The following is a 57,671-nucleotide window of genomic DNA, read 5'->3' as shown; positions in this document are numbered from 1 at the left end:
TTTTGATTTCTTCATAAAGTAAGGTCGATGCCGCATGATTTTTATAGGTTTTGTCTAATACTTTCCCAAAACCAGTTTCTTTTACCGCCCGCTCAGCCAAACAAGCTGCGTGCTTGCTTGCCGTTTCTTTCATATTACATAAAATTTTATCGATTTGTTCTTCCGAGAAAGTCGCAATTTGTTCTGCAGCGATTTGACCTTTGCGGGCTAAATCACGCGCTTCTTGGACAGAACGTAAATCTTTGTCAAAAGTTTCCATTCATGATCCTCTATTCATTTGTTATTAAAAAGTCAATCAACGCTGCAATCAGTGTTTCTTTACTGGTGCGGTAGATTTCTTTTTTGGCAATGCTAAAGTTGGTTTGCTCTTTCGCTAATTTTCTTAAATCAACGACTTTCATTTGACTAAGCTCTTGTAACAGCGCTTCTTTTTTATCGACTTCATTTGTTTCTATGTCATAAGCTTCTTCGATAGGTTCTGCCTCAATGACTTCGATCACATCGACAGTTTCAGTGATCGGCTCTTCGATCATTTTCGTTTGGATAAACTGTTCAGGAGCAATTTCCGGACGAGCAATCACATGCGTACCCGCTAACAAACCTGGTCCTAAACGCTCCACACTTGCTGCAGCTGCTTGAACAGCTGTAGTAACTGCCGCTACATCCCCTGTGATCAGCACAGTATTCAACCCGCCACCGACTTTATTTTTACCTAGAAGTTGTACTTCTGATGATTTAAGCATGACATCAGCTGCTTCGATCATCGCAAGTAAGCCTCTTGTCTCAATCATTCCGATCGCTTGATTCATTCTTTACCAACACCTTTCGATTTTCCACAGAACATCGTGACCTTGTTTGGTGTAGACCAGCTGACTGCTTGATTCTCTGGAATGAAAATCGTATCCCCTTTAGTTGCCGCAAAGGTTGCTCCGCCGATCGTCAATTGAAGTTCGCCTTCAATGATGTAGTTGAATGACTCCAGCGTTTGATCATCATAAAAGCAACTATCTTGTATTTCCATGATTCCGCAACTAAATCGACTTTCCGCTGGTGTGATCAATTCTTGATAACGAATCCTTGGATCATCTAGATTCAAAGGACTAAGCTTTACAGTAGAACCTTTGATGATCTTCAATCCACTGCTATGTTTTTCATATGCAAAAGGAACGTCTGAAAAACTATCGATTCCAGCATCATTTAATAATTGCCTTAATAAGGAGACCAATCCCTCTTTAGAAATCGTTTCACAGGCAGCTGGATTCATCGTTCTTACAGGTTCTGTTTGCACTTGAAATACAATGTTGTACTCTTCTGCTAAATCTTTTGCAGAAGGTGTAATAATTGTTTGTTTTGTTACTGTCAGACACTGTTTCCCCTCTTTATAAAGGGTTTCGATATCTTCTGCACAAATTAATTTTTTCATTTTGCCACACTCTCTTTTATACAGACTCACAACTTTCATCAATGATCCCGACAACAGCTGCATCGATCGGAATCAGGTCATCTTCCAGCATCCGTCTGGCAGCCGATCCTGTAGCGATAATCACGCGATCACCGATCCCGGCACCGATCACATCACAGACTACCATCCGTTCACCATCTCTAGAACCGCCAGTGACCTGCGCCAGCATCAACTTTAAGCCATTTAATTTTTCTGATTTGCGCGTAGCCCAAATATTATCCATCAAGGTTGCAGTTACCATTGGCCATTCTTCTCTCTTCGTTTGATTTCTTCGATTGCAGCTGTGACCGAAGCGGTATCGCCAAAAATTGCTAACAAGATCATATTCTGCGGACAGCTGCCCCGAATATCTTCGATCGTTACACCAACTGCTTTTTCAGCAACATCTGTGGCACAAATCATCTCAATCAATTTTCCTTGCACTAATCCGACTGCATCTGGCGTACCTAATTCTTCCTTTGAGCCCTTTCGACGATTTAAAATCGCTAATGTATTTTCCCCTGGTGATTTGATAATGCGGCAATCCATGACCTTACCTCCTACTTTAATACTTGATCTGTACAACTTAAGGCAATTCCCAAGGGTGTTGCAAACATCGGATTGATTGGCTTGAATGTTGGGATGCCTGTCGTTTTTTCTATGATTGTTTCGATATTTTTCAAACAAGCTGTACCGCCAACCAGATAAATACCGTTGACAGTAAACCCAGAAGTTTGCTGTATAATGATCGATGAAATTTTTTCGATCACTGGTTTTAGGACTGGCAATAACTCATCATGGTGTTTAACTTCTCGCTTATACTGCTCAGCTTCGTCAAAGGAAAATTTATATGCACCGGCCAAAACTAAAGATAGATGAGTACCACCAGTCGCCTCGTCTGCAACTTTGACCACTTTTCCTGCTTCGATGATTGAAATACCTGTTGTTCCTCCGCCAATATCAACAACCGCTCCGTCAGCTATTTTCAGCAATTGATTGGCTGCTGTCGGCTCGTCCAGCAAGTTGGTCAGTTCAAAACCTGCACTTTGAACAACGTTTTTGATCGCACCACCATCTAATTCATCCGTTCCAGGAGGCAACGAAGCCGCTGCATAGACTAGTTCTGTTTTCAGTTGTTGTTCCAGCTCTGCTTTTAGCTCACTGACGATTTCAACCGCGCCAATGTAATCAACCACCATGCCATCTCGAACAACATCGGCATAGCGATACGCTCCCGCAACAGGCTGATACTGTTCATCTAAGACTGCTAATACAATACATGCTGTTCCTAAATCAACTCCTGTATAGTAAACGTTCGAAGGATGTCTTTTTGGTTTTTGGATCACTTTTTCAAAATCGGCAATAAATTGATTGCATTTCTTTAGCATTTGTTTATTCATCGGCATCCCCTACTAGTTGTTTGACTAACACACTAAGTTCTTGAGCAACCGCTGTTAGCCCAGATTCGTATTGTGGATTTTCAGTTGAAATCAGAGTAATGAGACCATAGATTTTCTTAAGTTTGATCAACAACAGACCTTGTTCACTAAAAATGTGAATAGCGTCAAATTGAAATAATGATGCTTTCACTGGTTCTATTGATTCTTCTGAGCCTAAACAGTCATTAGAAAAAAAGGTCATGATTTTTTTTTGTAATACGAGTAACTTTTGTCCTAGTATTATTTGCTTTTCCTTAGCTAAAATAGCAGCTTCAAGTAATTCTGCAGAAAGAATCTCCTGGTAGGCGATCAAACTAGACCGTGTGTCTCTCTCTTTTTTTTCTTTTGCTGACTGTTTGTTTGTAAGAACCAATTCGATTCGTTTATCCTGCAAAAACTGCTTTGCTCCTGGTGTTAAACGCTCTGTTTCTGCCAATGTCATATGTGTAAAAGGCTCCTTGCGGAAATGGGTTCGTAAGTCACTTTCAGTAATAAAGTGCATCAATAACCACCTCTTAACAGCCTCTGATAAATCGATTCTAGTTCTGCTTTTTTCGGTGTTCTTGGGTTAGTCAGCGTACATTTATCTTCTAAAGCTTTCTCAGCCATTTCAGGAATCGCCGTAATAAATTCTTCTGGATCGATCCCGCATTCATTGATGGTCTTTGGAATACCCATTTGTTTAAACTGACGCTGAATCCCTGTATTCATCGCATGAACGGTTGCCTTTGAGGTCCCAGCTTTAAAGCCTAAAAGCTCCGCTATATTTTTATAAATCAGTAACTGCGGAATTTCTTTTTCTGTCTCTAGACCGGCATTGTAACTGATCACATGAGGCAGTAGCATCGCATTCGCTCGACCATGCGGAATATGGAAACGACCACCTAGAGCATGTGCTAAGCTATGACAAATTCCTAAAGAAGCTTCGCTGAATGAGATTCCAGCTAGGCATGAAGCATTGTGGATTTTTTCGCGCAGCATACTATTTTCGCCATCATTAAAAACTGAAACCAAATCATTCCAAATGATTTTCATTGCTTTTTCAGCACAAGCATCGGTAAAGTCAGTAGCATTTGTTGAAGCTAAAGCTTCCATACAATGAGTAAAAACATCGATCCCTGTATCTGCTGTGACATTTTTGGGAACACTCATCGTTAACAGGGGATCTAATATTGCATAATCAGGAATCATCTGATCATCGACCAAAGCATATTTACTTTGTACAACAGGATCAGATATCACTGCAAAAGCGGTCACTTCACTACCCGTACCGCTCGTTGTAGGAATACAGATCAACTGAACGGAGCTTTCTTTTTCAGCTGTGATATACATTTGTCGAATCACTTTTGCTGCATCCATCGCTGACCCGCCACCTAAGGCGATCATTCCATCAGGTTTTGACTTGATTGCTGCAACTAGCCCTTTCGTTACGACATCAATCGTTGGATCTGGAATGATTTCAGAAAAAATACTATAGCCAATCTTTTTTTCTTTCAGCAGCTTTCCAATTTTTTCAGCAGTTCCATTTTTTTCCATAAATGGATCACAGATGATCAAGACTTTCTTTAAAGATAGTGCTTGTAGTTCTGCTAAACTTCCTGCTCCTGTAATGATTTTGGTCGGCATTTTAAATTGATTAAACAAAAAATAGCCTCCTTTCTTACTTATTTCATGTTCAAATACTTTTCAACGGTTAATAAATCGTTTTTATCAGTCAAATCAACTTGAATATGTCTTCTTTTGATTCCTATTTCTTTTAATGATCGCTGTGCTTTTAGCACCATTTCTTCGGAATAGTTCCCGGTTTTATAGGTAATGACACCCACTATCGGTATTCTAAAAACTTGAGCAAAATTAGGTGGATAACTTTTTTTCGTACTCTGGATCGGTAAAAGAAACAATGCTTGATGAGCTTCTTGCTGTAATGCAATGATATGTTTATGCATCCAAGGACTCTCAAGATACTGACTTGGAACAATGATCGTTTTTTTGGTATAAAGTAGATTAGCAACTTTTCGAATCGGCTTATCGGTTTGCTCGATCGCCTGAGCGATGATATGACTGCCGCTTCCCTTTGGGCCTATGATCAACAATCGTTTGTTCATGTCTTAGTAAGCGGAACAACTTCATAATCCAGCCGTTCTTTTAAAATAGTCACGACAGCCCCTAAAGCTACTTCTACACTTTGAACATCGCCCGTCAACAATACCGAACCAGTAAAACGATCAAGGAACCCGACTGTTACGTCTGCGCTTTTTCCAGCGATATCCGCGGCAATGATCGCTGTTTCAAAAGGAGAAATGGTTAAGATACCGATTGCTCCCGTATCTTCGACGCCTAGTGACTCATATACTTCTGTGATCGGCGAAGCAATGACGTGAGCCAAGGTCACTTGCTTTCCTGGAACAGATTCTTCTATCACCCGTTGTACATTACTTTCCAGCATCAGAACGCTTCCTTTCTCACTTTTCTAATGACGAACCACCTTCACTGGAAAATCATAGTCTTTGATCCAGCGTTCGATTTGATCTAGTTCAGGATCTGTCAACGAAGGATCTCCAGCAACAGGATATTCCATACCGAGTTGTCCGTATTTATTCACCCCTAATTTATGATAAGGTAACAAATCGATCCCATGAAAATTAGGATAATCTTTATACGGCAGTAAAAATTCGATGATCGCCTGAATTTCTTGTTGGCTGTCATTGATCATTTTTAGCATCGGCATCCGAATTTGCACGTCATGCCCCAGTTCTAAAACTTCTTTTAAATTTGCCAAAATTTTTTCATTACTGATTCCAGTCAATTCATTGTGTCGGACAGGGTCCATATGTTTTAAATCAAACAAGAAAAGATCTACATATTCAGCGATTTTGAGCAATCGTTCCATTCTAGAATGTCCACAGGTTTCAATTGCTGTATTGATCCCATCTGCTTTACAAGCTTGTAGTAATGCAAGCGCTGCTTCTGGCTGAGCAGTACATTCACCTCCGCTAAGTGTCACACCGCCACCGGATTGTTCATAAAATTCATCATCTTCATGAACGATTTCCATGACTTCTGAAATCGATTTGATTTCACCTGTAATGTTCAAGGCTGCCATTGGACAGACATCTGAACAAGCGCGGCAGCCTGTGCAGGCGATATCCCGATTCACTTGATGATCGCCATTTTCATCCATATAATGAATCCCCACTGGACACACATCGACGCATGCTCGACAGTCACTACAAACACTTTCTTTATACATTACTTCAAACTTGCGCTCCAAACCTTCTGGATTCGCACACCACTGACAACGCAGCGGACAGCCTTTAAAAAATACGATCGTTCTAATGCCAGGACCGTCGTATAAGCTATATTTTTGTACATTAAAAATCATGACTTGTCTTTCTATTGTTTCCGTGCTTGGGTTATTCATTTTTCATCCTCCAGAGTTAAAACTTAGTCAACATTGTCCGGCTGATGATTTCATCCTGTACATCCTGACATAATTCAACGAAGAAGGCACTGTAGCCTGCTACTCGAACGATCAAATCACGATATTCTTCCGGATGTTTTTGTGCTTCCAACAATGTTTCATTATCTAAATAGTTAAACTGCATTTCGCCATTGCCCAGAACACTGGCAGTCTTCAATAACGTGATCAGACTTTCTTCCCCTTCAGGTGTACTTAACAAACCTGACATGATTTTGAAGTTGTGGACCATCCCCATATTCATCGTATCGTTCGCCATTTTTGAGATCGATTTGATGATCGCTGTCGGTCCTTTGAAATCGGCTCCTTGCGTCGGGCTGATTCCATCTGATAACGGAATCCACGCTTTACGTCCATTGGCCGAGGCACCAGTCATTTGACCTAATGGAGTATTATTTGAGATCGATAATGTTCCGTGACACAATTCTGAATACAAGGTTTTATATTGTCTGTGTTCTTTTTCTGTAAAATGAATCAAGTCTGCTGCGATCAAATCAGCATAATCATCATCATTCCCATATTTAGGTGCATTTAAGCAGTCTGTACGAATTTGTTCGTAACCAACAAAATCAGCTTTCAATGCACGATTCAATTCTTCTAACGAATATTTTTTCTCATCGAAAACCAGTTTTTTGATGGCGGCCATTGAATCAGCGTAGGTTGCTAAGCCTGACCAGACAACTCCCGGACCAAAGTTATACATCGCACCACCGCTTGAAACATCTTTTCCACTTTCCATACAGCCTTCGTACATCAATGACATCAACGGTTTCGGTGCTAAATCACGATGTACTCGTTGCGTGATGACGGTTGCTACCGATGACCATTTCGTGATGTATTTGATTTGCTCTTTGACTGCATCTTCAAACTGTTCAAATGTTTTGAAATTCGCTAAGTCGCCTGTATCAGGACAAACTTTTTTACCATACCATAGCGGCACACCTTTATTTAGCACTAACTCGATACAAATCGGCCATTGCGTATAGGCAGTTGATGTCCATTGATATAAACGTCCAGATTTTTGCGGCTCTACACAGCCCATTAAACAATAATCTCGGGCATCTTCGATCGATACACCTTTAGCCAGCATCATTTTGATATGCGTATCATCAAAGTGGCAAGCTGGGAACCCGATTCCTGCTCGAACAACATCAACGATTTTTTTCAAATATTCTCTCGGTGAACGATTATGGATTCGGCAAGCTAAGGATGGTTGATAGACTTTGACATGGCGGACAGCATCCATCAATAAATAGGTCAACTCATTCGTCGCATCATGTCCTTCACGCGTCACACCGCCGACACACATATTGACAAATGGCTGATAGCCAGCAAAGAATTTAGAACCGCCTTCGCTTGTGATCCACATCATTTCAGACATCTTGATCAGCATACAGCCTGCCAATTCAAAAGCTTCAAACTCATTCATTTTGCCTGTTGCTAAATCATTTTTGAAAAATGGATACATATACTGATCCACACGGCCGATCGACATCCCTGTTTGATTTTCTTCAACGACTAATAATGATTCGATCGTCCAAACAGCCTGGATCGCTTCCCAGAAGGTTTCTGGTTTATGTGCAGGAACCTTTGCATTGACCTCAGAAATCTTTTGAAGCTCTGCTTTACGTTTAGGATCCGTTTCTCTTTGCGCTAATTGTGCAGCATATTCAGACATTCTGCGTGCATAGATCATGACACCCTCTGCTGTATCGATGATAGACTTATAAAAATAAATTTTTTCGATATCATCTGGGTTTTCATAATCCATTTTTTCAAGCTGCTCTTGCGCTTCCTTTTGAATATCCAGCATCCCTTTTTTCATCAAGATTACGTCATACCCTGGATTTGAGTCACCACCGCCATTTAATTGATGGTAGGAACAATCAGAGACAAAAGACTCTCCTGATAGTTCCCAAACTCCTGCTTCACGAAACTGATCTTCACAATATTCGTCGATCGATTTTCCTTTCCAGAATGGAAATAGTTCTTCTCTCATGATTTTCTTGTCTTCATCAGAAATGAAAAATGGATCTTGCGGACGGCTAGAAATCGTTTCGATTTCTTCTTCCATCCAGCGCCATGCGATGTCTGGTGAAAATGAACCCGCACGAGGAGCACCATTAGGAGCACCAACGATCAGTTCATTGTCCTGGATCACTAAAGGTGCTGTTTCGCAGCAGCGTTTGAATGATTTTGCTCTTAAAATATTCTTAGGCATTCCCGGATTTTCTTTTGCAATTTCTGTGATCACTCTTGCTCTGTGTGTGGTGATTGTCGGCACTTGCTTTAAGTAGTTTTCTTTTAATGCCTCTAAACGAGGAGTGATTCCTGCTGGGATCGTCGTTTGACCAGCAGATGCAAATCCACCGCTCGTTGAGCTTGGAGTATTTAAGTCATCTGAAACGGTTGCAAACATCTTCATTAAAGCTGTTTGTTCTTCCGGACTTAATTCTTTTGTTGCTTCAGCTAATTTTGCTGAAAACTCTTTGATATCCATTTTATTCCCTCACTTTACGCCATTTTATTTTTCCAATATTTTCCTCAATACTTTTTCTAATAATTGTTTATCAACAGGTTCTGCTGTTACTGTTGACTCAGCGATCTGAATCGGATAACTGATTTGCCGTTTGTAAGTTAAATCAGCTGCTGTGATATTTTTAGCACTGATCCCTCGTCCTGTCGTAAACCCGCCTAAGATAACCGATAACGGCAAGTTAGAATTCAGCCCAAGACTTGCAAATCCCGCTGGTGCATTGACAATCATTCGTCCGACAGGTTTTTTTAAAGCAAATTCATTTAAAATTGTCGTATTTTGGGAATGAATCGCTAAAGAGTGACCATGATTTTTCTCTTTCAATAGACGAATAGATTTTTCACAAGCATGGATCCAATCTGGTTCCAAATAAAAGGCTAAAACTGGGCATTTCATTTCATTAGTAAACGGGTCTTCTTCATGAAGGTATTGTTGTTCCGAAACTAACACTTTGATTTGTGAGTCAACAGAGAAGCCAGCTTTTTGTGCTAACCAAAATGCACTTTTCCCAATGCACTCTGGATTGATCTGATTCTCTTTTGGCTGAAGTAGATGTAAAAGTTTAAGCTCTTCTTCTTTAGATAAAAAATGAGCCCCATATTGTTTCATCTTCATTTTTACTTCTGAGGCGATCACACTTTCAGCAATCAAATATTGTTCTGCACCAGGTAATAAGCCGCCATCAAAAGAGCGACTTTGAATAATCGCGTTCACAGCTGATTGGATCGGAGCTGAGCGTTCGATAAAAACAGGTGTTGCGCCCGAACTGCCATAAATAATTGGTTTTTGGTTGGTGGTCGCGTTTGTATATTTTGAATTTCCGATAACCAAAATCATCGCAGTATCTTGATGACTCAACACTTCTTGTACACTATTTTCCGTCACTTGCTCTAAACAAGTTAAACAGCCTTTTGGTAAACCGTTTGATTCACAAATTTGCTTCACTTTTCTGACGATCTGATACGTTGTCTTACATGCATTCGAATGAGGAATCACCACTAGTGCATTTCCTGATTTAATACCGATGATCAAGCTATATAATGTATTTAATACAACATTTTCATTTGATAAAATGACAGGAATCACACCGACTGGTACACCCACTTGTAAAATATTCCCCGCAGAATCTTTCGCAAGTGCTCCAATACATTGTTGTTTTGGCAAATCTTCAGTCAACGCTTCTAGAAATTGATTGATCAATGCTTCCTTATCTTTTGAATTACCTAACTTTGTTTCATTCAATTCAGATGCTACGAACTTACTGATTTCAGGTTTTATTTGTTCCAGTAGCTGTTTGAGGATTTGATCAAAATGCTTTTGTCCGTAATCTTTGATCAAATAATGTGCATCTCTGGCTGTTTCCACTAAAATTCGCGCTTCTTGTATCGATAACAGATCCTTATCTATTTGCTGCATCTAAACTGCATCTCCCTCCTCTTCAGTTAAAAGGTTATTTAGCTGATAACGGCTGATTATTTTGTTCAAATCGATATGCGGACCAGCGATCACAACTGAGCTGTACACCTCCGCACCTAAGTTTTCTACTGCTTTGATCCCTGCATCAACAGCAGATTGGCAAGCAGCTACATCTCCTTGTACAATGACTGAAATATAGCCGGATGCGACATTCTCATAACCAACTAATTCAACATCCGCCGCTTTACACATCGCATCACATGCTTCTAAGACAAACACTAAGCCAAAAGTTTCAATGGCTCCAATCGCTTCAAAGGTTTTCATTTATTTCCCCCTTAATCTACACATCTATTGCATGGACAGAAACAATGTCCCCAACAGACGGAATCGGTCTTGGCATCACATTTTGCGCAGTCAAAGTGCCGATCGCTTCAGCTGCCCGAGCACCTGCTGAAACCGAAGCTTCAACAGCAGCAACATCCCCTTTGACCATGATCGTAACTAAAGTAGAACCAATATTTTCATAGGAAACCAGCTCAACATCTGCTGCTTTCAACATTTCATCACACGCTTTCAACGCCGGAACCAAACCAACAGTCTCAATAAGCCCCAACGCCTCTTCACCACGATAAACCAAATACAATCCCCCATTTCTAAAATAAAAGCTGAATGGGCTCATTCAGCTCTGACTGAAAAATAGGAAAATTTGATTGTGACTCTCTTTGTCACAAACCAATTTTCTCTTTTTTCTGAAGAGCTAGCCCATGAAGCTAGATAAAATAAAAGTTAAGTAGGCTCAATAAAACTCGACTGAAAAATAGGAAATTTAACTGAGTCGCTTTTTGGCTCATTTAAAATTTATCTTTTTTCCGAGAGTTTAGCCTATGAAACTAGATAAAATAAAAGCTGAATGGGCTCATTCAGCTCTGACTGAAAAATAGGAAAATTTGATTGTGACTCTCTTTGTCACAAATCAATTTTGTCTTTTTTCCGAAGAGCTAGCCCATGAAGCTGAACAATCAAAGAGCCAAGCTGACTCAATAATTTCAAAAGAAAATAGTAAATCCCAACTGAGACGCCTTTGGCTCATTCACAATTCACATTCTCTCAGAGAAATTTCTCTACATAACAAGCTAAATCATTACATCACTCTGTACACTTTATCTACATATTTCTCAACTGTCGTTCGGCCTTCCTCTGTGATCGTATACGACATAATCAATTCTTCCTGATCATCTAAACAATAATTCGTCAATTCAACTAGACCATTGGCTTCTAAAGCCATTAAATGCTCTAAATATAATTTCTCATTGAACTGCTTCTCATGCCCATACTGAGGTTTCAATTCCTCCATGATCTTTTTTACGTCTAACTCTCGTTGATCATACATTTGATTCAGTACAGCTGTCCGGCTAGGTAAAAGCATTTACGCTTCCCCCTTTCTAAAGAAGTCCAACGGATTCATCGTAACTAAAATCGCTCCGATCACGATTACGATCGAACCGATGACCATGGTCGGTGTAACTGTTTGACCTAAGAAGATCACACTGAAGATCACGCCCCAAAATGCATACGTTACATTCAGCGACATCCCAACAGCAGTCCCCACCATCGCATTCGCTTTATACCAGGTCAAGAAAGAAATTCCTGCGCTTAGTCCAGATAATAACAACCACATCACTGGTGTCCCAGCAGCTAACGTCTTAAATAATAAGCCTACACCACCAACAAACGGTAAAACCAAAATCATCACGAATAAACCAGATACTAATTCACGTAAGTTGACTGCTACATCTGTATCGATCATCGCACCGCCGAAACTTGAAAAGACTCCTTCTAAACCCCAAGAAACAGCTGCAATCAACGCACAGATAATTCCTAATGTAAAATTCGGTGCGCCTTCTGGTTTGACCATATTGATCACGATCGCCCCCATCACACAAACCACCATTCCCAAAACAATTCTTGCTGTTGGCTTCTGCTTTAAGAAAATCCATGAGAACAATGCGCCGAACAAACTACAGGTAGCAGAAATTGGGATCGCATAAGCGCCAGCCATTGCTAAACCAACAAGATAAGCCCCATTTGCGATCGGCCCACCTAATAAGAACCCGATCACAAGCATTTTTCCCGGCTTTGTTTTTACCATGCGAATTATTTCCTTTAATCGTCCATGCTTTGCGTTATAAAATAAAAGAAAAATACCAGCAAAAAAATCATTTAACCCTGAACAAACAAATGGCGCAGCTAAAAATCCTGCAGCACTGATCAGCGGATCATAACCACTGGCAACTACAACTAAAGTAGAGTAGATCCCATAAGTGATCCCTGAAACAAGCCCGTTCGTAATCCCCTTGACTTGAAATCCTTTGCTAACTTCTTTCATTTTTAGATCTGCATTTGAACTTGCACTCAGAATACTTTTTTCACTATTCATTGACGTTTCCCCTAACTATTTATTTGGCTTTATTTGCTGGCAAAATATTTTCCACTTCACCATGTGGGCGTGGTATCACATGAACGGATAAAAGCTCTCCTACACGTTCAGCAGCACTTGCGCCAGCATCAGTCGCTGCTTTCACTGCGCCAACATCTCCGCGCACCATCACAGTAACGATTCCGCCTCCAACAAATTCTTTCCCGATCAAAGAAACATTTGCTGCTTTGACCATCGCATCTGCTGCTTCGATCGATCCGATCAATCCTTTTGTTTCTACCATTCCTAATGCATCATATTTCATCGTTTGTTCCTCCTAAAATAGTTACCGTAAAACGGTTTCATTTCTTCTATCACTCACTTTACAGTCTTACCTTAAGGGAGCAGTCAAGAAGATTTTTTTTCTGAAACACATCTTTTACCGGGTAATACAGCTTTCCCTTCTCAATTATCCTGTATAAATGAGAATCTATTCCTGTTATAGTACGCAAAATATAATGGAAACCGTGTTTTATAACAATCAAATGATTAGATTGATTTTACTTATCGAAAAAGAACAACTCTTTTGCGTTGATACAGAATTTGTTGTTTTTTTCACATGATCGATTTCTGAGCAAATCTATCTTGCTCATTTTTTCACTTTTAAAGAGGAAGCACAATCCAAAAATAACGTAAAAAGTAAAAGAAAACTCTGATAAAACAATTCCGAATATACTTTTTATAACAATAAAAAAAGGTTGCCCTTAAGGGCAACCTTCAATAATTATTTATTTGATAAACAAAATCGACTTCCATGGACTCTGTTAGTTACAAAATCCATACAAGCCGATCTCACAATCCTATTTTCTATTTTTTTCCGCTGGAATCAATAGTTCGATCACAAAATTATCAACATTCATGGTAGACCAATAATCGATCACATAACGTTCATACACCTCATCTGAGCATTGATAATCATGTTCCTTTGCCCATAACAGCATCTTTTTATATTGCTGACAAATCTCAGCTGGATCCCCTAAATAATAACTGGATAAAAACATCTGGCCACCAAAAAAAGTCGTCGGCATCTCACTATTTGCAATACTGACAGGTTTTTGCATCACATTCATTTTACGGGACTTACAGGCCATTTTCTCCTCACAGTTCTCAAAGTGAAGAATCACAGGACCCGTAATTTCACAATCCTGCTCCTCCAAATAATTGACCCAAGGAATATTGATCACCGCATCCATATAGTTATAACAAAAATCCTGTTCCATAAATACATAGCTTTCACGGTCCAAATATTTCACATTGACATTTTGCAGCTGATTTTCAATTGCGATCGATCCTTCTCTCAACAAACCGATCCAGTCTGAGACGGCTGTATAACTATTACGAATACGTTGTTCTTCTCGTTTTAACTCAGACAGCTTCGTTAGAAAATTCGTCTCTTGATAAAAATAGTCTCCAGTGTTCTGCACATTACCCATTTCCTGTAACTTAAAGCCCATCTGCTTGTAATACTTGATGACAGGAATCAAATTCATAGTCTTTTCCGTATAATAACGGTAACCATTTTCCAAACTAACATGATCTGGCGTCAACAAGCCCAATTGTTCATAGAAACGCAATGTTTTGCGGGAAACATTACAAATCTTTGCCACCTCACCAATCGAGTACATTTGATTTACATTCGTACAGTTTTCCATTTTATTCATTTGCCTATCTCCAATAAACGCAACCCCTTACATTATTCATAATACGCGAAAGTTTGTCAAGAGCGATTCTAAGAAATGAACTTCATTTTCCATTATTAACGCATATTTTCAATGAATTAAAACGAGCTATTTTAAAAAGTGCGGAACAAAACGAATGATCGATTTTGTTCCGCACACTAAATCTGAACAGGCTGCTTCTTGCTATTCAGAGGAAAATACTTTGCTTTAGTCTCTTAAATTCTCCTCAAACCATTCTGCCACAACATCCATCATTTCACCTTTCACTAGATGACCTTCTCCTTCGCCAGTCATAAAACGACTGTTTCGAGCATAAGCTTCATCTGAAATCAGCTGATAAAAGTCTGCCATATCTTCATAGGGAATTTTAGGATCTTTCGTACCATGCCAGAACAAAACAGGTCGTTCCGCTATTTTTTCAGGTGCTTTTGATAGGTCATAATGTGTGACCCAACTTTGCAGTAACGGCAAATCCTTAGGTACAAAATAATTCATTTCAGCTGCCCGCTCCATTACCCGTTCGATGTAGCGTAAGGGGGCTGGCGTTCCCATCATACAGGCTGCCGTATTGATTTTCGGATGCTGAGTTAGTAAAGCACACGTCGTGATCCCGCCCATCGAAACACCACCTACACCTATTTTATTATTTTCGATCAGCTCAAGCTTTTCAAAATGACGAATCAGTTGTGAAAACTCTATGATATTGTATTGGATGCTAGACCAAAATGTCACAGACGGAATCGGTGATACAGGACCTGTTTTACGTTCACCATGATTCATAGCATCCGGTAAAATCACCCGCATCCCTTTTCTCGCTAATTTTCGTGCTTGAGTCAATGATAATTCCTTAGCCGACTGCCAGCCATGATAGTAGACGACCAAAGGCAAAGCTTTGTTTTTTTCTTCTTCTGAAACAACTTCCAGTACAGGAATTTTTTTGATATAGCGATGTCGAATACTGATTTTCACTCTTATCACTCCTTCATCGATGATTCAACGAAACTGCTTTTTCCGCAGTCTGCGTCTTTTTCTTCTCTTTAGAATAACTCTTAAACGCAACAATATCAAAATTGCTGCAAATAGCCCCAATAGCCATTTTAACATCAATAATGCGACTGCCACTATTTTATTCACACGCACTGGCGTTTTATAGCTGTTTTCTATCTCCTGTAATTTTTTTTGCGAAATTTGATATGTCGTCCGCCCTTCATTTAAAATATCGAGGGCATTCGCATAGTTTCCTAAACCATCACTGGCTCTTAGATACATTTTACCTGGCTGACCCTCTCGGTTTAGATCAATCGTAAATTTTCCATTATTTTCTACAACAACTTCCTGATAATGATACTCATCATGATCTGTATAAAACAGCTCTACTTGATAGGTACTTTTAGAAGCAAACATTTTTATCTCTCCAGATATCTTTGTTTTTTCCTTATCAAAATCGATGCTAGAAAAAAAAGCCGTTGGCTGATCACTACTCACCACATAGGGAATATTTTTATAGTGATAGATTTCATCATCCTCTGAAATGATATATAAATCTGTTGTAAAAATACCTAGTTTATCCGTGCGAACGGGATTCTTTTCATAGTAGATTTGTTTGACTTTGAGCTTATCTCTATAATAAATCGTCTCTACAAATCCAGCATAAACATTGGCTGGACTATTTAGTACAAAATTTGCAAAATACTGATATGGTCTTTTTTCAAATGGAAATGTTAAATACGTCTCTCCTTTTTTCTTTTTGATTTTTGTTGTCTTACCATTGAGTACTTGTTTTCGCATATATTTCCTCGACAGCTCATTCGACGAATCAAACTTGCTTTCAGAAGAGTCCGTTACGTCTTCTGCATAAGAAATACTAGGAAAAAAAAGTACCCATAAACTAATGATAACAATCAATTTTTTCATAGAAACTCCTCCAACACCTTTGTACCTACCCTTTGAGATGAACGTTCATTTAATGACATCCTTACATTCCTTATTAAATAACAGTTGTCCCTCTAATTAGAGTATAAAGAATTTACAGCGTAAAGCAATGGATATTTGATGTTTTTAAAGTAAATATAGGAAAATAAGAAACAGTTTGACTTCTTAAACTTAATCTAATAGCATAAAAAAATGCACAAAACCTCCTTTCAGAGATTTCATGCACTCATGAACTATTTTCAATTTGTAAATAACTTTTGCTCAATAAAAATCATCAGCTGTAAATCATTTTGATTTAGCTCATCCTTCAATGATCATCAAAATCATCCACATCTTTCCAAAAGGTTTTTGTTTGAGAATGAACCTTCACAGTATAGACTTCAAAAGAAAGAACGACTGGATTCTCATGATTCAACTCTTTTTGATAGTGATTCAAACGATCTTTGAGTAGTTTGAATTCTTCGATGTCCTCAACGCTGAAAATCCCTTTTAACAAAACACTTTCATGCCTGGCTTCATCAAAGCAACAAACATTGCCTTTTTTATTATGCAGAATATTTTCCACTGTTTGACCATTACCATTTACATAAAATTTAAGATTGTAAAAACTCGCTCTAATGATGGGTTTTGACACTACGATCGTATTTGGAAATCCGTTCCGATCATTTGTGGACAGCAAAAATGAGTCACACGTTGCCAATAATTCTTTTGCATGTTCGATTATTTGTTTATCCATATGCTTCACCTTTACATTCTTTTCTAAAATATAACATGAAATGGCAAATAGAAATAATGATATGATGAAGAATGGAGGAAATTTATAATTAAACATAAAAAAGACCCTATTTCCATTATTCATGGTACACGGCCCATTCATTTCAAATCAAGACTCTTATTTTAGAACATCAAGTATAGTTATTGTTCAAACCCTTTGGCAGTTTCTTTAAATGATTGCTGAGCTGTCTTGACCCATTGTCCTTTTGCTGTCGCATTAAATTTCTCTATATAGGCACTACTATCCGCCTGTATTTCATCAAATGCTACTGTTTCCATTTGCTTCGTGATTAATTTTGCATTCTCAGAGATCGTGACATGCTGACTAGCCGTAACTGTGCGAATAATCGTTTTTTGTAACTTTTTCTGAATCTCTTTAAATGCTTTGCCGACATCATCAAGCATCTGCCTCACTCCTCTCTTTTTGACAAGCGATCATTTTCTCTTCATAGCCAAGTGTTTGTTTTTTATGCTCGAAGGCAATTTCTTCTTGCTTATCTTCTAGCAATCGTTCTTGCTCTTTCGCCAAAAAAAGACCTTCTTCCTGTGCCTCATCAATAAGATGATACACCTGAGATAATTCTATCGGAGCTTGTTCTTCATGTCTTCCTAGCGTATAACGAACTGCATTACCTGTCTCTTCCATCTCTCGAATGAAACGTTGTTTTTCTTGAAAAAGTTGGTCAAATTGATCCGAAATCTTTCTATTTTCTCGGATAAAATCGTCCTGTACCTGCTCTAATTCTCTTCTATATTGTTTTTCTTGTTCCATCTTAATTTATCCCCACCAGTTGCGCCAAACTTTTATCTGCCTGTATTTGTTCGTCTATTGCTTGTTTAGTCTGTTCAATCAATTGATCGTATTTCTCTTCATGGGCGGTTAATTTCGCAAGGGATGCTTCAAGTTCTGCCTTAGGTTGGTGGCGTATGCGTTCCTCAGTTGCCCTACCTTGGTTTAAGCTCTCTAATTGCTCCCCGCTAGAAAGAACAGAACCCACCGTCCCCGCATCAGATAAAGTATCTATCCAGTGTCTGTCTTTATCCGCTATTGCTTGCTTATATGCTACTTTTAACCCATCTAGTGTTACTTGGAGGGTTGCTTTCATGCCACGAGTTAACGCTAACGCTTCGGAAGCATCTAAATAAATTTCTTGTGAAGAAGTCAGACGTCCGCCACCTTGTTTTAGAAATTTCTTTTTTAAATTTGAAAGCTCCTTTAGTTTCTGCCTCGTAGAAGCTTCTGCCATTTGTTGACCAATAATTTTATTTACTGTTGTATATTTTCCTAAAGATGAGCGAATAAACTGTTGTTCTTTGTCTGTCAAGAAGCCTGTAATCGAATGCCCTTTCCCATTAGGGATCGTTACCCGTTGCCCAAAATAATATGCTTTACCAAGATCAGACAACCCCGTCAACATATCTTTACTGGAGGCAATATGGATCACATTTCCTTTATAATCAAAGAAGCGTTGTTTCATATCAGCCGCAGAAAACGCTCGCTCGCCTAATTTCCAGATTGGACTATTAAAAGTGGTTAGTAGTTGTAAATAATCATGTGAAACTGGGGCGGGGTTATACGTTACAATATTCGGGATATCATTTCCCACACCTAAAATAACGCTATCTCTTCCGCCTTTTGAATGTCCTGTGATCGTACCTACGGGGTATTTTTCTTGCAATTTATTGATAAAATCATTTCCAGATGCAAAATAATTAGACGATGGGTTTGACCCATTGAACGCGATTGAAGCATCGGCAAGATAATCTTTCATTGAATCGATCGTTCCATTGTCGGCATTTGTCCCCGCTATACCAACCGTAACAATGCCTGTATTACGATCTCTGAAAGCGACACCGCTTAAACTTGTATCTTTATTTAAAAATGAGTCCACGTATTCGAGATTTTGAGGGAACTTATTATTTTTTTGAAACTCTCTTATTTGGTCACGTATCCGATCTTCTTTTAACCCTGCATATTTACCATTTTCTATCTCATAAGCAATAGCAGAAACTGCACTTGTTGTTTCTGAATTTCCTTTAAGTCCCTTATCTTTTAATTGATAGTCACTCATTTGTCATATCCTCCTCACTTGATCGTTGATAATCTATCGATGCTCTATAATAAACTGACGGATCTTTTGAGAATTGAAACGTCAATTCTTTCGCCCCCACAGAAGAGCCTTCTAAATCACCCCGCCCACTCAATGACAAGGTGGGAGCTTCTTCTGTTGGAATATCATATCTCTTTCTCAGTTCGTTTACATTTGCATCGTCATTTGTTAATCGATACTCAAGGTTATACATAGGAACTTCTGGGTTATACATTTTTTTTATATTTTCATAACGATCTAGTTTTTCAAATGAGCCATACTGTACAAAAAATTGGAAGTTCAATATTTTCTCTTTTAGCTTAGGATCAGAAACCTCGTTTGTTAGATGAAACCCATTTTCATCATAAGTTACAGGAAATCGTTCTTCCGTATCATCCTCTATGTCTTTGGCATACATCGATTGATAAAAATATCCTTTCGCAGTTCGAGTATTTCGATTCATCCGTAACACCATACCTTCACTGTACATAGGTGACTCTTTTGTTTGCGCAATATTCATACTAGAAATAAGCGACCATACACCTTTATCATCTTTGTCAAATTCATCATCTCTGTATCCTTCCATGTCATAAAAATCCAGTAAATTCTTTGTTGGATAAACTGATAACACCTTATCGAAACTCTGTTCTAATTCGGCTTTACCTTTTGTTTCACAGCCACTCAATACACTTGCCATAAATATTCCTCCTATTATGACTAACATCATTTTTTTCTTATTCAACGTTATGACCTCCAGTCTATGTACACAAGATAAGCAACTGAGTTTTACCTGCTTTGCTTATTCTAGAGAAAAACAGGAACTTTACAGCTCCTGTTTATCCTTTTATAGCCCTCTGCCAATTGCAGAAGATATATTTTGATCTGTTTCTTCCATGATCTGGGCAACCTCGTTTAATTGCTTGTTGATTTGTTCCAACAATTCTGCAAACTCACTCACTTTTGGTTTTAACGCTGTGAATTGATCGTTGAAACTATCAAAACCTGATCCTTCCCAGTTTCCTTGGATTGTATCTTGTTCTGTTTGTAACTTCTGTAAAATGTCGTTCACTTGGTTTGAACCATCCGTATATTTAGTTGCTGAGGTTTTTAGTTCTTGTGGTGATAATTTAATGCGATCTCCTGCCATAGTTCATTCTCCCCTTTTTATTCGAAATGGATTACCATAATAGTTTAACATATCGTGCAGAATATTTTCATCAAATTATTTACTAATCTCGATAATTTTTGATAAAAAACGGTCATAATGTGATGAATAGTTTAAAAAAGGTTATACGTGCCGTGAAAGGATTCTATTTAATTGTATTTGCTTTATATGCTTTTTAAAGCTGTAGTTAAGCATAAGAACTGCTTGAACATAGTTCCATTACAGAAATAATGGATATCTATACCCATCTGACTGATAAAACAAAGTAAGAAACTGTTAAAAAATTAATTAGATTTGCTAATTTTTAGCTGATGGTATTCAAAACTATTTATAAACAAACAAAAAACGCTCAAACCCTTATACGACAAGGGTTTGAGCTCATAAATAAATTTTTTATTTTGTTTCACGGTGTAAAGTAACTTTTCTTTCACGTGGGCAATATTTTTGTTTTTCCAAACGATCAGGATTGTTACGTTTATTTTTGCTTGTAAGGTAGTTACGTTCTTTACAAGAAGTACATTCTAAAGTAATGTTTACGCGCATGTGTTTTCCCTCCTATATCTAATTTCGTATTCCTAAGATATTTCTTAGCCTCAAATATCATACCATGTTTATTCATGAAATTCTACCCTTTTAGCTAAATTTGTAAAGGAAAACTACTTTACGAATTTTTTTCAGCTTTGTAGGCTGCATACTCATTTACGATCGCCGTTACCATCGATTGATTTGGTCTGCTGCTTTCACTTGTTAAATGCGGTAGAATCACACTCACAGCGATTTCAGGGTCATTTGATGGTGCATAAGCGACAACATTACTATTTACAGTAATATGTTCTCCTACGTTAGTTTCCGCCGTACCGGTTTTTGCTGCAATATCTAAAGCTGCTCCCTGCATATAGCGCCCCGTAGTAAAGGTATCATTGCCGTGAACTACATTATAAAAACCATTCTGGATAATTTGCATTTGTTCCGGTGTGATATCCACCTTATTTAATTCTTTTGGTCCCATAGCTTCTTTTAACTCACCGATCGAACCATCTGAATTGTTGTTATAAATGCCTTCAACAACACGTGGTGCGTACCGCGTACCACCATTTGCAACCGTCGAAGCATATTGAGCAAGCTGCATCGCTGTATACGTATCATACTGACCAAAAGATAAGTCAAGTAAATGTCCTGGCATTGGTGCATATTCAGGATCATTGAACGCTTTGTTTGAAAGTCCAGTTTCTTCTCCCGGTAAGTCTATCCCTGTTGAGACCCCCATACCATATTCCCCAAATGTTTTACGTAAAACTTCAAATAGTGTTGGGTCACCTGTTTTATACGGCAGCTGCATGTTGTATTCATAGTCTGTATTCATCATTTTCAAGACTAATTTCATCATATAAGCATTCGAAGAATATTCTAACGCTTTTTCTGCTGTTAACGGAATCTGATTTCCTACGATTTGATTGTTAAACACCGAAGCTTTCTGCTTACTTCCATAAATTTGGATCGGTTCATCGATCAGTACATCATTCCCGGAAATCACACCTTGTTCATAACCAGCAGAAATCGTTGCACCTTTTACTACAGATCCTGGTTCAAATGCTTTATTGATCGTTGCCAATGGATTAGAAGTCAGCTCATTCGTTGCCGGATCTCTATCCAAAGCAACCATGGCCATAACATTTCCATTTTTAGGATTCATGACAACGACATAGGCACCATCTGAGTAATTGGCATTTCCGGTTGCTAAAAGCTGTTGATACTGTGCACGAACAACTGCATCGATCCTTGCTTGAAAATCCATATCGATCGTCAATTTCAAGTTTTCGCCTTTTTCACCATTAGAAATCGGTGTTTGCGTCACGATATTCCCTTCACTATCCAGTGTTACTTCTGAGATCGATTTTTTGCCTTGAAGAACATCTTCGTATTGTTTTTCTAAATAGCTTGTTCCGACACGATCATTCAACTCATACCCTTTTGCTAAGTATTCATCGGCTTCCTCAGCAGGCAGTCCAGTTTTCTCAGAAGAAACTTTCCCAAGTATACTTGTCAGATCTGTCTCATGTGGATATTCACGATCCCAGTCCATTCCTGTTGAAACACCAGCGATTTCTGATGTGTGTTCTCCAATAATTGCGATCTCGTCCTGTGTCACGCCTTCGTTTTTGATAAAGGCTGTATTTAGCTCTTGAACAGCATTCATCCGTTTGAAAATAGTCGCGACCTGCATCGTCTGCTCATCGAAATTGATTTCTTCCGGAGTAACTTTTTCCACGGTTTTGACATATAACGTACCTTCATCGGTAATAGCATTGCCCTTTTCATCCACTTTATCTTTATCCGTCAAACGTTTTTGTGCCGTTTTTAGATTATCTGGATTTGCCAGCCAGAAGTCCTTCTTATCACGTTCTGTTAGCTCATCCGCTGGTACATGGATCAACTCATTTACCTTATACGCAATATCAACTAAATCCTTTGCCTGCACTTTTTTCCCGCGAGTATAGGTGATAGCTAAATTTGATTTATTGCCGACTAAAATATTGCCGGAAGCATCATAAATTTGCCCACGTGGAGCACTGCTTTTGATTTTCAGAGTCGAATTGGCATCGACTTTTTGAGCATATTCCTGTCCTTCTGCGATCTGTAAATAACCTAAGCGGACGATCAATGCGACAAACAATCCAAAGATGACGAAAAATAATAGATTCAATCGAAATGGGATATGGGATTTTTTGGTCCGCTGTGTATCTGGTTCTTCATTTTCATTTTTTAATTTATCTAAAAAGCTCATTTTTTTCATTTATCCTAGTCCTTCCATATGAGAAAAGTCTTGCCCCTCTATTGTAACGAAAAAATGCAAAAAAAAATAGAGGGAATCCTCTTACTAAGTAAATATTTAAAATTTCTTCTAATTTTGTTCTAAAAAAACAGCGCAAAGGAATTTACCCTTGCACTGTTTCTCTGATCAAAGCATTGTTTATCTTCTGCTGTAGTTTGCCACATCTGCAACCATACTGTCTACAAAGATATTTAGATCCATGACATCCGTCTCTTTACTACCATAGCGACGGATATTGACAGTTGCATCATCCATTTCCTTATCGCCGACAACAACTTGATAAGGAACTTTTTGTGTTTGAGAAGCCCGAATCTTATAACCCATTTTTTCGTTACGGTCATCTACTTCAACACGTAAGCCTTGTTCTTGTAGACGTTTTTTCACTTCATAAGCGTAATCAGAATGCGCTTCTACAGAAACTGGAATAACAGTCGCTTGGATCGGTGACAACCAAGTTGGAAATGCACCTTTATAAACTTCTGTCAGGTATGCGACAAAACGTTCCATTGTTGATACGATCCCACGGTGGATAACAACTGGACGATGATTGTTTTCACCATCTTCACCTACGTAAGTTAGATCAAAGCGTTCTGGTAATAAGAAGTCCAATTGGATAGTTGATAGCGTTTCTTCCATGCCTAAAGCAGTTTTTACTTGAACATCTAATTTAGGTCCATAAAAGGCCGCTTCTCCTTCAGCTTCAAAGTAATCCAGTTCCATTTCATCCATAGCAGCTTTCAGCATTTCCTGTGCTTTTTCCCACATCGCATCATCATCAAAATATTTATCCGTATTGTTCGGATCACGATAGCTTAAGCGGAAACGGTAGTCGTCGATATTGAAATCTTTATACACCGCTACCATAAGCTCTAATGTACGTTTGAATTCCTCTTTGATTTGATCTGGGCGAACAAATGTGTGACCGTCGTTCAAGGTCATTTCACGCACACGTTGCAAGCCAGATAATGCGCCTGATTTTTCATAACGGTGCATCATACCAAGTTCAGCAATTCGAATCGGTAACTCACGGTAACTGTGGATATCATTTTTGTAGACCATCATATGATGCGGACAGTTCATCGGACGAAGAACGAGCATTTCGCCATCACCCATATCCATTGGCGGGAACATATCTTCATGGTAATGATCCCAGTGACCAGAAGTTTTATATAAATTCACATCTGCCATAATCGGTGTATATACATGTTGATAACCTAAACTGATTTCTTTATCAGTGATATAACGTTCGATCGTACGACGAATCGTTGCACCTTTTGGCAACCAGAACGGTAATCCAGAACCAACTTCTTGAGAAATCATAAATAAGTCTAGCTCTTTCCCCAATTTACGATGGTCACGTTCTTTCGCTTCTTCACGCATTTTGATAAATTCTTTTAATTCTTTTTTATCAAAAAATGCTGTTCCATAAATCCGCTGCATCATTTGATTATCAGAATTCCCTCTCCAGTAAGCGCCAGCTACAGATAATAATTGGAAGACTTGGATTCGTCCAGTTGACGGTACATGAACGCCTCGGCAAAGATCAACAAAATCACCTTGATCGTACACTGTGATTTCTTCATCAGCAGGCAGATCAGTGATCAGCTCAACTTTATATGGATCATCAGCAAACAATTCCAGTGCTTCTTCTTTTGTGACTACTTTGCGAACGATCGGGTTATTTTCTTTCACGATCTTCATCATTTCAGCTTCGATGGCTGGTAAATCTTCTGCCGTTACCGCATTCTCTCCATTATCAGTATCATAATAAAAACCCGAATCAATTGCAGGACCGACACCGAACTTAATGTTCGGAAATAAACGACGAAGTGCATTCGCCATCAAGTGCGCAGTCGAATGACGTAAAATTCCTAACGCATCTTCATGATCAGGTGTCACGATTTCAAGACTTCCGTCTTCTTCGATCGGACGAGTTAGATCGATTAATGTTCCGTTTAATTTCCCAGCTAAAGCTTTTTTAGCTAAACTGTTGCTGATACTTTTAGCGATATCCAGTGTTGATGACCCAGCGTCAAACTCTTTGACTGCACCATCTGGAAATGTAATATTGATTGACATTTTGTTTCCTCCTTAAGAATGTTTATGATTGAAAAGATCGATTGACACACAGTAGTTTTTTCAAAAATTTGTTGAAATAAAAAAAGTCCTAGCATTCGATCATATAATCGAATACTAGGACGAAAAATTCGTGGTTCCACCTAATGTTTAAACACAGCAAATAGCTACGTTCCTCAAACGTGTTAACGGTACGACCGCCTTTGCTTCGACAAAGGTTGGAAAAAGTGGTCATTCCTTGTGCTGGTCTGGAAAATTTTCAGCCGAGATTTCCCTCTCTAATAGACTGCCCGCAAGTTCAGTTGTCTTTCTCATCAATCATTTATGAATTAATTTAAACACTTCTTTAAATAAAAAGCAAGCATTAATTCAAACAGATCATTTCTTCCACTCGCCGCCTTGAGCATAACGGTCTTTTTTTAACTCATTCACGATCACATGAATATTCTCTTTCGGCGCACCAGCACTTTTTTCAACAGCTTCTGTAATGTCTTTCACCATATTCGTCAATTGTTCTTCGGATCGTCCTTCAATTAATTCTACATGTACAAATGGCATATTTTTATCCTCTTTTCTATTTTATTTTTCAGCACGAAGAAGAAACATTGAGGCATCTTGTCTCATAAACAATTCTTCTCCGTGATAGAATGTTTTACTTTGAACTGTCTGAAAACCAATTTTTTCTAGTTCAGCTTTTAGTTCCACTTGATCGAAACCATTATGGACCTTCTCATGACTGACCTTTTCATTCGTATCGAAATCAACGATCAATAAAGCTCCTTCTGGCGTTAACACTTGGTACAGAGCTTCTAAAATTTCTTGTGTATTTGGGATATGCAGCAGAACCAACGAAACAATGATCATATCCGCTTTTTGTTGCGGAACATGTTCACTAGAAAAATAGTCTACACTTGTCTTAGTATTTTTTAGTTCCATCTGTTCAACTTTTTGATCGACGATTTTGATCATTTCTTTAGATGGATCCACAAGAAGTACATGTTCAAATCGATCAGCTAATTGTAACCCGATCAAGCCAGTGCCGCAACCGTAATCTAAAAGTGTTTTTCCAGCTGTCAGTCCTAAATGCCTTTCAAGTTCGTTTAGAATCATTTGAGCTAATTCTAATTGTTTTGGTGAATCATAATGTGAAGCAATTCGATCAAACACACTCACCGTTCATTTTCCTCCATTCCTATACTAGTGAAAAAGAAGCCCATAAAGGACTTCTTTTTGTTCTCTTACGCTGGTTCACCATAATCAACTGGTTTATCAAATTCTCCTGGAGCATCATCGTAGATATGTCCATAAATAATGACTGGCATTCCTGCATACGCACCATTAAAGATTTGTGCAACAGCATCTCCCGGTGTATTGATACATCCGTTGCTTCCAAAGTTTGTCTTATAGGCTTCTTTGTTTCCAAAGTATTCAGCTTTATAATCAGCATCGTGAATACCGATTTGTGTGACTACACCACCATAACTCTTCAAAGGCATCCAATATTTTACTGGCACACTATACTCTGAACCATCCAGCATTTCACCTTCTAGTTTTGTATCTGTGTCTTTATATAAAATCGTATGGAAACCAGGAACAGTTGCCGTTCCTTTATTATAACGACCAGTGATCACATCGGTTTCAACGACTTTAGCACCATCTTTAAAGAAATACATTTTTTGATCATTTAAATCGATCTCAACATAATCTTTATTGACCGTTGATGATTGAGTAACATCTCCATCGATCGGTACAGTGATTTCTTCTGTTTCTTTTTCACTATTGATTGCTTGAACGATCAAATCTCTTGTTTGCGGCATATTGATATCCCAGCCGTAGCTGCCATTGTTCTTATATTTCGTTGTTACACCATGAACGTTTGTAAAAATGATTGGTTTGAAAATCGAACCATATTTTTGATTTGTTTGTTCTACCCAAGCATATACTTTATTTGGATCAACATCGCCTGACTCATTCATAAATGATTGTAATTCTTCTTTAGTCAGTGTCAATTTTTCACCATTGATATCTAAAGTGATCGACTTGTTTTCTTTTTTAGATAATACCGCTAATTTATCCTGCAGCCCTTTATCATCTTTAGTCACAGCAGGTTTTTGATAGAAGTCTTTCACATCATAAACATATGTGCCTTTATTTTCGTCAATGTCTTTCAAAACCTGAGCGATCAAGGCTTCCTTATCCACCGTTGTTCCAAGCTGTTCTGGCACGATTTGATACACACCATCAACTTTTTCGACTTTAGCATCTTGACTTGGTGTTCCTTCTGCGAATGAAAGTGCACCCAGCTTATTTTTCAGCTCGTTTTTATAATCTTCATTGATTGGCAATTTGATGGAACGATTGCTGATGCTTTGTTTCAAATATTCTTCTGTGATCTCATACTTTTCAGGTAATTCGATCGTTTCTTCCTTGCCGTCAGCTTTGATCACTACTGGCTCAGACTTGTTCAATTCCTCTAATTTTTTCTTTGCATCCTTGACACTCAAGAACCCGATATCTACACCATTCGCTTTAGCAGCGACGAAAAAATGAGATTGAAAATAAAAGAGACCAACTGTAAATACCAACGATAAACCGATCAGTAAGCCGACAACCGGTACTAACCAACGGTTTTTCTTTTTGTTTGAATGATTGTTATTTTGAGGGGCTCTTCCATTCTTAGCTGAGCGGCTGACTGTTTCTTCATTTTCCATTGAGCTATCTTCCTTTTTTATGATTTGTATGCTGACTTTGATTCAATACGTTTCCCTAATTAAAATAGCAGAAAAGAAGCCATGCTTCCTTTAATTGTTTAAAATATCTCACGAATATAAAATAAGTAGCTTTATTCGATTAGTGTAGTTAAAATTCTGACAATCTTCAATTAATTTGCTTATATATGAGAAAAATTTATTTTATATGTATAAATGCTTAATTTTACTTTTTTTCAAATATAAAGGAAATCGTATGTATCAAAATTTGATACAGTGCACTTATCATTCTACCACACATCAGGGCTAGGAAAAAAGCCCATTTTCTAATAACTTTCACTAATTTCCAAATTATTTATAAATGATTTAAGTAAAATAAACTCTTAATGTTCTTTTATCCTTCTATTCCTTCAGTACTGCTTGTTTTCTGATAATAAGTAGTGTTTTTTTGTGTAAGTCATTACTTTTTCTGCTTGACTATGATCATAACCAAAATGGTTCATTTGTGAAAAAATTCGTGCGTAAGAACAGAATGCCTTTTGTAGTAAAATCAAAGAGTCCCATAGTTGTTCACTATTTGACATCCTCATCGTCTTTGACAACAGCTCATTATGCTTATCCGACAAGTAGTTCGGCAAATATTTATAGTTTTTCCCGACACTGATTGCATAATCATTTTCTGCCCCCACTTGCCAGCTCAACAATCGTAAAAGCTCTTTGCGGCAATGTTCATATAGATGATCAGCAGCATACAGTAATTCATTTCGGCACAGTCCTTTGACTACATAAGTACTCACCCACCAAAATTCATTGCAGCAATCCAAAAATTCTTCTTGTGTCGGCTTTTTGACCCAATAATCCTGATCTGTCGCTTGAGATAAAATAGGCAGTATCTGTATTTTATCCAATAAAATTTCCGCCAAACGGTCTCCCTCATTCCAATTGTTTGCCTGCTCTTTTGGACACAAAGTCAAATCGATCCGATTTCCATCCTCAAAAAGCATTAAATATGTAAAACGTCCATTTTTAGTTACAGGGAACAACGTCATAGTTTCTGGCGTCTGCATGATCAAACGTGTACCGAAGCGATCGATCCACTCTTGATCCTCAATAAATGGGGCAACAGCATCAACGATATAGACAATATCAAAATCTTGAAATGTATCCTTTGGCACCCGCTGATTTGTCCTTGAACCATTCATTCCTACAGCTAAGATTCGAGAATCATTTTTAGCGGTATCTAAAATCAAGCGAAGCATTTCTTGCTCTGTTCTCATATGTCTCTCCCCTTTCATTCAAGTCATATATAGTGTACTATAAATGACTAACGATATTATGCTTTTCTAAAAAAAGTTAAAAATAGTTTAAATAAAATAAATTGCCCGCCACTACTTTCGTTTATCTACTAAACTGAATAATGAAAGGTTGTGGTATGGTGAAAAGGATGAAACAAATCGTGGTCATAATAATTGGTATTGGAACAATATATGCTGCCGTTGTTCTAGCAATGATTTTTAGCGGGACAAAGGATCAACCCATAAAGAATCCAGATACTGTCTTGATTTTAGGTGCGCAAGTCAAAGGTTCTTCAAAAGATAATGCCTATCCAAGTGCTGTCTTAAAAGAAAGACTTGATGCCGCGGTTCCCTATCTGAAGGAGCACCCAGAAGCAACAGTGATCGTCTGCGGCGGCCAAGGAGCTGATGAGCCTGATAGTGAAGCAAATGTCATGGCTGAATATTTAAGAGTCAAGGGAATTCCCGACACTCAAATTTTAAAAGAGGATACCTCTACCCGAACCAAAGAAAACATTCAGAATGCACAAAAAAAACAATCACTCGGCAAAACGGTCATCGTAACTAGCGATTTTCATATCTATCGATCAAAATTATTAGCCAAACGCTTAGGAATTTCTAGTATTAGCGGGCTTCCAGCTGTTTCAAGATCCTCAGCAAAAATCAAAACTTATATTAGAGAAGTTTGTGCCTTAGGATATGGCCTAATTTTTGATCATTGATCGTTACGAATTAAATACTACTATTTCTGCTTCATCTGGTTTATCTCGTATGTCAAAAGATAAATCAGATGATTTTTTTAATAAACGGAAATCTAACAAAAAATAGCCCACCCTCGGGGAAGGGCGGGCAAGGAGTTAAAAATGAAAAAGTGTTTTGTTAGGGTTGTTTGTTTGGTATGAACTAATAATACTGCTCAACTGTGAAGAATTTGTGATATTTATGTTTGCATTCTGTTACTATTGTTTAACTATTTTAAGTTACGTGATATATTCGGACTTATCTATTTTTCTTTTTCATTTAATTGATCGAGATTCTTTTTCAATTCATCATATTTTTCTTGGTGCACTTGCTGCGTCTTCTTCATTTTCTGTTTGAAATAATAAATGATGCCAATGATAACTATAAGAAGTCCGATTCCTACACTGATTACGATCACCCAAGGGAATTGTTTTTTTGGTTCAGGAGGTAAATTCACAGCTGTTGCATTATATTTTTTTACTTCTTTTTCTTTTATGTCAAATTTCCGTTCCCAAGTCCAATCTTTGTAGCCATCATTCGCTTTGATTTTTACTGTATAATTCCCTGCTACAAAGGGTTGTTCTTTTAAATCGATTCGATAGTTGAAATTGGTGTTGGGAGCCATCGTCAGAGCTTCTTGATGGTTTTCATAGCGCGGCTTTTTCTCCTGCTCATAATAAAGTTTTGCATCTACCTGCAGCTTTTTGATCATTGCTGATTGTTTATTCTGAATATTCATCGTGACAATATTGTTTCCATTGAACTGGTCTGCCTTAACCTCATTCAAAGCTAACTCTGGTCTCACTTCCTGATCCGTTTCACTCAGCAAAACTCCAACGACGTAAGAAAAACGATTCCCGATAGCTACGGCTTCATTTTTATTCGTTTCTTCTGCCTCATCTTTCTTCTGTTCAAAGTATAGTCCGCCTAAAACATAACCATCAAATGATTTTTCCGGCATTGTAATGATACATTCTACAATTTTTTTAGATTTTTTTGCCAAAACGATTTCTTCCGGCATCTGCGCTATTTCACTAAACGTTATTGCAGCTGATGGGTCTTTTTTCGTCTTCTTATGAGAGTAATCAGCGATTCCATTATCATTGGTAATCGCTGAATTGGCAGAAGTGACGACCGTGATATCACGGTCCGTATCATTGGTCAATTCGATATCGAGCGTTTGTTTTTGTCCGGGTGTTACCCTCAAATCGAAATAACTGGCATCTTGACTTCGCTGGTTTTCAGGTAAAATAGCTCTTACAGAAAAATCCATTTCATTCGCATAGACATTATGACCAGCAACAAAAGAAATAAAGAATAAAATTAGTGCGAAAGCTTTTTTTAACCTACTCTTAGTCATCATAAAAACTCCTTTTAGATACCTTTAATGTAATTGAAAAGAGCACGATTCATTTCTTGAATTGTACTCTTTTCAGAAATTACTTAAATCTGTCTTATCTATAATGGTGTATCATCTAAAATCCAAGTCAGTGTTGTTTTGTATTGGCTTGAAGCGACCTTTTTGGTTGCTGTAGGCACTGTTAATTGCACCCCTTGTGCAGCACTTGCACCTGTACCAAAGGCAAGCGTCCAAGTACCCATTCCAGTTGAAGCTGCAGCAGTTGCTACTCGAGACGTTGCAGCACCTGTTGGGTCTAAGATCACTGGCACTGAAACTGGCGCTAAAGCAATCAACTGAGTTGAATTTGGTGTCGCGGCTAGAAAGCTTAAAACAGCATTATCTAAAACTGCTGGCGTCGTATCGCTTGTCGCAAATTGTGCATCTTGTTTTACTGATAACTTCCACCCTAAATTCAACCCACGTTTATCTGTTACCTGCGCATAGTTTGGTACACTGATAAGATTTCCTCCACTATTTTGAACTTGATCCAGTTGGGCATAGTATGTAGCACTTCCCGGTTTAATTTGCTGTGTGCCAAAATGAAAGTTAGAAACATAGTCGATACTCAATGGGCCTGCGGTTCCAGGCTGATGAGGATCTGCTGGATTTGGTGTCACAGGTTGTGTCGGATCGGTTGGATTCACTGGGGACGTTGTTGAATTGTCTAAAGCGAATGTAATATCTGCATTTGATTTGATCGTACCTGCTTGTGCTGCCTCAACGCTGCTTCCACCAAAGAAACTAAAAGAAATCACTAATGCAGTAAACACGCCTGAGATAAAGAATACCTTTTTCATTTTTACTTCCTTCTTTCCATTTTTTTATTTTAACTTCCTGATTAAAGAAGCTAAAGCAATTTAAATTGGTGTATCAGATAAAATCCACTGTAATTCAGCTGTATATGCCTCATTTACATTTATATTGATATCTGGACCTATTTTTAAAAACAGTCCATTCTGCTGATTCCAAGGGATCTGAACGTTCGTATCATCTGCTGCTGTATAGGCATACACTTCTGAAGCTAACGTAGTAATCGGATAATCAACCCCGCTTTTCCGGTAAGCAAACGCCTGATTGACTGTTTTACTTGTTGTTGTCGAGTGCATCGCTTGACTTTCTCTAACAAGCAAATGCCATTGACTTTTTGTCACACGACCGTCTGCAATAACAAGAGGAGCGTTTATATTACTAGGACTGTAAGCAGTTGTTTTATTTGGAATCGGTATTTTAGTGAATGAAATTTGTGTAGGAGACTGAACAAATCGTAATGCACCGCTTTTTACTGTTGTAGAAGCGATACTGCTTTGAGTAGGAATCGCTGTTCCTCCACCATCACTCCCGTTGATCGTATCTAAAAATGCAAGGGTTTGATCTACAGCTCCATCAGCTACAACTCCTGTATATTGCAAGATAAAACTGGTATTGGCTTCAGTAAAATTATTCGCTGCTAATGTATTTTGATAATACCAATATTGTGTATTTGAATTCGTATCTGTTAAGAGCTGAACACCCAAGACTGGTGTACTGACACCAGCTGCTGATTTTTTCGTCAACGTTGCTGCACTTAATTGCGTTAAACCGGCTGGAATCGACGATTTCAATTGTTGGTTCATCCATGTTGCTGGTTGATTAATTAAAGTAGCCGTCAAGGTATAACGAACAGTTTGACCCGTAACGACCGATGATGCAGACTCCCAATTGCCTTGAGCATTTCTACGTTCAATCGTTTGAACGAGTGAGATTTGTGGAACTGGATAAGGAACTGTCCGTATGAAATCACTACTTGCTAAAAGCTGAGCCCCTGTACGTGTACTTAGACCTTGGATCCAGATTTTGACAGATTCTCCACCTTGGAAAGTGGGTAACCCGGAAAACAGAAAACTTCCGTTAGCGTTTAAAGAAGTAGTATAGGTCGTACCGTTGTTTATTTGTAATTTCACTTGATAACTCCCCAGTGAAGTTTGTGTTGCTGTTCCTGATAATTGAGTTGCCCCGCCGACTACTGTGATAGCACTGACTGGATTGATCGTCCAGCTCACTGTTCGAAGTGTTGAAGATGCACTTTGAACATAATCCGTATTTGTCTTGGATCTAGCATAAACGATCGAAGATAGCGTATCACCATATTCAAGCGCAGAAGATAATGTTGTACTAAAATTTCCCGAACTGTCTACTGGTATATTGTTAACAATAATCGGTGTCGTTGTCCCATCTGTATGATTGATGGTGAGCTGAACGGTATAATTATAGCCGCTGTCTTGTGTCTGCTGGATATTCCCGGTCACATTTGTTTGAAGATGGGAAAGTGTATTGACGCTAGCAGGCGTGACACGCGGCACTGGATATGTGCCTAAAACCAACTGCGTTTTATTGATCGTCCCTGTTTTAGTATTGTTTCCGACAATGATACTGATTGCCCCTAACCCTGTGCCGACATCTGTAAAGGTTCCTCGAATCGGATAATTTGCCCCTGTGGCTGCTGGAATCGAGATCCCACGTTTATACATCGCACCAACATCAAAGGAGAGAGAAACAGACCATTTAGTTCCTGGAAGTAAAACTAATGAACTCGTTGGAAACGTCACATAAATGGAATTATAAGTATTACTGTAGGATAAGCTGACTGAATTCGTCGTACTATGGATATCTTGATTTGTGGTTCCAGGATAGCTGACTGTCCCTGTGAGTAAAGCTAAAAAATCCTGCTGCTTTGTAACATCGTTGTTTATTTGGTTAGCGATCTCAGATGGCAGTTGTATAGCGATGATTGGTTTATCATTGATTGCTAATCCAATAACAGTAATGCTATAGTCATATGAAATCGTAACAATGTCCTGTCCATATGAACCGCTGGCTACTGAAGAACTGAGTGTACTATTTCCGACAGAAACTGTTCGAGGATCTGGTGCCACATACTCTTTGACATCTGTAGGAACGGTTTCATTTTCTACGACTTCTTTTTTGCTATTGATTGTTTCCTCTGTTTGATCTGTTGATTGGATATTTATTTCTGATGACATCTCACTGGATGATTCTGTTGATTCATTCAGATTTTCCGTAGAAGTTGTCTGAAGCGCAGTCTGACTCTCATCAGCAGTTGCTCGAATAGAATCTCCAATAACGAATAATAGCAAAACACACAAAGACAAAACAGTTCCTACTCTTTTCAACTTCCTCTCCCCCTTAACCAAATTTACTTTTCACAGCCGTTTTTATTATTTAAATGTTATTTAGTTATCTTCATAAACAATAGTTTTAAATAGATTCTATACTGCTAAAATGATAAAGTAAAATAATTGAAACAGGAATCGCAGAATAATTTCTATTAATAACAGCTTATATTTTGAGGCTGATTTCCTTATGCTACGCTTTGTTTTTTAGGATTATTTATTGATTAATACTTGTTATAAATGAAACATAAAAAGAATATTTTAAATTATTTTATAATATAGTACGCTATGGTTTCTTCTCTAAGGCAATCGATTAAATAACGAAAAATTATATAAATAGATTTCTTCGTCTTATAAATTCTCAAAAATTTCTATAAAATGCTAAATATTTGAGAATTCCAAAAGAAAGTGATATTATGTTCTTGTTCTTAGTTTTTCATATTGTGTTTCCCTTCATATAGTGTGTGTATGAAGGGTTTTTTGTCTTCTTTTTAGGTACAAAAAAAGACCGGAACAAAACTGTATTCTAGTTTTGTTCCGGTCATTGCTTTTTTTATAAACAATGTTCAAAAGTCAAATTCTTCAGCAATTTTGCAAAAAACGAGCAATACGAAGAACATATTGTTCGGCTGCTACTCCCATTGCTAGAACCAAAGCGACTTTTGTCTCATTCTGTTAAAAAATCCCTTATTCACCTAAGTCAACGTTGTGGTATACTTTTTGAACATCATCTAAATCTTCCAGCACATCAATCATTTTTTCGAATTTTTCTAGATCTTCTCCAGACAGCTCGACATCATTTTGTGCAATCATTTCTAATTCTGCCACTGAAAATTCTTCGATGCCCTTTTCTTTTAATGCTTCTTGCACTGCATGTAAATCCTCAGGCTCAGTATAAACAATGATTTGTCCATCTTCTTCTGTTACATCACGAACATCGATATCTTTTTCCATCAAGTATTCAAGAATATCATCTGCATCATCACCAGCAAAACCGATCACACCTGTATGATCGAACATGTAAGCAACAGCACCACTGACACCCATATTTCCACCATTTTTACCAAAAGCTGCACGTACATCAGAAGCTGTACGATTCACATTATTTGTCAGTGCATCTACGATCACCATCGATCCATTTGGACCAAAGCCTTCATAGCGTAACTCAGAGTATTGTTCGTCTCCTGAGCCTTTCGCCTTTTCAATTGCTCGATCAATGATATGTTTTGGTACATTATATGTTTTTGCGCGCTCGATAACAAACCGTAATTTTTGATTTGCTTGAGGGTCAGGATCACCCGATTTCGCTGCTACGTAAATCTCGATTCCGAATTTCGCATAAACTCGGCTGTTATTCGCGTCTTTGGCAGCTTTTTTCTCTTTAATATTTGCCCACTTACGACCCATATTCTCACTTCGCTTTCATTCATTATAGTTTTTTTGATTATTGCGCCTTTCTTATTATACTTGTCAATCAAACTTTTGTTAAGTCTTTTTTGCTTTTATGGCAAACGGATTGGACTTCGACCAAAATTTTGTTCCGAAATAGCAGTATTTCCTAAACGATAAATCTGATCACTACGGATATCTAATGACAATCGATCATTCAAAGTTTTAGATACTTTAGTGATCAGCGGTAAGGACACAGTCTTTTTCTTTTCCTTTAAATACTGCTGTCCTTTCTCTGTAAAACCTAATACATGTAAATGACTATGGCGCCAGGAAGCTTCGATTTCCTGTTGACTTACATTAATCAAAAGATACGTCGCTAACCTTTGCAAACGTGTCCAAGTATAGCGCTTTGTTTTTGCTTTTTCTATAAATACAGAAAAAGAATCAGCATCCTTGGCAGCTTCTTTTAGGCGATATTCAATGCCTTCTTTCATTTGATAAATCTCCTGCAACTCTTCGATTGAACTACTGATCAATTTATATTTCAATAACGGCCAATAATTTTCCCATGACACGATAGCAGCTTGTTCCAGATCTTTACTTACTTGTTCAGGTAAAACTTGTCTGATTCCTGAAAGTTCATTAGCAAAAACAGCTTGCCTAATCGCCGTTGCACTAGCAAATCGGCTATGTATCTTCAAGTCGTGATAGCCAGCCTGCTCTCGTTTTAGCGGATATAATACCATCGGTTTATCATAATGGGCATTTTCTTTTGCATAACTTAGGCCTAAGATATGGTTTGGCGTAGAAAAATTAAGTCCGTTTTCAGGATAAATTTTGCGAAAAACTTCCGTCATCTGCTGTGGATAGCTCATCCCATTATTTTTGATCGTTTGATATTGCTGATCGATTTCAGTTTGGTGGTCTTTCACAAACGCACCAAATCTTTGATAATCCATCTCAGAGCGATCATCTGTACCAAAGCATAATGAATCACACTCCAGCGCATGAAGAAGCTTGATGCCCCCCCTAGCAAAATAATCTGCCGATTGCACAGCATAAGCAAATGGCAGTTCGACCACTAAATCAGCACCATGACTTAGCGCTTCTTTTGCTCTCGTCCATTTATCGATGATCGCTGGCTCTCCTCTTTGCAAAAAATTTCCACTCATGACAGCAATCACTACATCCGCTTGACTTAGTTCCTGAGCCATTTTTGCATGATACTGGTGACCATTATGAAAAGGATTGTATTCAACGATGATACCGCAGCTCTTCATTTCGTTTTCTCCTTTACTCAGATTATTTTTACTTTCCTTATAAAAAAAGAGCAGGCAAAAGCTCACAAGCTTCACACTGCTCACACGTCGATCTTAAGTATCTTTTTATTTTTGGCAGACAAAAAACCAGCGTTTACTTTCTTCTGCGGGTGCTTCATCTGTGAAATCAGCATAAACTTCAACATTCACAAATCCCGCACTTTCAAGCATCATCAAGTAATTATCCATAGAATATGTCCGCTCTTTATGAAGTTCATCCTGACGAATAAACACTTCATCACTCTCATGCTCCTTCACAAAGAAAGTCAGAAAATGCTCAATACTGTGTTCTTTTTCTCCAGGGTAGCTATCCCACAAAAAAGCAAACTCTTCCGTTTGATAATGATAGCTATACTCTGGAAACACATGATCTACTTGATGAACAGAATGGACATCAAAAATAAAAATACCCTCTTCTTCCAACGCTTGATAGGTATCATCAAAGACTTGCTGGATTTCCTGACGATTTTCCATGTAGCATAGAGAATCAGAGAAACAGGTGATTGCCTGGTATTGGCCCATTTCAGATAGATCCATCATATTTCCTTGAACAAACTGAATATGGACCTCTTCTTCTGCCGCTCTCTTGCTTGCCATCATCAGCATTTCTTCAGATAGATCCAATGCCGTTACTGAAAAACCCGCCTTCGCAAAATTCACAGCCAATGCACCTGTACCGCAAGCCATTTCTAAGACCTCTTTTTTATCTTCTGGTAAATGACGCTTTGAAAAAGCCAGCCATTCGTCATAAAGACTGTCGTCCATTACTTCATCGTATACAAAAGCAAATGTTTCATATGCCATGTTACTCGACCCAAGCGTGAAGATCGACCATTGGTGCATCTGACCAAAGTTTTTCTAGATTATAAAAAGTACGCTCTGATGATTGGAAGACGTGGACAATGATCTCACCTAAATCAATCAAGACCCATTTCCCGCCATCTTTCCCTTCGATTCTTTTTACTTCTACTTGTGCTTCTTCTTCTTTTTCAATGATTTCTTCCACAATAGCGTTGATTTGACGTTCACTTGTGGCTTCACAAATCATGAAGTAATCTGCTAAAAGTGAAATCTCATGTACATCTAAAGCGACGATTTCCTCTGCACGTTTTGAATCCGCTGCTTTTACAGCGATTTCTAATATCTGTTGACTATCTATGATCTTTTCCTCTTTTCTTACTTACCCAATAATTATATGTTTCAATTGTTTTGGGATAAATTTTTTGTTCTTTTTCAATTAAATGCATCAGTGTATGCTTCGTTTCGTAAGCAACAGCTTTATCTAAATCAAGTAAAGATAATTCTCTTGCTTCCTTCACTCCTGGAAAATCTCGACCAGGTTCAATATAATCAGCAACGTAAATGATCTTATCCAACAAACTCATCTCAGCAGCACCTGTTGTATGAAGACGAATCGCCTGAAGAATTTCTTCATCTTCTATACCAAGCTCTCTTTCCACCATACTAGCACCGACCAACCCATGCCATATTGCGTTTCCATAGGCTAAAAGCTCAGGGTCATATCCATCCCGCTGAATAATCAATTCAAATTCTTCATCTGGACGTTCTTTTGCATAATCATGAGTCAAAGCTGCAATACTGGCTCTTTCTTCGGAAGCGCCGTATTTAGCTGCTAAGGCAACAGCCGTTTCTTCCACACCTAATACGTGTAAAAAACGACGTTCACTCATACGCATTTGAACTTTTTGCATTAGTTCTTCTCGTTTTAAGGATGTATAAGCTCCGCTAAATTTCATCGACATACAGCCCCTTTTCTTCTATATAGTGTATCACACTATCAGGCAGTAAGTAACGAGTCGAACAGCCATTTTTCATTTTTTCACGAATCAAGGTCGAACTAATATCCATTTGCGGAACATCGACCCAAATGATCGGGTACGATGTGATCGTCCCATAATTAGGTCGGCGAATCCCAACAAAATTGGTAAGTGTCAATAATTCATCGATTTTATACCACTTTGGTAAATATTCTACCATGTCTCCACCAATGATGAAATAATAATCTGTATCGGGATTGTTTTGGGTCAAGGCCTTCATCGTATCATAGGTATAACTTTTGCCTTTACGAAATAACTCAATTGGTTCAATCGCTAAATTGCTGTTGTCAGCAATCGCCAACTCTAGCATATTTAAGCGATGCTCACTGTCGATCGTCTGTTTTTCATCCACATGCGGCGACAAATAGCTCGGCATCAAATAAACTTTATCCAAACCAAGCTGTTGTTGCACTTGGTCTGCCATCACTAAATGAGCTGTATGAACTGGATTAAAATTACCGCCTAAAATTCCTACTTGCTTTCGTTTTTGAAATAATTCAGCTTCTTCAACAATCACTTGCGTTTTCAATGCAGCATTCGTACTTGTCCCCATTTTTACTTCCCTCCAAGGTTTAAATTGCTTTAACTTCTTTAGAGATCTTTTGGTATTTTTCTTTTGATGATGGTTTAAATAAAACGAGTACACGACCGATGATTTGAACGATGTCGCAATGAATCTCAGTTTTTAAAGATTCTGCTACTTCTTCAGCTATTTCATCTGTATTTTGCAATAGTGTGACTTTGATCAGTTCGCGCTTTTCTAGTGCTTCGTTGATCTGTACGACCATCGCTGAATTTAATCCACCTTTACCGATTTGAAAGATCGGTTGTAAATGATGGGCTTGACTACGTAAATAACGCTTTTGTTTTCCTCTTAATTCCACTAATTTTCCTTCTCTCTATGTTCACTCGTTTTTATATCAATGCTTTTCTTCTTAAAACATCGACGCCTTTGGGAGCCCAGCCTGCAACTACACAAGGTTGCATCACAGTGATCCAACCTAACCCCGCAAAGACGATATCTGTTTTTTCTTTGATCGAAAATTCAAAGCGAACCAACTCTGGAAAGTCTGCCACTTCATTTGGGCGCGGCGGTTGTAACAATCCGCCAACATGTTTTTCGTAAAACTCTGTTGCTTTTGCTAACTTCGTTCTGTGGATAGACAGATCATTAGAAACATAAGCGATAAATGAGCTACGTTCCCCCTGAACAAAATCAAAACGAGCTAATCCACCCAAGAATAGGGTCTGCTCTGGGTTCAACTGATAAACTTTTGGTTTTATTTCTTTTTGCGGAGCAATCAATTTCAAATCTTTTTTACCTAGATAATGAGCCATTTGGTGACGATGAATGATTCCTGGCGTATCGATCAAGAAATGACCATCATCTAACGGGATCTCGATTTTATCTAATGTTGTCCCTGGAAATTGCGACGTTGTGATAACATCCTTCACACCAGCCGTTTGCTTGATGATTTGATTGATCAGTGTTGATTTCCCAACATTGGTCACCCCCACTACATAAACATCTCTACCTTCACGATGTTTTTCGATCGTTTCAAGCAAATTTTCCATTTCCTGTGGTTTCTTCGCACTTGTCAATAATACGTCAACTGGACGCAACCCTTCTTCATGCGCCCGTTCTCTCATCCACTGGATCATTTTCGGTTTCTTTAATGATTTTGGCAAGATATCGACTTTATTGCCCACCATCAATACTGGATTATCACCAATAAAACGATGCAGACCTGGAATCAATGACCCGTTGAAGTCAAAAATATCAATGACGTTCACGATCAAAGCATCTTCACGACCTAGCTCATTCAACAGACGTAAAAAGTCATCATCAGTTAAATGAACATCCTGGATATCATTGTAGTGTCTCAAGCGAAAACAGCGTTGGCAATAAACCTCGCCTGTCTCCAAGCCTTTTTCTAACGCCGCTTTTGGCGTATAACCTAATTCATCAGGAAGCTCTGTTTGAATGACTGCGCCACAGCCTATACAGTGAATTTCTTCAAGTTCACTCATTCTAGTCCGCCTTTCCACACCATATCCGGGTGCTTTTTCGCTAAGTGTTTCATGATTTTACGTTCAAAAAATCGATTGATTCGTGTATTCCAGCCATCCGTATCTACGATAGGACGTACTAAAATGTTTCTGATCCCAGCTGCATTAGCACCGCGGATATCTGTCATGATTTGATCGCCCACCATCACTAACTCACTCGGCTTTAAATTCAACATTTTTTTAGCTTCTCTAAATCCTCTTGTAGAAGGCTTCAGAGCTCTTGATACATACGCTAGATCAAATTTTTCGACAGCTCGTTTGATTCGGCTGGATTTATTGTTAGACACAACTACAACTGGAATCCCAGCATTTTTCATCTCCAAGATCCACGTTAGTAATTCTTCTGTGCCATCAGGGTTGTCCCAGGCAATCAATGTATTATCTAAATCTGTTAAGACCGCTTTGATCCCCATTTTTTTTAATTGATTCGGGGTGATTTTATAGATCGCATCAACCATCCATGTTGGTTTAAATTTTGAAAACATAGAAACTCCTTTCATCCTCACGATGAATTTTCTCATAATGAAAGGAGTACTAGACCAGCACTCCTTAAGTATGTATTATACTGCATTTTCCTAAAAATTTCTATAAATGCTAATCAGAAATTCATTCATACATAATTTCTGTTATAAGCAATCGTTTTCCCTTGTTTTCACTTTGTATGGTACACTTTTTTTAAACAAAATGAAACGAGGAATCTCAATGAGCGTAACGATCAAAAAAGCATCTATCAATCTTTTTGTTCCAAAAACAGAGACAGCCATAAACTTTTATGAAGAGCTGTTTAATGCTAAAAGAATCGAACTGAATCATTCAGAGGAAGGCAGTTCTGCTCGCTTTAGCATCGGTGAAAGTTTATTCGCATTAGCAGATGAGCAACCTGGCTCCGAAGCAAAGTCTCCTTTAACGTTAAACGGCATACCATTTTGCATCCAGCTCATCTGTGACAATGTTGACGAACTTGTAGAAAAAAGTCTTGATGCCGGCTGTACTTTAGAAATGCCTATAACCATTGTTCCAAACAAATTCAAAGTAGCAAATATCAAAGATCCTTTTGGCTTTATCTGGTCGATCTCAGAAGTCTACAGTGATTGACGGAAAAAACGAGGGACTGGGACATAACTCTATGAGTTACCACCCAGTCCCTTTAAAATGAATAAACGGTGAGAACAGAAGTAACTCCTTCGGATATAAGCTGAAATTCACAAAAATTTGAAGATCAATTTCCGTGAATTCCTTCTTATTTCTCGGAGTTGAACACCTCTGTCTCAACCTCTCTAATTCTTGATAAATAATAGCCAAAAGTCAGATCCCTCGGCAATTTCAAAAAACTGAGCAATATAAAAAACATACTGTTCTATTTTTACTCCAATTGCTCGAACCAGTCACATTCCCGTTTTGGCTTAATATTTACGGAAACGTTCGTAACGTTTTTCTAGTAACGTCTCTGTATCAAGTTGGGCTAATTCTTTTAATTTACTAATAAGTGCTTTTTGAATCATTCGATTGATTTGAGGTTGTTCTAAAGCTTCACCGTTCATTTCTTCTGGTATCACTCGATCAATGATCGTCAATTCTTTTAACTCATTTGCTGTGATTTTCATCAGTTCCGCTGCCTCTTTTGCACGACTACCGTCCTTCCACAATATCGAAGCAAACCCTTCTGGAGACAATACTGCATATATCGTATGCTCCAGCATCCAAACTTCATCACCTACAGCAAGTGCTAAAGCTCCGCCACTACCACCTTCGCCGATAATGATGGCAATAATTGGAACCTTTAGATCGGACATTTCCAATAAGTTTCTGGCAATTGCTTCACCTTCACCGCGTTCTTCTGCTTCAATCCCGCAATAAGCACCCGCCGTATTAATAAAAGTAATCACTGGGCGACCAAATTTTTCTGCTTGTTTCATCAATCGTAAGGCTTTCCGATATCCTTCTGGATGCGGCGCACCAAAATTGCGATCAATATTTTCTGGTAAATTACGCCCTTTTTGAATGCCGACTACAGTGATTGGTTTTTCATCTAAAGTCGCAATACCACCGACAACTGCTAAATCATCACCAAAATAGCGATCGCCATGAAATTCCATAAAGTCATCAAAAACTGCATCGATATATTCTAAAGATGTAAAACGATCTTGTGCTCTGGCTAGGGTGACAATATCATTGGCTGTTTTTTCCATTTTATTCCCACCCTTTCATCGTATGGAGCTTTATCAATTTACTAAGAACTTCCCGTAATTGATTTCTAACGACAATTTGATCGACAAAGCCGTGATCCAGTAAAAATTCTGCCTTTTGGAAATCATCAGGTAATTTTTGACGAATCGTCTGTTCGATCACACGACGTCCTGCGAAACCAATCAAACTTTGCGGCTCAGCTAAAATAATATCGCCATCCATTGCGAAACTAGCAGTAACGCCTCCAGTCGTTGGATCCGTCAAAACTGTTACATAAAGCAACCCAGCCTTACTATGACGCTTAAGAGCGGCTGAAATTTTTGCCATTTGCATCAGAGAAAAAATCCCTTCCTGCATTCGTGCTCCACCGGAAGCTGTAAAAATGACTACCGGCAATCGTAACTGTGTTGCTCGTTCAAATAAGCGGGTGATTTTTTCTCCCACAACTGTTCCCATGCTTCCCATAATAAAATTAGCATCCATCACACCGATCGCAATTTCTTGTTCATCAATACGAGCTTTCCCAGTCAAAACAGCTTCATGAAGCTCCGTTTTTTCCTGCATTTTAGTGATTTTTTCTAGATAATCCGGAAAGTTTAGCGGGTCTTTCGTTTCGATGTCTGTATCCCATTCTTCAAAACTCTTCTCATCAACCGTCAACGCAAGCCTTTCCCAAGCACCGATCCTAAAACTATAACCACAATAAGGGCAGACTTTCTCTGCCCCCATATCTTTTGTATACAGTGTTCGTTTACAACATGGACACTTGGCCCACATATTGTCAGGAACTGCTGGTTTTTTTACAGAAGATTGGTCCCCCGCGCGATTCGGATTGATTCTAATGTAGTTTTTCTTTTTAAATAAAGCCATACACCTGCTCCTTTTTAATTATCGCTTTCTGGTTTCCAATTTGGTAAAAATGTTTCTTGTAAAAAGCTAGTATCGTATTCTCCAGCCAATACATTGTCGTGAGTGATCAAATCCAGCTGAAATTCAGCATTTGTAATAATGCCATCTGTTACGATCTCATTTAAGGCTCGCTGCATTTTCATCAAAGCATCCATTCGATCCGATCCATGAACAATAACTTTTGCGATCATCGAATCATAATACGGCGGAATTGAATAGCCCGAATACATTGCACTATCTACTCTTAGCCCCATACCACCGCTTGGCAATAATAAATTATTGATCTTCCCTGGTGAAGGAGCAAAATTAAATGCTGGATTTTCCGCATTTATTCGGCACTCGATGGCATGACCAGTCATTATCACATCTTTCTGGGTGTAAGGTAATTCTTCCCCTGCAGCAATTTTTAACTGTGCTTTTACAAGATCGATGCCTGTAACCATTTCTGTAACTGGATGCTCTACCTGAATACGCGTATTCATTTCCATGAAATAAAATTCTCCATCTACATCCATCAAAAATTCAATGGTTCCAGCATTTTCATAATGAACAGCTTTAGCAGCTCGTACAGCCGTTTCTCCTAACAACTGGCGCTTTTCAGGTGTAATAGCAATAGATGGAGATTCTTCAAGAACTTTTTGATTGTTTCTTTGCAAGGAACAATCACGTTCGCCCAAATGGATCACATGCCCATACTTGTCACCTAAAATCTGAACTTCAATGTGGCGCGCAGGATAAATGATTTTCTCCAAGTACATATCATCGTTACCGAAAGCAGCCTTCGCTTCTTGTTGAGCAGATGTAAAATGCTGCGGCAGCTCATCTTTCGTTAAAACTTTACGAATCCCTTTGCCTCCACCGCCGGCTGCAGCCTTCAACATTACAGGATAACCAATCGTATTTGCGATTTCCAGTGCTTCCTTTACCGAATTGATTACTCCAGTACTGCCAGGTATCACTGGAACATCTGCTTTTTGCATCAACGTGCGGGCGTTGATCTTATTGCCCATTGCATCGATCGTTTCTGCCTTAGGACCAATAAAAGTAATATTACATTCCTCACACATCGCAGCAAACTGACTATTTTCTGATAAAAAACCGAAGCCAGGATGAATCGCTTCTGCATTCGTAACGATTGCCGCACTCAATACGTGCTGAACATTTAAATAAGAATCTGCTGCCTTGGCCGGTCCAATACAAATTGCTTCATCTGCAAGTTGTGTGTGCAATGCTTCCCTATCAGCTTCAGAGTATACTGCAACAGTCTGAATACCTAGCTCACGGCATGCACGAATGATCCGAACTGCTATTTCTCCTCGATTTGCGATTAAAACTTTTGAAAACATAGCTCACCTATCCAATCATAAAGGTCAATTCTGCTTCTGCTACTTTTTTACCGTTCACAGTCGCAGTTGCTTTGCCGATCCCGGCAACTGATTTTACTTTCACAATTTCTACCTCTAGCATCAATGTATCGCCAGGAACAACTTTTTGTCTAAATTTTGCTTTATCAATACCACCGAAATACGCTGTTTTCCCTTTGAAGTCAGGCATAGATAATAATGCTACAGCGCCAGCTTGTGCTAAGGCCTCAAGTATCAAAACCCCCGGCATGACCGGTTCACCTGGAAAATGCCCTTGGAAAAACGGCTCATTGATCGTAACATTTTTTTTAGCGATCACTTTTTCGCCAATAACGATTTCCTCAACTGTATCTAATAATAAAAAAGGATAACGATGGGGGATGATTTCTTTGATTTCCTGAATATTCATACTTACACTCCTTTTGATACACGGAATAATGGCTGATTAAACTCAACAACATCTTCATTTTGTATCAGAATCTCAGTGATTACGCCATCAACAGTCGCAGTAATCTCGTTCATCAATTTCATCGCTTCAACGATACAGATGACTTCACCTTTTTTCACAGTATCCCCAACCTGCTTGAAATTTTCTTTATCAGGGGCTGGTTTCAAATAAACAACACCAACAATTGGCGAAACGATTTCTTCTGTATTTTCTGCTAACGGAACAGGAGCACTTTCAGTGGGCTCATTGACCGCTGTATTTTGCTCCATAGAATGATCTGAAACTGTTTGAACAGTTGGATTAGAATTCACGGCTGGCTGATTCTCATCAATAGAAACAACTCTTTGCGTACCTTTATTTTTATTCATATAAAGACCAAATGAACCTTCTTTTAAATCAAATTCAGTCAGTGTAGATTGATCGAATTGCGTTAATAATTCTTTTACCTCATTGATATTCATGTTAATCCTCCCACCGTTTTAAGCAAAGTACTGCGTTATGACCACCAAAGCCAAATGAATTCGTCAAAGCATAATCAAACGTATGCTTTTGGCTTTCATTGATGACAATATTATCGATTTCGATTGCTTCATCAAGTTGTTCGATATTGATCGTTGGCGGGATGAATTGGTGTTGCAATGCATTTAGTGTTGCAATTGCTTCGATTCCGCCAGTTGCTCCTAAAGAATGACCTGTCATACTCTTTGTACTGCTCACTCGAACATTTTTTGAAGCTTCTCCTAGGGCTGTTTGAATGGCTTTCGTTTCTGCTACATCATTCGATGGTGTACTGGTACCATGAGCGTTGATGTAACCAATCGCAGCAGCTTCTACAGATGCTTCTTCAATAGCTAACTGCATTGCTTTCGCTGCCCCACTGCCATCCGGTCTTGGTGATGTCATATGGTAAGCATCACAGTTAGAACCATAACCAACGATTTCTCCTAAAATCGCAGCTCCACGTTTTTGAGCATGTTCTAGTGACTCTAAAACTAAAATACCAGAACCTTCTCCCATGACAAAACCGCTACGATCCTTATCAAAAGGAATCGAACCACGGTTAGGGTCTTCCGAAGAAGTTACAGCTGTCAATGAAGCAAATCCAGCAATGCCGATTTCAGTAATCGAAGCCTCTGCTCCTCCAGCTAAAATCACATCAGAATAGCCATGCTTGATGTTTCTAAACGCCTCACCAATAGAGTTATTGGCCGTCGCACATGCTGTAACTGTAGCAGAACAAATTCCTCTTGCACCCACACGTAAAGCAATATTACCAGCAGCCATATTGCCGATCGCCATCGGGATAAATAGCGGACCAACTCTTTTCGGTCCTTTATCGTGCATTCGAATCACTTGATCCTGAATGGTTTGCAGGCCGCCAATACCAGAACCTACCATTACACCAAAGCGGTCAACATCGATTTTTTCAGTATCTAAATGACTCATTTCCATTGCTTCTAATGCTGCATAAATGCCATATAATGAAAATAGATCCATTCGTTTGGCATCTTTTTTCACAAAATATTTATCAAATGGAAATTCTTTGACCTCTGCGGCTAATGTTATACCTGTTTCACTAGCGTCAAACTTCGTGATCGGCCCTATGCCATTTTTCCCTGTTTGCAAGCTTTCCAAAAACGTATCTGCATCATTTCCAATCGGTGATGCAACACCGTAACCTGTGATTACTACGCGATTCATGCGATCGCTCCTTTCAAGCATTTTTTAGCCGTTCATTACTAAGCCGCCATCTATATTTAGGACCTGCCCTGTAATATAAGGACTTTTAGCTAAAAAGATCGTCGCATCAGCGACATCTTCGACCTGTCCAAAAGATTTCAGCGGGATTTGCTGACTCATCTGATCTTTTACTTTATCTGATAATACATCTGTCATTTCTGTTTGAATAAAACCCGGTGCGATTGCATTACACGTGATTCCTCTCGCTGCTACTTCTCTTGCAACAGATTTAGTCAACCCAATCACTCCAGCTTTACTTGCCGCATAATTTGCTTGACCTATATTTCCCATCACACCAACAACACTGGACATATTGATGATTCTTCCACTACGTTGTTTCATCATCCGCTTAACTGCATGTTGTGTCATATTGAACGTTCCAGTTAAATTAATTTGGATACAACGAGTAAAATCTTCTTCTGTCATTCTCAATAATAATTTATCATTCGTGACCCCTGCATTGTTCACTAACACATCGATTGAACCTAAGCTGTCAACGACTTCTTGGATCATCTCACCTGCAGAACCAAAGTCTGCGATATCTCCTGAAACTCCGATACATTTTATACCAAACGCTTCAAGCTCTGCAATTTGTTCTGGATCGATTGCTCCACGTCCGTTTAAAGCAACATTTGCACCTTCTTTAGCAAATGCCAAAGCAACTGCCTTACCAATGCCGCGTGTACTGCCAGTTATCAATACATTTTTTCCTTTTACGTCCATAGGTTACCTCCCACTCAAAAGATTCTCTGCTTCAGCTAATGTTTTTTCATCTTCCACACGAGCTGTTTGAATTTCTTTGTCGATCTTCTTGATAAAGCCAGTCAATGTTTTTCCTGGCCCAACTTCTATAATTGTATCAACGTCCATTTTTTTGATTGTTTCAATACTATCTGCAAAACGTACGGCAGACATAACCTGCTGTTCCAATAACTGCTTGACCTCAGCTTGTTTCATTACTTGCGCTGTTGTATTGCTGATTACAGGAATCATCATCTCTGTAAACTCAATTTGATCTAATTCGGCCGCAAGCTTTTCAGAAGCTGGTTTTAATAGTGCGGTATGGAAAGGACCACTGACATTTAGCGGGATCATTCGTTTTACTCCAGCCTCTGTCAATAATTCTATTGCTTGATCAACGGCGGTCACTTCTCCTCCAATCACAATTTGCTGAGGAGTATTGTAATTTGCTGGAGAAACGATCCCAAATTCACTGGCTTTTAGACAACATTCTTCAATCAATGAACGGTCTGCGTTCATCACTGCGACCATTTTCCCAGTCCCCGAAGGTGCTGCTTCCGACATAAATTTACCTCGTTTAGCCACTAGCTGAACAGCCTGTTTAAATGAAATGGCTCCACTTGCAACAAGTGCACTATATTCACCTAAGCTGAGTCCTGCTACGACATCTGGTCGATAGCCTTTTGCCTGCAATAAGCGGAAAAAAGCAATACTTACAGTTAAAATAGCAGGTTGTGTATACATCGTTTCATTGAGACGCTTATTTTCAGTAAAACAAAGTTCTGCCATATCATAGCCTAAAACGTCACTAGCTTCTTCAAACGTGTCTTGAACGATTTTTTCTTTATCAAATAATTCCTTGCCCATCCCACTATATTGAGCACCTTGTCCACTAAATACAAAAGCAGTTCTCATCCTATTACTCCTTACTTTTAAAATCGAGAGAGCTTCATTTCTCAATGTTCGTCACCCGAAAACTTTTTCGTTTCATTCAATTTCTTTATCATAAAAGCCATGTGAATGACTATTATCCCCACTGGCTATATTTCTCTACAAAAACTTGTTTCATTTCAATAATATACGAATCAATAATTTCTTTTGCTGTTTCTTCTTTTGTAATCATTCCTGCAATTTGTCCTGCCATGATCGAGCCATGATCCACATCGCCTTCAACCACCGCTTTTCGCAATGCTCCTTGACCTAATTCGTCAAATTTTACAAGATCTGGTTCAGGATTTCTCAATTCAATTTTTTCTAATCGATCATATTCGTTCGTTAGTTTATTTTTGATTGCCCGTACAGGATGTCCAAAATGTTGGCACGTAACCGTTGTATCAATATCTCGTGCTTTTATGATCCTGGCTTTATAATTTTCATGTACTGTACATTCTTTTGCGACTAAAAAACGCGTACCAACTTGAACTCCTTCTGCACCTAACATCAATGTAGCTGCCATGCCTCGACCATCACCGATCCCTCCTGCTGCAATGACTGGGATCGATAAAGCATCGACTACTTGAGGTACGATACTCATCGTTGTAAGCTTACCGATATGTCCTCCAGCCTCCATTCCTTCAACAATTACAGCATCTGCACCGATTTTTTCCATTCGTGCACCCAATGCGACTGAAGGAACTACTGGAATTACTTTAATATTATGTTCTTTAAAACGTGCCATGTATTTACTCGGATTTCCTGCACCCGTTGTGACGACAGGAACATTTTCTTCGCAAACTAAATCGACAATATCTTCTGCAAATGGCGAAAGCAGCATGATATTGACACCGAATGGCTTATCTGTCATTTTCTTTATTTTTTGAATTTCTGCCTGTACAACTTCTTTGGGCGCGTTACCTCCTGCGATGATTCCCAAACCACCAGCATTTGAAACAGCTCCTGCTAAGGAAGCATCTGCAATCCAGGCCATTCCACCTTGAAAAATTGGATACTGAATGTTAAGCAACTTACAAATCTGTGATCGCATAAACGACCTCCCTTAAATCCTTAATGAAAAAAGAGCTGGAACAAAACTCAATAAGTTTAGTACCAGCCTTTCTAATTCCAACTAACAGTGTAAAAAAGCTAGATTTTCAGCAAGCGTTTGGCTTCCCAAAAATACTTTGTTTTGCCAATTCTATGTGTAAGCAAATGAGCTTGATTATTCTGCTGTTTGTTTTTCTACGTATGTCACTAAGTCCTGCACTGTTGTGATGCCGTCTTCTGATTCAATTTTTACATCGAATGCATCTTCGATTTCGTTGATGATTTGGAATAGATCTAAACTATCTGCATCTAACTCTTCTTGGATGTTTGTTGTTAATTTTACTTCTTCCGGCTCTTTACCTAATTCTTCTACAATAATTGCTTGAATTTTTTCGAATACCATGTGTATATTCCTCCAATGAATTTCTTTTTTAATTTATATAGTCACAGTCTTATAGCGTTAAGAGGATCGATCCCCACGTTAAACCGCCGCCATAACCTGTTAACACGATTTTTTGTCCGGAGCCAATTTTCAGTACTCCTGCTTCTACTGATTCATCTAATAATAAGGGAATGCTCGCGGCAGAAGTATTGCCATTTTGTTCCATATTCGTTAAAAATTTTTCTCTTGGAATAGCGAGCTTTCGAGATATTTTTTCGATGATTCGTTTATTTGCCTGATGTAGTAATAAGTAATCAACATCTTCTTCGACGATTTCACGAATATTACTTGCTACATCTTTTAAAGAAAAATCATAAATATCTCTGCCTGTCATTTTGAGATAATTAGATTCTTCTGAAGATTCTGTATAAAAAGGACTCTTGTTTTCTAAATATCCTGAAGTTAGCGACTTAGCTCTTTTCCCATCTGCCTGAAGCTTTTCACTAAGAAAATGTTCTTCAGTATCTGCTTCAAGTATTACACCTGCCGCCCCATCTCCAAACAGCACTGCTGTTGTACGATCATTCCAATCGATCACTTTTGACAAAGTTTCACCGCCAATGATCATTCCAAGTCTTTTGCCAGTACGTATCAATTTTTCACCCATACTTAAAGCATAAACAAACCCAGAACATGCAGCACTTATATCAAAAGCAAATGCATTTTGTGCAGCGATACTTCCTTGAACCAAACATGCAACAGAAGGTGTTCCATAATCCGGTGTCATCGTAGCAACTAGAATAAAATCTAATTCTTCCGGTTTTTTACCAGATTTTTTTAATAATTGTTCGGCTACCTTGATACATAAGTCCGAAGTATTTTCATTGGTAACAATATTTCTTGCCCGTATCCCAGTCCGACTTGAAATCCATTCGTCAGATGTCTCCATCATTGTTGTTAACTGCTGATTGGAAACAACATTTTCAGGAACATATCGGCCTGTACAAGTTATTTTTGCGAATTGGTTCATTTTGGCCCTCACTTTTTACTTATATTCCTTCAAGAAATCATGAAGATTTTTTAGAGCTTTCAATAATGCTTGCTCTTCTGATTTATCCATTCCGCTTAAAATTCGTTTCACCATTTCTCTATGGAAATGTTGGTGGACTCTGAAAAGTAATTTCCCTTTCTTTGTCAAACCTAATTTAACAACTCTACGATCATCCTCACTTCGAATCCGTTCAACATAACCTTTTTTTACAAGATTATTGATTGCAACAGTCAAAGTGCCAACAGTAATCGACAATTCTTTTGCGACTTCTGAAGAGGTTTTCTTTTTGTACATACCGATTGCTTCGATCGTATGCATCTCTGTAATGGATAGATCATTAAATTGTGATTTTTTTAGCTCAGATTCTTCGATCGTTAAAATATCATTGAAGACACTGACAAGATAATCGTTGACTGTTTCTAAATTAGGTTCCATGTGTGCGCACCATCCATATAGTTTGATAATCAAATCATTTGATGTTCAAACTATATCGTATATAAAAAGAGATTGCAAGTAAAATATTTGATTTTTAATTATTCTTAACTAAAAAGCCCATCATATCAAGACTATTTCAAATAAAAAAATTTTTAAATTGGTACTTTCTTGACTTTCTAAAAAAAACATTTGACAGTTCCCCTTCAATTGACTATCATTTGTTTTAGTTTGAATATCAAAGTATTTACATTTTTTTACTAATACAAAGGAGCAAAAATATGTCTTTAAAACCATTAGTAATAGACGGTCTTGTTGCAAAAGTGCCTATCATCCAAGGTGGTATGGGCATTGGAGTCAGCTTAGCGAATTTAGCTGGTGCAGTTAGCCGCGAAGGTGGCATCGGTATTTTATCAACCGCACAAATCGGATATCAGGAAGAATCGTTTGAAAAGTCACCACTAAGAGCAAACATGATCGCCATTCAAAAACAATTTGAAAAAGCAAAAGAGATCGCTTGTGGCGGACTGATTGGATTCAATATCATGGCGGCAACTTTTCACTATGATCGTTATGTAAAAAGATGTGTTGAAGTTGGCGCGGATGTCATTATTTCCGGAGCTGGGCTACCGATCAATTTACCCGAATTAGTTGAAGGAAGCCAAACTAAAATAGCACCAATCGTCTCCTCTAATAAGGGTGCAAGGGTTCTTCTAAGTACCTGGAAAAAAAGGTACAACAAAACAGCGGATTTTGTTGTGATCGAAGGTCCGAAAGCTGGAGGACATCTTGGTTTTAAAGCTGAAGTGATCGAGCAGAGCATTGAACAAATGGACGAAGAGATCATAAAAATCGTTGAAACAGTCAACTCTTTTGGAGCAGACTTCAATAAAAAAATTCCAGTTATTTTTGCCGGTGGTGTTTTTGATCGTGAGGATATCGATCATTATCTCAGTTTAGGTTGTTCAGGCGTACAGATGGCTACACGTTTTGTTGTAACAGAAGAATGTGACGCACCAGAATCTTTTAAAGAGGCGTATATCAAAGCTGAAAAAGAAGATATCACTATCATTAAAAGTCCTGTAGGTATGCCGGGTAGAGCTATAAAAAATCGTTTTTCTGAGCGAATCAAACATGAGCAAATTCCGATTGAAAAATGCCGTAATTGCTTGTCCTATAAACATTGTGATCGCGAAACGATTCCATATTGTATCACTGAGACATTGTTGAATGCAGTGACGAAAGAACCAGAGGATGCATTGGTCTTTGCTGGTTCAAATGCTTACCGCATCAAAGAAAAAACTACTGTCAAAACTATCTTTAAAGAATTGACAACCGCTTAGTAAAAAAAACCTTGTGGCATACAAATTGTATGCCACAAGGTTTTTGAGTATTCTTTTTTATTGAATTAAATCATAGATCTCCATTGCTACAATATCGATATTATCAAATTGATAGCTTTGTTGAGAATCACTTTCTGTTAATTCAAATGTTTCAGTCGATTTATCATAATTCACGATGCATTTTTCTACGCCTTCTTTTTCAAAGCGGCGTACTTGAATTTCGTTGTCTGTTGCTTCAGTCATCGCTTCAAGTCTTTTAATGATCGCCACAAGTTGTGAATGTTTCATAAATGGGCCTCCCTCTGCAAACTAGTTCTGTACCATTGTATCAAAACATTGCGTTTCTTGCATGATATTTCGTCATTTTTTTTCATTTTTTTGCTGTTCTTTAATTTTTGATCTAAGAGCGTTTTCCTTCATCCCACCAAAGTTTGATCAAAGCTTGGGTTCCATCGTTCTCAAAACCTTTATTAGCAAGCTTTTCATAGAGTTCAACTGCTAATTTCGTTGATGGTAGGTCAAGGTCCATTTTTTCTGCCTCATCCAATGCAATCTTTAAATCTTTTATAAAATGCTTTACGAAAAAGCCTGGAGTGTAATCTTCTCTTAGAATTCTTGGACTATAGTTACTTAAAGACCAATTTGCAGCACTTCCACCAGAAAGAGTTTCGATCACTTTGTCCAAATCTAAACCAGCTTTATTGGCATAAACAAGCATTTCAGTCATCCCTGTCATTGTTCCTGCTATCATGATTTGATTTGCCATTTTAGTGTGCTGACCTTTTCCGGCATTTCCATGTAGAGTGACAGTTGTTCCAAACGTCTTAAAAACAGGCAGTAACTGATCATATGCCTCTTTCTCTCCACCGACCATAATTGTTAATGTGCCATTCTTTGCACCTAAATCTCCCCCTGATACTGGCGCATCCAAAGCAACTCCACCTAGGGCACTGGCTTTTTCAGCAATTTTTTGTGCCAATGTCGGCGTACTTGTGGTCAAATCTACAATAATTTTCCCTTGGATATTTTCAGTGAAGATCCCATTATCATCGAAATAAATCGTTTCGACATCTTTTGGAAAGCCAACCATTGTAAAAATAATATCGCTTGAAGCAGCGATTTCTGCTGGCGTCTCCTTCCAAATTGCACCTTCTTTTACAAGTTCATCAGTTTTACTCTTTGTTCGATTATAAACATTGACTTTTAGTCCATGTTTCATCATGTTTCTAACAATCGAAGCGCCCATCACACCTGTTCCGATAAATCCTATTTGTGGCATTTTATTTCCTCCCTATTTTTGTTTAATAAAAAAACTTCTATCCTCAGTATAAACTAAGAATAAAAGTTTTAACATTTATTTTCTTAAAGATGTAAATTTAACTTTAATACGTTCAATTGAAGCAGCAGCTTCTTTTTCTACCAATCGTTGATCATAATATTTAATCATATCTTCGTAAAATTCAAACATTCGATTACCAAAATAAGAAGCAGATATCTCATAAAGTTTATCTTTTAAAATGGTTTCATCTGGTTTGATCCCTGATTCAACATAGGCAATAAATGCTGATGCAAATTCATCATCACTCTCAAATGTATGTCCTAAACTTTCATGGTCAAATAGATTATTTAAGTAAGCATTCCCCTCAACTACACAGGGAACACCCGAAGCCATCGCTTCCGTATACGTTAATCCTTGAGTTTCAGAGGTTGAGGCGCTGACAAAATAATCCGCAGCTTTATAATAGATTGCTACTTGATCATTAGGTACTTCACCGACAAATTGAATCTTTTCACGAATATTTAGGTCTTCTGCTAAGCAAGATAGTTTTTCTACATAGGGTCCATCACCTACGATCACGAAACGAGCATTGGGAAATCGTTCAAATATAATTGGTAAACCTTGAATAATTGCTTGAATATTTTTTTCATATGAGATACGGCTTAAAGATAAAAGCATCATATTCTCTTTAGTTAACCCTAGCTCTTCTCGTAAGTCTTCTTTCATTTGCTCGGTGATATCAGGTCTTTCAAATTTTTTTATATCAATACCCGTTGGAATGATCCTCATAGGAGCAGTCACCCCATATTCCCTCAGCTTATCAATGACACGCTCACTAGGGCAAACTACACCCGTTGTATGATTTGCAAAAAAACGAGAAAAATATTTTACATGCGTTGGGCGAACTACTTTGCCTTTGGCAATATAATGTAAATAATCCTCATACATTGTATGATAGGTATGAATAACTGGTATTTTTAATTTTTTCCCAACCATTTTTCCTAATAAACCTGCTCCAAATTCTGTATGTGTATGGATTAAGTCTAGTTCCAGCTCTTTAGCAATCAGATAAGCATACCACATTCCCCGAACAACGATTCTTCTATCTTTAAAAGATACAAAAGGAACACTGGGCATTCGAATCACGTCTTCTTCAAATTCCTTTGCATTAGGATCTGTAGTCGTAAAAATATAGACCTGATGTCCTTTTTTCTCAAGTTCTTCTTTAAGTGTTTTTATTGATGTAGCAACCCCACTGACCTGGGGAAAGTATGTATCTGTAAAGAAACCAAATTTCACAATGTTCCCCTCCATTACCTTCAATTTTTTAGATAGATTTGTTCACTTTCATTTGTATGACCACGATTTAATACTGTTTCATAAACTTCTTTTAAATCATGACCGATTCGTTCAATACTTTTTTGCTTGGCCACTTCATATCCTGACTCACAGGTATTTGGCAGTTTTTTTTCGATCAGCGACTCGATCAAAGAAGCAAATTCTTCATTTGTTGAGCCCATGTAACAATTTTCTTTATCTTTAAGCCAGCCTTTATATACTGGAATATCCCTTACTAAAACTTGCTGCTTACTTGCTAAAGCCTCTAATATCACAATTCCTTCTGTTTCTTCATAGGAAGGAAAGAAAAATAAATCTGCTGCTGAGTAGGCTCCTTCAATAATATCTCCTTTTATATAGCCAGGAAATTCAACATTCTTAGGATGATCTTCTCTAACAAGCGTACGAATCGTTCTTGGAATTGAATACATTGGCGTATGACCAAACCAGATAAAACGATAGTCTGGAAACTGTCTAGCTAACTCAACAAAATCAATGATTCCTTTTCTTTCAAAATATAATCCTACACAAATAATTACTTTTTGATTGCTTGAGATATTAAAATACTCCTTGAATTTTTCTTCTTTTGTTTTCGAACGTTCAAAACGCTTCAGATCGATACCATTCGAAATTGAGGCAATCGGGACTTTTATTCCATAGCCTTCTAGCAAATCCTTAGAGTAAGGTGTTGGTGTAATTAAATAATCTGCTTTAGAATACAAACTTACCAAATACTTTTTAACTAAAGGTGATAGTTGATTAGAACCGATAAAGGAGTTTCTAAAGTCTTCTTCAGTTGAATGAGCATGATATATCACTTTTTTTCCCATTTTCCGAGCTTTATTCACCATATTGTGACTATTGATTCCATATGTATTTATGTGCAATATATCGTAATCTGTGCATTCAGCATCCAATGTATACTCGATTCCCACAGCAGAAAGTGCTCGCTTTTGATGGTCAAGTGCCCGGCCAATTCCTGACTTGGCTAATATTTTTTCACCTTCAAAATATAATAATACTTTCACGTTGCTCCTCCTAACTTCTCCAAGCTATTATACCACAGGTTGAAGAATCTCCACTCAATCTTAAGACCTAGTTCGTTCGGATTACAAACAATTATATCAAAAAACCTAGTAACAAAGCTAAATTTTTACAAAATAGATTGCTGATATGACAAAACTGTTAGATAAAATTAATCGAT

General features: G+C 38.2%; 65 protein-coding genes (1 of these 65 only partly in view). 3 read left to right on the top strand and 62 right to left on the bottom strand.

What is annotated here, in order from left to right; all coding sequences use genetic code 11:
• The 34 genes from A5889_RS13440 to A5889_RS13275 all read right to left on the bottom strand — a co-directional run.
• A protein-coding gene (locus A5889_RS13440; RefSeq protein WP_087639307.1) for an acetaldehyde dehydrogenase (acetylating) crosses the window boundary here: on the bottom strand, positions 1-259 show its beginning. 1,268 nt of this gene lie to the left of the window's left edge; the window shows 259 of its 1,527 coding nt (coding positions 1-259); the start codon lies at positions 257-259; the stop codon falls past the left edge of the window.
• 10 nt (positions 260-269) lie between these two features.
• Positions 270-809, bottom strand: a complete 540-nt coding sequence (locus A5889_RS13435; protein ID WP_087639306.1) for a BMC domain-containing protein — start codon at positions 807-809, stop codon at positions 270-272.
• Positions 806-1,423, bottom strand: coding sequence for a cupin domain-containing protein (locus A5889_RS13430; protein ID WP_087639305.1), 618 nt, complete (start codon positions 1,421-1,423; stop codon positions 806-808). The genes A5889_RS13435 and A5889_RS13430 overlap by 4 nt, the downstream gene beginning before the upstream one ends.
• Positions 1,424-1,439: 16 nt before the next feature.
• Positions 1,440-1,703: a EutN/CcmL family microcompartment protein gene (locus A5889_RS13425; RefSeq protein ID WP_087639304.1), complete on the bottom strand. Its 264-nt coding sequence runs from the start codon at positions 1,701-1,703 to the stop codon at positions 1,440-1,442.
• Entirely contained in the window at positions 1,697-1,990 is a 294-nt protein-coding gene (locus A5889_RS13420) for a BMC domain-containing protein (RefSeq protein WP_087639303.1), read from the bottom strand. The genes A5889_RS13425 and A5889_RS13420 overlap by 7 nt, the downstream gene beginning before the upstream one ends.
• Before the next feature lie 11 nt (positions 1,991-2,001).
• Positions 2,002-2,847, bottom strand: a complete 846-nt coding sequence (eutJ, locus tag A5889_RS13415; protein ID WP_422389705.1) for an ethanolamine utilization protein EutJ — start codon at positions 2,845-2,847, stop codon at positions 2,002-2,004.
• A complete protein-coding gene (locus tag A5889_RS13410; protein WP_087639301.1) occupies positions 2,834-3,382 on the bottom strand; it encodes a hypothetical protein in 549 nt (182 codons plus the stop codon). The genes eutJ and A5889_RS13410 overlap by 14 nt, the downstream gene beginning before the upstream one ends.
• A complete protein-coding gene (locus A5889_RS13405; RefSeq protein ID WP_242585678.1) occupies positions 3,382-4,524 on the bottom strand; it encodes a 1-propanol dehydrogenase PduQ in 1,143 nt (380 codons plus the stop codon). Before A5889_RS13405 ends, A5889_RS13410 begins: the two co-directional genes overlap by 1 nt.
• A 20-nt stretch (positions 4,525-4,544) precedes the next feature.
• Positions 4,545-4,973: a EutP/PduV family microcompartment system protein gene (locus A5889_RS13400; protein WP_242585676.1), complete on the bottom strand. Its 429-nt coding sequence runs from the start codon at positions 4,971-4,973 to the stop codon at positions 4,545-4,547.
• An 8-nt stretch (positions 4,974-4,981) separates the two neighbouring features.
• The gene (locus tag A5889_RS13395) at positions 4,982-5,326 is read right to left on the bottom strand and encodes a BMC domain-containing protein (protein WP_087639299.1); all 345 of its coding nucleotides are present in this window, start codon (positions 5,324-5,326) and stop codon (positions 4,982-4,984) included.
• Between the two features lie 24 nt (positions 5,327-5,350).
• The gene (gene cutD / locus A5889_RS13390) at positions 5,351-6,301 is read right to left on the bottom strand and encodes a choline TMA-lyase-activating enzyme (RefSeq protein ID WP_087639298.1); all 951 of its coding nucleotides are present in this window, start codon (positions 6,299-6,301) and stop codon (positions 5,351-5,353) included.
• A 16-nt stretch (positions 6,302-6,317) separates the two neighbouring features.
• Positions 6,318-8,858, bottom strand: a complete 2,541-nt coding sequence (cutC, locus tag A5889_RS13385; RefSeq protein ID WP_087639297.1) for a choline trimethylamine-lyase — start codon at positions 8,856-8,858, stop codon at positions 6,318-6,320.
• A 24-nt stretch (positions 8,859-8,882) separates the two neighbouring features.
• Positions 8,883-10,310, bottom strand: a complete 1,428-nt coding sequence (locus tag A5889_RS13380; RefSeq protein WP_087639296.1) for an aldehyde dehydrogenase family protein — start codon at positions 10,308-10,310, stop codon at positions 8,883-8,885.
• Positions 10,311-10,634, bottom strand: coding sequence for a BMC domain-containing protein (locus tag A5889_RS13375; protein WP_087639295.1), 324 nt, complete (start codon positions 10,632-10,634; stop codon positions 10,311-10,313).
• A 16-nt stretch (positions 10,635-10,650) separates the two neighbouring features.
• Positions 10,651-10,989, bottom strand: a complete 339-nt coding sequence (locus A5889_RS13370; protein ID WP_176372725.1) for a BMC domain-containing protein — start codon at positions 10,987-10,989, stop codon at positions 10,651-10,653.
• Between the two features lie 462 nt (positions 10,990-11,451).
• On the bottom strand, positions 11,452-11,736 hold the full coding sequence (locus A5889_RS13365; RefSeq protein WP_087639293.1) for a hypothetical protein: 285 nt from the start codon (positions 11,734-11,736) through the stop codon (positions 11,452-11,454).
• Positions 11,737-12,747, bottom strand: a complete 1,011-nt coding sequence (locus A5889_RS13360) for a DMT family transporter (RefSeq protein ID WP_087639292.1) — start codon at positions 12,745-12,747, stop codon at positions 11,737-11,739.
• Positions 12,748-12,766: 19 nt separating this feature from the next.
• Complete coding sequence (locus tag A5889_RS13355) at positions 12,767-13,051, bottom strand: BMC domain-containing protein (RefSeq protein ID WP_087639291.1); 285 nt, start codon at positions 13,049-13,051, stop codon at positions 12,767-12,769.
• Positions 13,052-13,586: 535 nt separating this feature from the next.
• Positions 13,587-14,447, bottom strand: a complete 861-nt coding sequence (locus A5889_RS13350; protein WP_242585674.1) for a MerR family transcriptional regulator — start codon at positions 14,445-14,447, stop codon at positions 13,587-13,589.
• A 225-nt stretch (positions 14,448-14,672) separates the two neighbouring features.
• The gene (locus A5889_RS13345; protein WP_087639290.1) at positions 14,673-15,434 is read right to left on the bottom strand and encodes an alpha/beta fold hydrolase; all 762 of its coding nucleotides are present in this window, start codon (positions 15,432-15,434) and stop codon (positions 14,673-14,675) included.
• Between the two features lie 24 nt (positions 15,435-15,458).
• Positions 15,459-16,379: a hypothetical protein gene (locus tag A5889_RS13340; RefSeq protein ID WP_087639289.1), complete on the bottom strand. Its 921-nt coding sequence runs from the start codon at positions 16,377-16,379 to the stop codon at positions 15,459-15,461.
• 325 nt (positions 16,380-16,704) lie between these two features.
• Positions 16,705-17,133: a pyridoxamine 5'-phosphate oxidase family protein gene (locus tag A5889_RS13335; RefSeq protein WP_087639288.1), complete on the bottom strand. Its 429-nt coding sequence runs from the start codon at positions 17,131-17,133 to the stop codon at positions 16,705-16,707.
• A gap of 179 nt (positions 17,134-17,312) precedes the next feature.
• Entirely contained in the window at positions 17,313-17,576 is a 264-nt protein-coding gene (locus A5889_RS13330; RefSeq protein ID WP_087639287.1) for a hypothetical protein, read from the bottom strand.
• The gene (locus A5889_RS13325) at positions 17,569-17,943 is read right to left on the bottom strand and encodes a hypothetical protein (protein ID WP_087639286.1); all 375 of its coding nucleotides are present in this window, start codon (positions 17,941-17,943) and stop codon (positions 17,569-17,571) included. Before A5889_RS13325 ends, A5889_RS13330 begins: the two co-directional genes overlap by 8 nt.
• Position 17,944: 1 nt before the next feature.
• Positions 17,945-19,243: a hypothetical protein gene (locus tag A5889_RS13320; protein WP_087639285.1), complete on the bottom strand. Its 1,299-nt coding sequence runs from the start codon at positions 19,241-19,243 to the stop codon at positions 17,945-17,947.
• Positions 19,236-19,985, bottom strand: coding sequence for a tandem-type lipoprotein (locus A5889_RS13315; RefSeq protein WP_087640381.1), 750 nt, complete (start codon positions 19,983-19,985; stop codon positions 19,236-19,238). The genes A5889_RS13320 and A5889_RS13315 overlap by 8 nt, the downstream gene beginning before the upstream one ends.
• 120 nt (positions 19,986-20,105) lie before the next feature.
• Positions 20,106-20,408 (bottom strand): WXG100 family type VII secretion target, encoded by a 303-nt coding sequence (locus A5889_RS13310; protein WP_087639284.1) that lies wholly within the window; start codon positions 20,406-20,408, stop codon positions 20,106-20,108.
• Between the two features lie 411 nt (positions 20,409-20,819).
• Entirely contained in the window at positions 20,820-20,969 is a 150-nt protein-coding gene (gene rpmG, locus A5889_RS13305; RefSeq protein WP_002296119.1) for a 50S ribosomal protein L33, read from the bottom strand.
• A gap of 118 nt (positions 20,970-21,087) precedes the next feature.
• Positions 21,088-23,220, bottom strand: a complete 2,133-nt coding sequence (locus tag A5889_RS13300; RefSeq protein WP_087639283.1) for a peptidoglycan D,D-transpeptidase FtsI family protein — start codon at positions 23,218-23,220, stop codon at positions 21,088-21,090.
• 177 nt (positions 23,221-23,397) lie between these two features.
• Positions 23,398-25,338 carry a threonine--tRNA ligase gene (thrS, locus tag A5889_RS13295; protein WP_087639282.1) on the bottom strand — a complete coding sequence of 647 codons (1,941 nt, stop codon included), beginning with the start codon at positions 25,336-25,338 and terminating at the stop codon, positions 23,398-23,400.
• 375 nt (positions 25,339-25,713) lie between these two features.
• Complete coding sequence (locus A5889_RS13290) at positions 25,714-25,893, bottom strand: 2-hydroxymuconate tautomerase (protein ID WP_087639281.1); 180 nt, start codon at positions 25,891-25,893, stop codon at positions 25,714-25,716.
• Positions 25,894-25,914: 21 nt separating this feature from the next.
• Positions 25,915-26,508, bottom strand: a complete 594-nt coding sequence (locus tag A5889_RS13285; protein ID WP_087639280.1) for a class I SAM-dependent methyltransferase — start codon at positions 26,506-26,508, stop codon at positions 25,915-25,917.
• A gap of 65 nt (positions 26,509-26,573) precedes the next feature.
• Positions 26,574-28,046: a L,D-transpeptidase family protein gene (locus A5889_RS13280; RefSeq protein ID WP_087639279.1), complete on the bottom strand. Its 1,473-nt coding sequence runs from the start codon at positions 28,044-28,046 to the stop codon at positions 26,574-26,576.
• Positions 28,047-28,453: 407 nt separating this feature from the next.
• Positions 28,454-29,320 (bottom strand): aminoglycoside 6-adenylyltransferase, encoded by an 867-nt coding sequence (locus tag A5889_RS13275; RefSeq protein WP_087639278.1) that lies wholly within the window; start codon positions 29,318-29,320, stop codon positions 28,454-28,456.
• Between the two features lie 179 nt (positions 29,321-29,499).
• On the opposite strand from A5889_RS13275, the gene A5889_RS13270 reads away from it, so the two are divergent.
• Positions 29,500-30,060, top strand: a complete 561-nt coding sequence (locus A5889_RS13270) for a YdcF family protein (protein ID WP_422389704.1) — start codon at positions 29,500-29,502, stop codon at positions 30,058-30,060.
• A gap of 281 nt (positions 30,061-30,341) precedes the next feature.
• Here the strand turns inward: A5889_RS13270 and A5889_RS13265 are convergent, their stop codons facing one another.
• From A5889_RS13265 to A5889_RS13210, 12 genes are all read right to left on the bottom strand, one after another.
• On the bottom strand, positions 30,342-31,439 hold the full coding sequence (locus A5889_RS13265) for a DUF916 and DUF3324 domain-containing protein (protein ID WP_217884287.1): 1,098 nt from the start codon (positions 31,437-31,439) through the stop codon (positions 30,342-30,344).
• Positions 31,440-31,537: 98 nt separating this feature from the next.
• Entirely contained in the window at positions 31,538-32,278 is a 741-nt protein-coding gene (locus tag A5889_RS13260; protein ID WP_087639277.1) for a WxL domain-containing protein, read from the bottom strand.
• Between the two features lie 60 nt (positions 32,279-32,338).
• The gene (locus A5889_RS13255) at positions 32,339-34,501 is read right to left on the bottom strand and encodes a hypothetical protein (protein ID WP_422389719.1); all 2,163 of its coding nucleotides are present in this window, start codon (positions 34,499-34,501) and stop codon (positions 32,339-32,341) included.
• Positions 34,502-35,338: 837 nt separating this feature from the next.
• The gene (locus A5889_RS13250) at positions 35,339-36,058 is read right to left on the bottom strand and encodes a YebC/PmpR family DNA-binding transcriptional regulator (protein WP_087639276.1); all 720 of its coding nucleotides are present in this window, start codon (positions 36,056-36,058) and stop codon (positions 35,339-35,341) included.
• Positions 36,059-36,153: 95 nt separating this feature from the next.
• The gene (locus tag A5889_RS13245; RefSeq protein WP_087639275.1) at positions 36,154-37,323 is read right to left on the bottom strand and encodes a nucleotidyltransferase; all 1,170 of its coding nucleotides are present in this window, start codon (positions 37,321-37,323) and stop codon (positions 36,154-36,156) included.
• A gap of 105 nt (positions 37,324-37,428) precedes the next feature.
• Positions 37,429-38,166 (bottom strand): class I SAM-dependent DNA methyltransferase, encoded by a 738-nt coding sequence (locus A5889_RS13240; RefSeq protein ID WP_087639274.1) that lies wholly within the window; start codon positions 38,164-38,166, stop codon positions 37,429-37,431.
• 1 nt (position 38,167) lies between these two features.
• On the bottom strand, positions 38,168-38,506 hold the full coding sequence (gene rsfS / locus A5889_RS13235) for a ribosome silencing factor (RefSeq protein ID WP_087639273.1): 339 nt from the start codon (positions 38,504-38,506) through the stop codon (positions 38,168-38,170).
• A 7-nt stretch (positions 38,507-38,513) separates the two neighbouring features.
• On the bottom strand, positions 38,514-39,119 hold the full coding sequence (yqeK, locus tag A5889_RS13230) for a bis(5'-nucleosyl)-tetraphosphatase (symmetrical) YqeK (RefSeq protein WP_422389703.1): 606 nt from the start codon (positions 39,117-39,119) through the stop codon (positions 38,514-38,516).
• Positions 39,109-39,753, bottom strand: a complete 645-nt coding sequence (locus A5889_RS13225; protein ID WP_087639271.1) for a nicotinate-nucleotide adenylyltransferase — start codon at positions 39,751-39,753, stop codon at positions 39,109-39,111. The genes yqeK and A5889_RS13225 overlap by 11 nt, the downstream gene beginning before the upstream one ends.
• 19 nt (positions 39,754-39,772) lie before the next feature.
• Positions 39,773-40,084 carry a ribosome assembly RNA-binding protein YhbY gene (yhbY, locus tag A5889_RS13220; RefSeq protein WP_087639270.1) on the bottom strand — a complete coding sequence of 104 codons (312 nt, stop codon included), beginning with the start codon at positions 40,082-40,084 and terminating at the stop codon, positions 39,773-39,775.
• Between the two features lie 31 nt (positions 40,085-40,115).
• Positions 40,116-41,231 (bottom strand): ribosome biogenesis GTPase YqeH, encoded by a 1,116-nt coding sequence (yqeH, locus tag A5889_RS13215; RefSeq protein ID WP_087639269.1) that lies wholly within the window; start codon positions 41,229-41,231, stop codon positions 40,116-40,118.
• A complete protein-coding gene (locus A5889_RS13210; RefSeq protein ID WP_087639268.1) occupies positions 41,228-41,755 on the bottom strand; it encodes a YqeG family HAD IIIA-type phosphatase in 528 nt (175 codons plus the stop codon). Before A5889_RS13210 ends, yqeH begins: the two co-directional genes overlap by 4 nt.
• 217 nt (positions 41,756-41,972) lie before the next feature.
• On the opposite strand from A5889_RS13210, the gene A5889_RS13205 reads away from it, so the two are divergent.
• A complete protein-coding gene (locus A5889_RS13205; RefSeq protein ID WP_176372723.1) occupies positions 41,973-42,365 on the top strand; it encodes a VOC family protein in 393 nt (130 codons plus the stop codon).
• Between the two features lie 308 nt (positions 42,366-42,673).
• Here the strand turns inward: A5889_RS13205 and A5889_RS13200 are convergent, their stop codons facing one another.
• The 12 genes from A5889_RS13200 to A5889_RS13145 form a co-directional block, all read right to left on the bottom strand.
• On the bottom strand, positions 42,674-43,459 hold the full coding sequence (locus tag A5889_RS13200) for an acetyl-CoA carboxylase carboxyl transferase subunit alpha (RefSeq protein WP_087639266.1): 786 nt from the start codon (positions 43,457-43,459) through the stop codon (positions 42,674-42,676).
• A 1-nt stretch (position 43,460) separates the two neighbouring features.
• Positions 43,461-44,327, bottom strand: a complete 867-nt coding sequence (gene accD, locus A5889_RS13195; RefSeq protein ID WP_087639265.1) for an acetyl-CoA carboxylase, carboxyltransferase subunit beta — start codon at positions 44,325-44,327, stop codon at positions 43,461-43,463.
• A 14-nt stretch (positions 44,328-44,341) separates the two neighbouring features.
• A complete protein-coding gene (locus A5889_RS13190) occupies positions 44,342-45,712 on the bottom strand; it encodes an acetyl-CoA carboxylase biotin carboxylase subunit (protein ID WP_087639264.1) in 1,371 nt (456 codons plus the stop codon).
• 7 nt (positions 45,713-45,719) lie between these two features.
• The gene (fabZ, locus tag A5889_RS13185; RefSeq protein ID WP_087639263.1) at positions 45,720-46,139 is read right to left on the bottom strand and encodes a 3-hydroxyacyl-ACP dehydratase FabZ; all 420 of its coding nucleotides are present in this window, start codon (positions 46,137-46,139) and stop codon (positions 45,720-45,722) included.
• Positions 46,140-46,141: 2 nt separating this feature from the next.
• Positions 46,142-46,639, bottom strand: a complete 498-nt coding sequence (gene accB, locus A5889_RS13180) for an acetyl-CoA carboxylase biotin carboxyl carrier protein (RefSeq protein WP_087639262.1) — start codon at positions 46,637-46,639, stop codon at positions 46,142-46,144.
• Position 46,640: 1 nt separating this feature from the next.
• Positions 46,641-47,879, bottom strand: coding sequence for a beta-ketoacyl-ACP synthase II (fabF, locus tag A5889_RS13175; RefSeq protein WP_087639261.1), 1,239 nt, complete (start codon positions 47,877-47,879; stop codon positions 46,641-46,643).
• A gap of 24 nt (positions 47,880-47,903) precedes the next feature.
• Entirely contained in the window at positions 47,904-48,641 is a 738-nt protein-coding gene (fabG, locus tag A5889_RS13170) for a 3-oxoacyl-[acyl-carrier-protein] reductase (protein WP_087639260.1), read from the bottom strand.
• 3 nt (positions 48,642-48,644) lie between these two features.
• Positions 48,645-49,574, bottom strand: a complete 930-nt coding sequence (fabD, locus tag A5889_RS13165; RefSeq protein WP_087639259.1) for an ACP S-malonyltransferase — start codon at positions 49,572-49,574, stop codon at positions 48,645-48,647.
• A gap of 112 nt (positions 49,575-49,686) precedes the next feature.
• Complete coding sequence (fabK, locus tag A5889_RS13160) at positions 49,687-50,643, bottom strand: enoyl-[acyl-carrier-protein] reductase FabK (RefSeq protein ID WP_087639258.1); 957 nt, start codon at positions 50,641-50,643, stop codon at positions 49,687-49,689.
• A gap of 174 nt (positions 50,644-50,817) precedes the next feature.
• Positions 50,818-51,045: an acyl carrier protein gene (locus tag A5889_RS13155; protein WP_087639257.1), complete on the bottom strand. Its 228-nt coding sequence runs from the start codon at positions 51,043-51,045 to the stop codon at positions 50,818-50,820.
• Positions 51,046-51,094: 49 nt separating this feature from the next.
• On the bottom strand, positions 51,095-52,054 hold the full coding sequence (locus A5889_RS13150; protein ID WP_087639256.1) for a beta-ketoacyl-ACP synthase III: 960 nt from the start codon (positions 52,052-52,054) through the stop codon (positions 51,095-51,097).
• A 15-nt stretch (positions 52,055-52,069) separates the two neighbouring features.
• Positions 52,070-52,510, bottom strand: coding sequence for a MarR family winged helix-turn-helix transcriptional regulator (locus A5889_RS13145; RefSeq protein WP_069663499.1), 441 nt, complete (start codon positions 52,508-52,510; stop codon positions 52,070-52,072).
• Positions 52,511-52,788: 278 nt separating this feature from the next.
• Between A5889_RS13145 and A5889_RS13140 the strand changes: the two genes are divergently transcribed.
• The gene (locus A5889_RS13140) at positions 52,789-53,850 is read left to right on the top strand and encodes an NAD(P)H-dependent flavin oxidoreductase (protein WP_087639255.1); all 1,062 of its coding nucleotides are present in this window, start codon (positions 52,789-52,791) and stop codon (positions 53,848-53,850) included.
• A gap of 57 nt (positions 53,851-53,907) precedes the next feature.
• On the opposite strand, the gene A5889_RS13135 is transcribed toward A5889_RS13140, so the two are convergent.
• The 4 genes from A5889_RS13135 to A5889_RS13120 all read right to left on the bottom strand — a co-directional run bounded on the left by A5889_RS13135 (position 53,908) and on the right by A5889_RS13120 (position 57,495).
• On the bottom strand, positions 53,908-54,138 hold the full coding sequence (locus A5889_RS13135; RefSeq protein ID WP_069663497.1) for a YkuJ family protein: 231 nt from the start codon (positions 54,136-54,138) through the stop codon (positions 53,908-53,910).
• A 112-nt stretch (positions 54,139-54,250) separates the two neighbouring features.
• Positions 54,251-55,129 carry an NAD(P)-dependent oxidoreductase gene (locus A5889_RS13130; RefSeq protein ID WP_087639254.1) on the bottom strand — a complete coding sequence of 293 codons (879 nt, stop codon included), beginning with the start codon at positions 55,127-55,129 and terminating at the stop codon, positions 54,251-54,253.
• A 75-nt stretch (positions 55,130-55,204) separates the two neighbouring features.
• Positions 55,205-56,428 (bottom strand): glycosyltransferase family 4 protein, encoded by a 1,224-nt coding sequence (locus A5889_RS13125; protein ID WP_087639253.1) that lies wholly within the window; start codon positions 56,426-56,428, stop codon positions 55,205-55,207.
• Between the two features lie 20 nt (positions 56,429-56,448).
• Positions 56,449-57,495, bottom strand: a complete 1,047-nt coding sequence (locus A5889_RS13120) for a glycosyltransferase (protein WP_087639252.1) — start codon at positions 57,493-57,495, stop codon at positions 56,449-56,451.
• Between the last annotated feature and the right edge of the window lie 176 nt (positions 57,496-57,671).

Origin of the sequence: Enterococcus sp. 9D6_DIV0238 (genome assembly GCF_002174455.2) — a bacterium.
In the GTDB taxonomy this organism is placed as follows: domain Bacteria; phylum Bacillota; class Bacilli; order Lactobacillales; family Enterococcaceae; genus Enterococcus_L; species Enterococcus_L dunnyi.
The sequence above is the reverse complement of the archived record's forward strand: the minus strand, read 5'-3'. Positions and strand labels throughout refer to the sequence as shown.

What these genes read in the sequence shown, in the direction of transcription:
- A5889_RS13430 (WP_087639305.1), bottom strand. Translation starts at nt 1,423, where the DNA reads ATGAAAAAATTAATTTGTGCAGAAGATATCGAAACCCTTTATAAAGAG.
- A5889_RS13410 (WP_087639301.1), bottom strand. Translation starts at nt 3,382, where the DNA reads ATGCACTTTATTACTGAAAGTGACTTACGAACCCATTTCCGCAAGGAG.
- yqeK (WP_422389703.1), bottom strand. Translation starts at nt 39,119, where the DNA reads ATGAAATTTAGCGGAGCTTATACATCCTTAAAACGAGAAGAACTAATG.
- A5889_RS13325 (WP_087639286.1), bottom strand. Translation starts at nt 17,943, where the DNA reads ATGGAACAAGAAAAACAATATAGAAGAGAATTAGAGCAGGTACAGGAC.
- A5889_RS13330 (WP_087639287.1), bottom strand. Translation starts at nt 17,576, where the DNA reads ATGCTTGATGATGTCGGCAAAGCATTTAAAGAGATTCAGAAAAAGTTA.
- A5889_RS13360 (WP_087639292.1), bottom strand. Translation starts at nt 12,747, where the DNA reads ATGAATAGTGAAAAAAGTATTCTGAGTGCAAGTTCAAATGCAGATCTA.
- A5889_RS13350 (WP_242585674.1), bottom strand. Translation starts at nt 14,447, where the DNA reads ATGAATAAAATGGAAAACTGTACGAATGTAAATCAAATGTACTCGATT.
- A5889_RS13365 (WP_087639293.1), bottom strand. Translation starts at nt 11,736, where the DNA reads ATGCTTTTACCTAGCCGGACAGCTGTACTGAATCAAATGTATGATCAA.
- A5889_RS13300 (WP_087639283.1), bottom strand. Translation starts at nt 23,220, where the DNA reads ATGAAAAAAATGAGCTTTTTAGATAAATTAAAAAATGAAAATGAAGAA.
- A5889_RS13135 (WP_069663497.1), bottom strand. Translation starts at nt 54,138, where the DNA reads ATGAAACATTCACAACTTGTGGCGATCATTAAAAGACTTGAAGCGATG.
- fabK (WP_087639258.1), bottom strand. Translation starts at nt 50,643, where the DNA reads ATGCGATCACAGATTTGTAAGTTGCTTAACATTCAGTATCCAATTTTT.
- A5889_RS13130 (WP_087639254.1), bottom strand. Translation starts at nt 55,129, where the DNA reads ATGCCACAAATAGGATTTATCGGAACAGGTGTGATGGGCGCTTCGATT.
- A5889_RS13380 (WP_087639296.1), bottom strand. Translation starts at nt 10,310, where the DNA reads ATGCAGCAAATAGATAAGGATCTGTTATCGATACAAGAAGCGCGAATT.
- fabG (WP_087639260.1), bottom strand. Translation starts at nt 48,641, where the DNA reads ATGGACGTAAAAGGAAAAAATGTATTGATAACTGGCAGTACACGCGGC.
- A5889_RS13395 (WP_087639299.1), bottom strand. Translation starts at nt 5,326, where the DNA reads ATGCTGGAAAGTAATGTACAACGGGTGATAGAAGAATCTGTTCCAGGA.
- yqeH (WP_087639269.1), bottom strand. Translation starts at nt 41,231, where the DNA reads ATGAGTGAACTTGAAGAAATTCACTGTATAGGCTGTGGCGCAGTCATT.
- rpmG (WP_002296119.1), bottom strand. Translation starts at nt 20,969, where the DNA reads ATGCGCGTAAACATTACTTTAGAATGTACTTCTTGTAAAGAACGTAAC.
- A5889_RS13245 (WP_087639275.1), bottom strand. Translation starts at nt 37,323, where the DNA reads ATGAAGAGCTGCGGTATCATCGTTGAATACAATCCTTTTCATAATGGT.
- fabF (WP_087639261.1), bottom strand. Translation starts at nt 47,879, where the DNA reads ATGAATCGCGTAGTAATCACAGGTTACGGTGTTGCATCACCGATTGGA.
- A5889_RS13260 (WP_087639277.1), bottom strand. Translation starts at nt 32,278, where the DNA reads ATGAAAAAGGTATTCTTTATCTCAGGCGTGTTTACTGCATTAGTGATT.
- A5889_RS13200 (WP_087639266.1), bottom strand. Translation starts at nt 43,459, where the DNA reads ATGGAAAAAACAGCCAATGATATTGTCACCCTAGCCAGAGCACAAGAT.
- A5889_RS13145 (WP_069663499.1), bottom strand. Translation starts at nt 52,510, where the DNA reads ATGGAACCTAATTTAGAAACAGTCAACGATTATCTTGTCAGTGTCTTC.
- A5889_RS13420 (WP_087639303.1), bottom strand. Translation starts at nt 1,990, where the DNA reads ATGGATTGCCGCATTATCAAATCACCAGGGGAAAATACATTAGCGATT.
- A5889_RS13155 (WP_087639257.1), bottom strand. Translation starts at nt 51,045, where the DNA reads ATGGTATTCGAAAAAATTCAAGCAATTATTGTAGAAGAATTAGGTAAA.
- A5889_RS13340 (WP_087639289.1), bottom strand. Translation starts at nt 16,379, where the DNA reads ATGAAAAAATTGATTGTTATCATTAGTTTATGGGTACTTTTTTTTCCT.
- A5889_RS13250 (WP_087639276.1), bottom strand. Translation starts at nt 36,058, where the DNA reads ATGGGTCGTAAGTGGGCAAATATTAAAGAGAAAAAAGCTGCCAAAGAC.
- A5889_RS13265 (WP_217884287.1), bottom strand. Translation starts at nt 31,439, where the DNA reads ATGACTAAGAGTAGGTTAAAAAAAGCTTTCGCACTAATTTTATTCTTT.
- cutC (WP_087639297.1), bottom strand. Translation starts at nt 8,858, where the DNA reads ATGGATATCAAAGAGTTTTCAGCAAAATTAGCTGAAGCAACAAAAGAA.
- A5889_RS13315 (WP_087640381.1), bottom strand. Translation starts at nt 19,985, where the DNA reads ATGTTAGTCATAATAGGAGGAATATTTATGGCAAGTGTATTGAGTGGC.
- A5889_RS13210 (WP_087639268.1), bottom strand. Translation starts at nt 41,755, where the DNA reads ATGTTTTCAAAATTTAAACCAACATGGATGGTTGATGCGATCTATAAA.
- A5889_RS13290 (WP_087639281.1), bottom strand. Translation starts at nt 25,893, where the DNA reads ATGCCATTTGTACATGTAGAATTAATTGAAGGACGATCCGAAGAACAA.
- A5889_RS13255 (WP_422389719.1), bottom strand. Translation starts at nt 34,501, where the DNA reads ATGTCATCAGAAATAAATATCCAATCAACAGATCAAACAGAGGAAACA.
- A5889_RS13190 (WP_087639264.1), bottom strand. Translation starts at nt 45,712, where the DNA reads ATGTTTTCAAAAGTTTTAATCGCAAATCGAGGAGAAATAGCAGTTCGG.
- A5889_RS13280 (WP_087639279.1), bottom strand. Translation starts at nt 28,046, where the DNA reads ATGGAAAATGAAGAAACAGTCAGCCGCTCAGCTAAGAATGGAAGAGCC.
- A5889_RS13310 (WP_087639284.1), bottom strand. Translation starts at nt 20,408, where the DNA reads ATGGCAGGAGATCGCATTAAATTATCACCACAAGAACTAAAAACCTCA.
- fabZ (WP_087639263.1), bottom strand. Translation starts at nt 46,139, where the DNA reads ATGAATATTCAGGAAATCAAAGAAATCATCCCCCATCGTTATCCTTTT.
- cutD (WP_087639298.1), bottom strand. Translation starts at nt 6,301, where the DNA reads ATGAATAACCCAAGCACGGAAACAATAGAAAGACAAGTCATGATTTTT.
- A5889_RS13320 (WP_087639285.1), bottom strand. Translation starts at nt 19,243, where the DNA reads ATGAGTGACTATCAATTAAAAGATAAGGGACTTAAAGGAAATTCAGAA.
- A5889_RS13375 (WP_087639295.1), bottom strand. Translation starts at nt 10,634, where the DNA reads ATGAAAACCTTTGAAGCGATTGGAGCCATTGAAACTTTTGGCTTAGTG.
- accB (WP_087639262.1), bottom strand. Translation starts at nt 46,639, where the DNA reads ATGAATATCAATGAGGTAAAAGAATTATTAACGCAATTCGATCAATCT.
- thrS (WP_087639282.1), bottom strand. Translation starts at nt 25,338, where the DNA reads ATGTCAATCAATATTACATTTCCAGATGGTGCAGTCAAAGAGTTTGAC.
- A5889_RS13150 (WP_087639256.1), bottom strand. Translation starts at nt 52,054, where the DNA reads ATGAACCAATTCGCAAAAATAACTTGTACAGGCCGATATGTTCCTGAA.
- A5889_RS13425 (WP_087639304.1), bottom strand. Translation starts at nt 1,703, where the DNA reads ATGGTAACTGCAACCTTGATGGATAATATTTGGGCTACGCGCAAATCA.
- fabD (WP_087639259.1), bottom strand. Translation starts at nt 49,574, where the DNA reads ATGAGAACTGCTTTTGTATTTAGTGGACAAGGTGCTCAATATAGTGGG.
- A5889_RS13435 (WP_087639306.1), bottom strand. Translation starts at nt 809, where the DNA reads ATGAATCAAGCGATCGGAATGATTGAGACAAGAGGCTTACTTGCGATG.
- A5889_RS13335 (WP_087639288.1), bottom strand. Translation starts at nt 17,133, where the DNA reads ATGGATAAACAAATAATCGAACATGCAAAAGAATTATTGGCAACGTGT.
- A5889_RS13275 (WP_087639278.1), bottom strand. Translation starts at nt 29,320, where the DNA reads ATGAGAACAGAGCAAGAAATGCTTCGCTTGATTTTAGATACCGCTAAA.
- eutJ (WP_422389705.1), bottom strand. Translation starts at nt 2,847, where the DNA reads ATGCCGATGAATAAACAAATGCTAAAGAAATGCAATCAATTTATTGCC.
- A5889_RS13240 (WP_087639274.1), bottom strand. Translation starts at nt 38,166, where the DNA reads ATGGCATATGAAACATTTGCTTTTGTATACGATGAAGTAATGGACGAC.
- A5889_RS13225 (WP_087639271.1), bottom strand. Translation starts at nt 39,753, where the DNA reads ATGGGGACAAGTACGAATGCTGCATTGAAAACGCAAGTGATTGTTGAA.
- accD (WP_087639265.1), bottom strand. Translation starts at nt 44,327, where the DNA reads ATGGCTTTATTTAAAAAGAAAAACTACATTAGAATCAATCCGAATCGC.
- A5889_RS13205 (WP_176372723.1), top strand. Translation starts at nt 41,973, where the DNA reads ATGAGCGTAACGATCAAAAAAGCATCTATCAATCTTTTTGTTCCAAAA.
- A5889_RS13140 (WP_087639255.1), top strand. Translation starts at nt 52,789, where the DNA reads ATGTCTTTAAAACCATTAGTAATAGACGGTCTTGTTGCAAAAGTGCCT.
- A5889_RS13370 (WP_176372725.1), bottom strand. Translation starts at nt 10,989, where the DNA reads ATGAGCCCATTCAGCTTTTATTTTAGAAATGGGGGATTGTATTTGGTT.
- A5889_RS13355 (WP_087639291.1), bottom strand. Translation starts at nt 13,051, where the DNA reads ATGAAATATGATGCATTAGGAATGGTAGAAACAAAAGGATTGATCGGA.